The sequence below is a fragment of the Ulvibacter litoralis genome, from assembly GCF_900102055.1.
GTDB classification, from domain to species: domain Bacteria; phylum Bacteroidota; class Bacteroidia; order Flavobacteriales; family Flavobacteriaceae; genus Ulvibacter; species Ulvibacter litoralis.
In genome coordinates, this window is record NZ_FNBA01000001.1 from 346,029 (window position 1) to 403,699 (window position 57,671).

Sequence of the window (57,671 nt, forward strand, 5' to 3'; positions counted from 1 at the left end):
CACTATTATAACCGACGGAAAATCAACAATTTTTCCTGAAGGTCTATTTATAGGAACCATTAAAGCTTTCGAATTAGGAGAAAACGACAACTACAATTTAGACGTTCAATTGTTCACCGATATGACCAACTTGAAACACGTTTATGTCATTGAAAACAAAGACGCTGAAGAAATTCAGTCACTAGAAAAAGAAAGCGAAGATGAACAATAGCGAGATTATTTCTAATGTTTTTCGGTTTATCATATTGGTGTTGTTACAAGTTCTAATACTAAACAACATCAACTTTCTAGGATATATTAACCCCTATTTATACATCTTGTTTATCATTGTTTTCCCGTTGAACGGAAACAAATCCCTATTAATCATTTTAAGTTTTTTATTAGGTCTCAGCATTGACCTTTTTGGAAACTCAGGAGGGATACATGCAGCCGCTTGTTTGGTAATTGCATACCTACGCCCTTTATTTTTAAAATTCTCTTTTGGAGTGAGTTACGAATACAATATGGTGAAAGTAAACAAGGCACCCCTCACGGAGCGCATCACATATATCACGCTTATGGTGCTCCTTCATCATTTGATTTTATTTAGCTTAGAAATTTTTAGCTTTTCTCACATACTCTTACTACTTAAATCTACGTTATTCTCAAGTATATTCAGTATTGTGTTAGTATTTTGCACCTTACTTTTATTTAGTCGAAAATCTTAATGCGGAAACTTTTATTACTATCCATTGTACTTATTACTGGACTGGTATTTACTGGACGTTTATTCTACCTTCAAGTGTACAATACATCGTTTCAGCAATTATCAGAAAACAATGCTATTAAGGTAATTTACGATTATCCGCAGCGGGGGTATATTTTTGACCGCAACGGAAAGTTACTCGTTGCCAACCAACCTTCATACGATGTTATGGTAATTCCGAGGGAAGTAAAACCCTTAGACACTTTAGAATTTTGCAACTTATTAAAAATCACAAAAAAAGACTTCAAAGAAATTCTGGCAAAAGCACGTGTGTACTCACCACGATTACCTTCCGTAGTAATACCACAACTTACCAAAGGTGAATACGCCTATCTTTCAGAAAAAATGTATAAGTATGAAGGATTTTATATTCAGAAAAGATCTTTACGCGATTATGAAGTCACACATTCAGCAAATGTATTAGGCTACATTGCTGAAGTAAACCCATATATCATCAAACAAAACCCAGATTATCAAATGGGAGAGTTGATTGGACGTCAAGGTGTAGAACAACAATACGAAGAAGTACTGAGAGGGGTAAAAGGGGTAAAATACATTCAGAAAGACAGGTTTAATCGTGACATTGGTCCTTTTAAAGAAGGTATTTTTGATACTCTTCCAGAACGAGGAAAAGATATTTCGCTAACTATTGACGAAGTGCTTCAGCAATATGGCGAAGAGCTGTTTGTAAATAAACGGGGAGGTGTTGTTGCAATTGAGCCCTCTTCAGGAGAAATTTTAGCCTTGGTAACGGCTCCCTATTACGACCCAAGTTTATTAGTAGGAAGAGAACGTTCTAAAAACTACACAAAACTCTATTACGATAGCATTGCAAAACCCTTATACGATCGTGTATTGCAAGGAGAATACCCGCCAGGTTCTCCGTTTAAAACATTAACCGCCTTAATTGGCTTGCAAGAAGGGATTATAGACACTAAAGAAACTGTTGCTTGTCATGGAGGCTATACCTACGGAAGGGGACGAAAACTAGGATGTCACCATCATAAAAGTCCGTTAAGCATGGTGGGAGGTATTGCAAATTCCTGTAATGCTTATTTCTGTACTGCCTATAGGCGCTCTATTGAAAAATACCCAACCCCTCAAGAAGGAATGACGCAATGGCAAAGACATTTGGAGAGTTTCGGATTAGGGAACTACCTCGGAACCGATCTTCCTAGTGGACGCCCAGGGAAAATTCCGAGTGCGGCATTATACAATAAAGTTTATAAGTATCCAGAGTATAAATGGTATGCAACAGCAACTATTTCGAATGCTATTGGACAAGGAGAAGTATTATTAACGCCTATTCAGATGGCGAATTTTACTGCTGCTATTGCAAACAAAGGGTGGTACTACAAACCGCACATTATTAAAAACATTCACGATGTAGATACAATTCCGTCGGTATATACAGAAAAAATTCAAACAACAATTGATTCTGAACACTTTGCACCAATCATTGAAGGAATGCACGATGCTTACAATTATGGTACAGCTTCCTTTTTGAAAATTCCTGACATCGAAATCTGTGGTAAAACTGGGACTGCCGAAAACTACACAAAGATTGATGGCAAGCGAACGCAACTTACCGATCATTCTGTATTTATTGCTTTTGCTCCTAAAGATGACCCAAAAATTGCCATTGCGGTTTTTGTTGAAAATGGATATTGGGGTTCCCGTTGGGCAGGACGAATTGCAAGTTTAATGATAGAAAAATACATTAAAGGTAAAATTACACGTACCGATTTAGAAAAATACGTGTTAAACGGAAGTCTTGAAGCCGAATATGCGAAACCATATAGCGGCGAACCTTTTAAAATTAATCAATAATGGCAGTAGGAACAAGCAAAGTTCGGTTTGATTGGCTTACCATATTTTTTTATGCTGCCTTAGTAGGAATAGGTTGGGTAAACATCTATTCTGCTTCTTTAAGCGATGCTTCTGCTGGGTATTTTGATTTAACACAGATTTATGGAAGGCAGCTTTTATTCATTATCTTAAGCGTTGTTTTAATTATTTTTATTCTCGCCGTCGATGCAAAATTCTACGAACGATTTTCCAGTATTATTTACATTGTCTCAGTAGCCTCCTTAATTGGTTTATTCATTTTCGGAAAAAATATTAATGGAGCTACCTCTTGGTATTCTTTTGGTAATTTCGGAATACAACCCAGTGAGTTTGCCAAAGCTGCTACCGCCCTTGCACTCTCTAAGTATGTTAGCGACATACAAACAAACATGCAAGAGATAAAACACCAGCTAAGAGCATTTATTATCATTGCCTTACCTGCTTTAATTATAATACCGCAACCCGATCCTGGAAGCGCTTTAATTTACGCTGCATTTGTTTTCCCGCTATATAGAGAAGGCTTGCACTTTGTGTACTTACTACTTGGCTTTTTTGCCGCCGCACTGTTTGTAAGCACCCTTGCCATTGGAGTTCCTTGGGTGATTGCAGGTGTACTTTTAATTACGGGTTTCACCTATTTTAAAAACAGAAAAAGAAGACCTCGAGTGATCAACTATGCGGCGATTGCTTTGGCGTGTATTGCTTTTGCATTTTCAGTGAATTATATCTTCAACAATGTATTTGAACAACGCCATAGAGACCGTTTTAATATTGTTTTAGGGAAAGAAATAGATACCAAAGGAATTGGCTACAATACGAATCAAAGTGAAATTGCCATTGGAAATGGTGGATGGTTTGGAAAAGGCTGGACCCAAGGCACGCAAACCAAAGGAAACTTTGTGCCAGAACAACACACAGATTATATTTTTAGCACCGTAGGAGAAGAGTGGGGCTTTGTAGGGAGTGTACTGGTTATCGCTCTTTTTATAGCGCTTATCACACGGATTCTCTTTTTAGCCGAACGCCAAAAAAATCAATTTAGTCGTGTGTATGGTTACAGCGTCGCCGCGATTCTATTTTTTCATTTTTTCGTAAATATCGGGATGGTTACAGGACTCTTTCCAACAGTCGGAATCCCACTGCCTTTCTTTAGTTATGGAGGCTCTGGACTCTGGGGCTTTACTATTTTAGTCTTTATTTTTGTGCGTTTGGACGCTTCTAATTTTGTGCATTCTTAGCGTTTTCCCCAAGCTTTTAGATTCACTTCCGATTCTAATTTTGTTTCTACGGCTTCGGAAAGATTCGTAAAGAAGTCAATGCCCGTTTTTGATTCGATTTCATCGATAGATACAACATAATCGTAAAAAGAATTGCTCGTTGGTTTGTTCGGAATTAAAAACGCAACCGCTTTATAGTTTCCATTGGAAGCATCCAACACAATTTTATAAAACTCTTCTGGGACGGAAACACGTTCGTCTCCAATTGTTTCTAAACCTGATTTTAAAACACCTCCAGTTACAACATAAACGTCATTGTATTTGTCGGCCCAAAATCGGACCTTCTGCTCTAAGTAGTTCCAAACACCTGCATTAAACTCGTGGTTTTGCGGACTAATATTACTCGTTAAAAAGGTTTCGTGATATGCTTCTTCATTAAAACGTCTGTCGCCTGCAGGACATAAATGTCCGCGATCGTAACCTGATTTTTTATAATTACGCCAATCGGCTGATTTAGTTTTTACACTTCGATCTTCCACAAAATACGGACGCTTGACATCATTTTTAGACAACTGATTTTTATTCAGAGCATACGCCACCCACTCCGCTTGCTCGTGAGCTTCAGCATAGGATAATGCATAAAAAGAATGTTTTACAACCGCCCCCGTTGTAGAAGTAGGAAGAAAACGATCGTCAAATTCCGAAGTAGAAAAATCGCCCGTTATACTTTCGGTATCAGGATAGGCTTCATTCTGGGTGTCTACGTACTTTTCAGCATAATACAAACCAGCAGTCACTAAAATAATAAGTAAGGGATATAAAACTTTTCGATTCATTTGTGTAAAATTAATTCCGAACGTCTAGCGCATCCCGCAAGGCGTTACCAATAAGCATAAAAGCCGTAACCAGACTCATAATAGCCAATCCAGGAATAATGGCGAGGTACGGTTTTCCCAAAATAATATAAGCGTAATGATCTTTTATAATTCCGCCCAAACTCGGCACTGGAGGTTGTGCACCAATTCCTAAAAAGCTCAATCCGCTTTCAATCAATATTGCGCCTGCAAAGTTCGCCGCTGAAATAATAATTACAGGCGCCATTGCGTTGGGCAAAATATGTTTGGTGATAATTCTAAAGTCGGTGTATCCTAAAGCGCGCGCCGCAGTTACATATTGCATCTGCTTTACCCCCATTACTTGCCCTCTAACCACACGTGCCACTTCTACCCACATGGTGAGTCCGACCGCTATAAAAACTTGCCAAAATCCCTTCCCTAGGGCTAATGTAATTGCGATAACCAATAACAATGTTGGGATAGACCATGTCACATTAATCACCCACATAATGGCGGCATCGATTTTACCTCCAAAATAACCTGCAATTGCGCCCAATGAAATTCCGATCAGCAATGAAATAAACACTGCTACAAAGCCAATGGCTAATGAAATCCGAATTCCGATAAGCATTCTACTTAGTAAATCGCGTCCGTATTTATCGGTACCTAATAAAAATTTCTTTTCTGAAATGTAGCGCTTCGGAATGTCTTGTAATGAAGTCCCTTCGGGGAAAACAGAAACATCAAATTCTTTTTCTAAGCCATCAGTTCCATCTGAAGTATACTCGGTAATCTGAAGCTTTCCATTGTTCAGACTATATGAATTAATTGGAATTTCGGTTGCGGCACTTTTCTTTCCGAAGAAAAAAGAATTGAAACTATTTTCTTGTTTAAATTCAGAAGGAATGGTTAGCATCTTAGTTGTAAACCCAGGCGCTTTAGAATGAATCGCCAAATGCATCTGATTGGCATTTTGAGAAGCATCGGGGGCCAAAGAATAGGCAAAAATTGCAACAAGCACACACACCACTAAAAAAGCAAAACTAAAAACGCCCCAAAAGTTTTTTTTAAACTTCTGGAGCGCAATTTTTGTTAATGAGGTGGATGTTTTCACCTTGTAAAAATACTTAAATCTTTTATTAAAAGCCGAACAATATCCGAGCTTCGTAGAAAAGCATTTTTTATGTCAATTAGTGTCTAATATCGGCTACTTTTCCCGCCTTAATATTATTGATTTTTAAGTCTTGAAGAACATTTACAGCTTCTTCAACATAAATATCTTTACTCAAATTTTTGTGCCATCTTTTGCGTTTTTCGCGCAAGGTAGTGTCTTGTTTCATGAGTGCAATTTCAGCAGGAAGCGATCGGTAACTCAACTGGTTGTCGTAAGTATCTATCGCGTCAAACTTCTTCGTTTCCATTTTGCGTTTTTCAATTTCGGCAGTATACTCATCAAAATTAAGGGTTACCTCCATTTCGTCTCTACGCTTTTTTACCCATCGAGCATTTTCATCAATCAATTTTAATTGCTCGCTTTGTGCCATACGCGCTTTACTTTTATCAATCGTTTCTTGAAAGTCTACATACCCATCCCAAATGGTATAGTCTGCAGCATCAATTTTATCGTATGGTAATGGGTTGTCGTAATCTCTTTCTCCAACATCTATGTAGCTGTAACGATCTGGCATCACCACATCACTCTTTACACCTTCCAATTGCGTAGAACCTCCATTTACACGGTAAAACTTCTGAGTGGTTAATTTTAACGCCCCCATATCTCCGAGGTCATTTTGACGCAACCATTGGTTTAAATCGACTAAATTTTGAACGGTTCCTTTTCCGTAGCTCTGCGCACTACCAATAATAATAGCACGTTTGTAATCTTGCATCGCAGCTGCTAAAATTTCGGAAGCAGAAGCAGACAATTCGTTCACTAGAATTACTAACGGACCGTCCCAAACGATTTCATCATTTTTATCTTCTAACACTTCTTTGTTTTTCCCACTAGAAGCTACTTGAACTACTGGACCTTCTTTTATAAATAATCCTGCGATATCTACTGCTGTTCGTAAAGACCCTCCTCCATTATCACGAAGATCTAATACCAATCCTTCCATTCCTTCATCTTTTAGACGAATGATTTCCTTTTTGATATCGGTGGCAGCATTTCGTTCTTTATAATTTTCCATATCGAAATAGAATGCCGGAAGGTTAATTAAACCAAATGTCTTATCCTCTTTTTCAATCACTGTCGATTTTGCCCAAGTTTCTTCCAACTCAACCACATCTCTTGTAATTGTAATATCTTCCATAGAACCATCAACACGCTTAATAGTTAAGGTAACCTGTGTTCCTTTTGGACCTTTAATTAGTTTTACAGCATCGTCTATACGCATTCCAACAATACTAACAGCATCTTGCTCGCCCGCTTGTCTCACTTTCATAATAACATCACCTACTTCAATTTCTTCACCTCTCCAAGCAGGACCTCCGCTTATTACTTCCACCACATTGATGTAATCATTTTTTTTCTGAAGTCTCGCTCCAATACCTTCAAGCTTCCCTGACATTTGTAAATCGAAACGATCTCTATCGGGTGGCGCGAAATAATTGGTGTGTGGGTCAAATTCTTCTACAATTGTATTTAAGAAAATAGCAAAATAGTCTTTACGTTCTAAATCGTTTGTAAAGTCGAAGTATTCTCCCAATGATGTTTTTGAAGAGTTTCTCGCTTTTTCTTCTAGCTCTTTATTTGTTTTACGAACATAATCTGGTTTCGCTTTAAAATTAGCGTCTTCCTCTTCCACCAAATCGTAATACGACGAAATGGTAGAAAATTTAAGTTGTTGTCTCCAACGTGCTTTAACTTCCTCTTTTGAAGTTGCATATTTTAAATGTTCGTAATCTACATTAATGATTTCTTTTGCTGAAAAATCGAAAGGAGTCCCTAAAATTTCAGGGTAAATAGCTTCAATTTCATCCATACGTTCGTTAAATCTCGTATATACTAAATTGAAAAATGTAAGTTCTTTGTTTTTTATCTGATCATCGATTTCTGTTTTGTACGCACTAAACTCTTCGATATCGGAAGCTAAAAAGTAACGTTTTAATGGATCTAATCCATTGATAAAATCGGTGTAAACACCTTCAGAAAAAGTGTCGTCTATATCCTGTGCGTCATAATGCCCTTTTTGTAATACATAGGTAATTAAATCGAGGAGGAGCTTATCTTTATCGGGGTCGTTAAATTCTTTGGTTGTAAAGCTACAAGAAGCCGCAGCTACAAAAACAGCCAAAAATAAAATTTTAAAATTCTTTTTCATTATTCGCATAAAAATCATCTTACTTTATTACTAGTCCTCTAAAGTATATAAAAAACCGTGCCATGGATTTTTTCTGGTACTAATTTTTTGTTAAACAAAGAGGAGCCTCAAAATACTACAAATCGTTTAAACAAAACGAACAACCGAGGAATAAATTTTTTAAAACTTAAAAAAAATCAATTTACGCAGTGCAAAAATCACAGCTATAAAACCAAAGATTCCAGCTTGCTAATTTTACTTTATTAGTTGTATTTTTGCTTCTTGAAAACACACCCTATGTCTAAGAAAAAACCGCTTATTTTAGTAACAAATGATGATGGAATTACCGCTCCTGGTATTCGAGCCCTTATTGAAGTAATGAACTCGATTGGTGATGTTTATGTGGTTGCGCCTGATGCACCACAAAGCGGAATGGGACACGCCATTACCTTAAACGACACCTTGTACTGCGATAGCATTACTGTTGCTAAAAAAGAACCTCAAATAGAATATAGTTGCAGCGGGACTCCAGTTGATTGTGTGAAAATTGCTGTAAATGAAATTTTAAAACGCAAGCCAGATTTATGTGTAAGCGGAATTAATCACGGAAGCAACTCTTCTATCAATGTAATTTACAGTGGCACCATGAGTGCTGCAGTGGAAGCGGGAACGCAAGGAATTCCTTCCATTGGATTTTCATTATTAGACTACTCAATAGATGCTGACTTTGAAGCTTCAAAAAAGTTTGTGAAGAAAATTGTGAAAGAATGTCTTAAAAACAAACTTCCCAAAGGAGTTGTGCTTAACGTAAACATTCCGAAGCTTTCAGCAAAAGAAATCAAAGGAATTAAAGTTTGTAGACAAGCTGATGCACACTGGGAAGAAAAATTTGACAAACGCACCAATCCTGTTGGACGTGATTATTACTGGCTTTCGGGCGAATTTGTAAACGAAGACAAAGGACAAGACACCGACGAGTGGGCGCTGGCGAATGGCTATGTTTCTGTAGTTCCTGTTCAATTTGACTTAACAGCCCACCATGCGATTAAAGAAATTAACACCTGGGATATCTAATGAATAAAACTATAGCTAAAGAACTTTTTATCGGATTGCTTATCGGTATTGTATCAAACCTTGCTGGAAGTTATTTGTATTTATTTTTCTTATCGAATGTTAAGGAATTAAGTATTGAAAGCACCTTTGATGTAGCACTAGAACAAGGATTGCTAGGAACTGTCATTGCACTTGGAGCTTTATTAAATTTTGTTGCCTTTTTTGTTTTTCTGAAAAAGAAGCAATACTATAGAGGACGCGGGGTTATATTTGCAACACTCATCGCAGCCATTATCATATTAATTTCAAAATTTTATTGAAACATAGCTTGTAACAAATGAAATACTACCTCATAGCTGGTGAAGCCTCTGGAGATTTACACGGCGCCAATTTAATGAAAGCCATTCAGCAACAAGATGCTGAGGCAAGCTTTCGTTTTTGGGGTGGCGATCTTATGGAAGAGGTAGCGGGAACTCCTGTAAAACACTATCGTGAGCTAGCATTTATGGGCTTTGTAGAAGTGCTTTTTAATCTGCGCACCATTTTTAAAAATATTGCACTTTGCAAAAAAGATATTGAAGCTTACAATCCAGATGTGCTCATCTTTATAGACTACCCTGGTTTTAATATGCGAATTGCAAAATGGGCGAAACAAAAAGGCTTTAGAACACATTATTATATTTCTCCACAAATCTGGGCTTGGAAAGAAGGCCGAATTAAAGACATCAAACGCGATGTAGATGAGATGTATGTAATTCTTCCTTTTGAAAAAGACTTTTACGAAAAGAAACATCAGTTTCCTGTTCATTTTGTAGGACATCCATTAATTGATGCCATTTCAGATAGAACGCAAGTTGTTCCTGAAGAATTCAAAAAAGAAAACGGTTTAGATACACGCCCTATCATTGCATTACTTCCAGGAAGTAGAAAGCAGGAAATTTCAAAAATGCTCGCTGTTATGCTTTCTGTGGTAGAACGTTTTCCCGACTATCAATTTGTTATTGCGGGGGCTCCGAGTCAAGGCGCCGAATTTTACGCTCCTTTTATAAAAAAACAAAATGTGCACTTACTACTCAACAAAACATACGATTTGCTGAGTATTTCTCATGCAGCCTTGGTTACTTCAGGAACAGCTACGCTAGAAACGGCACTATTTAAAGTCCCTCAAGTGGTTTGTTATAAAGGAAGCAGAATATCTTACGAAATTGCCAAACGCATTATAAAGTTAAAGTACATCTCTTTGGTAAATTTAATTTTGGACAAAGAAGTAGTCACTGAGCTTATTCAAACGGAATTCAATGCTAAAACGCTAACACACGAACTCACTAAAATTTTAGACGAGTACCAAAGAGCTACTTTGTTTTTAGAGTATTACGATTTGGAACAAAAACTTGGTGGACGTGGTGCTAGTAAAAAAACAGCCTCTTTAATTATTGAAGCAATAAGTGCTAATTAATTAATTTTTCATAATTTTAACGAAACCCAATTCTTTTTATGAAAAAGCTCCTCCTACTAGCTCTTTTAGCTGTCTTTTTTAGTTCCTGCGGAAGCTCCAATAGAGTTACCAAAACCAATGTAAACAAGTCTGAAAAAATCATCAATAAATCCATTAGTGGAAAGTTGGACAACATTGTAGATTATGCCAAAACATTTGAAGGCACTCGTTACAAATACGGCGGAACTACTAAAAAAGGAATGGACTGCTCTGGTTTGGTGTTTACAGCCTTTGGCAAAGAAAATATTGCCATGCCTCGTATTTCTAGAGACATGGCAAAAAAGGGACGAAAAATCAACCTATCGCAAGCAGCTGAAGGTGACTTGGTCTTTTTTCAAACCAATAAAAGCAGGCGTGTTATCAATCACGTAGGTTTGGTTGTTGAATCCAATCGTGGCGAAGTATTCTTTATCCATTCTACCACTTCAAAAGGTGTTATTATTTCCTCCTTAGAAGAACGTTATTGGAAAAGTGCTTTTGTAGAAGCACGTCGCGTCATCTAAAAATTTTGTATCTTTAAAAAGCAGCAACTTCCCTTCTACACTAGAAGGAATGAAGTTTATTAATTACACCGTTATATATTTTGCTGTATTAGTTGCTTTGGGCATTTTAACCGCTCATTTTACACCTACTTTCTTTTTCTCACTTCCTTTTCTTGCGGTACTAACAATAGCTATTATTACAAGTTGGTTTATTGCTAGAAAACAATTATTCCCTACTCTTTTCTTCGGAAGCCTTGCCTTTATAGCTTTCTTCGGAATTGGATTCGCAAATTACCAATTGCGATTACCGACCTATCAGAAACTACATTATTCGCATACTACTTCAGAAAACAAAGCTGCCGTCCTTCAGCTGAAGGTTTTGGAAGCACTGAAACCTGACAATTATTACATCAAGTTTATCGCCACCGTTCAAGCTTCAGAAGGAACGAATACAACAGGAAAAGTACTGCTCCAAATACACAAAGACAGCTTAATACCTAGCATAACAGTTGACGACATTCTCTTAGTTTCAGCTAGCCTACAAAACATTCCGAAGCCATTAAACCCACATCAATTCGAATACGCTAATTACATGAAAAATCTGGGCGTATATCATCGCGTCTTGATTTCAAATGACTACATTTTACAACACTCAAAAGGTAGCAAAACCCTGCGAGGACATGCCGAATCACTTCGGAATTACTGCTTAAAAAAACTACTACAAACCGACATCACCACGGACGAACGCGCCATTACACAAGCACTTGTTTTGGGGCAGAAAAAAGATATTTCAAAGCAATTGTATGCACAATATGCAGCTGCAGGAGCGGTACATATTCTCGCCGTATCAGGCTTGCACGTTGGAATTATCTACTTAATTTTCTCATTCTTACTACGTCCTTTAACACATCTGCCGCATGGCGAAATAGTGCACTCTGCCCTCGTAATTCTACTACTTTGGTGCTTTGCATTTATCACAGGTTTGTCGCCCTCAGTAACCCGTGCAGTCACCATGTTTTCGTTTTTTGCGTTTGCAACTGCATTACGGCGAGACACCAATTCAATAAACACCTTGTTTTTGTCTTTTTTAGTACTACTATTAATCAATCCGTTGTGGTTGTTTCAGGTGGGATTTCAAATGAGCTATATGGCAGTCGCAGCTATTTTATGGATACAACCAACATTGTATTCGTATTATCGTCCGAGGTTTTATATCGATCGATTGTTTTGGGGAATTTTCACCGTAAGTATTGCTGCACAGTTGGGGGTATTTCCGTTAAGCTTGCATTATTTTCATCAATTCCCAGGCTTGTTTTTTGTAACCAATTTAGTCGTACTCCCTTTTTTAGGACTCATCCTTTCTGCGGGGCTTCTCATTGTGATGCTAGCCGCTTTTTCTGTGCTTCCTGAAAAACTAGTCTTATTCTATAATTTTGGAATTGAATATCTGAATAATTTCATTGCTTGGGTTGCTACAAAAGATCATTTTATAATTGAAGATATATCCTTTTCAGAAGCAAAGGTACTAGCGAGTTACTTAATTATTATTTCAGTTTTCTTACTTTGGAAAAAGCTTAGTTACAGAAGAACAGTATTGGTATTATGTAGCTTCAGTCTTTTTATGGGTGTTCTCATTTGGGAATCGTACACCTCTTCAGAAACAAGATTAATTGTGTTTCATAAAAGCAGAACTTCACTTATTGGTTACAAACAGGCGCGCGCTCTAAAAATTTTCCGAAGTAATTTAGACACAGCAACTACATTTCAAAAAACCAATCCGATCAAACAATACCGAATAGGTGAAGCCATTACAGTTTTTTCCGAAGCACCACTTCAAAAAATCTTTAGATATCGCGAAAAAACAATCCTTGTATTAGATAGTTTAGGCGTGTATCCAATGATTTCTGAAGGCAGCATTGTTCTGCTCACTGAAAGTCCGAAAGTACATTTAGAACGCCTCATTGACAGCTTGAAGCCGGCGTGTATTATTGCCGATGGAAGTAATTACAGGTCGTACGTGCAACGTTGGGAAAAAACATGTGCACAAAAAAAGCTCCCTTTTTACCATACTGGCAGCAAGGGAGCCCTTATCATCGAGTAGTGAAACACTTAACTAAAAACGCTACCCTTTGAAATTACTTTTAAAGTTTTGTTGGTATTCCTGCCATGCTTCGGCAGTATTTATTTCTTTATACTCGTCGCTTGCAATCATTTTTAAATAGATTTCTAATTGCGCTGGTGTTTTATATCCTGGCACAGCTTGAATAAGTGCTCCATCATTTTCAAAAAAGACCAAACTAGGATAGCCACGTAATTTTAAAGCATCTGCAAAAAAGTGCGTTGCATTTCTTCCTTTTCTACCTTCTTGGTAGTTAGGATTGGTATAGGTAAAATCTTCGAAGGTAATTTCTTCTGTTCCTTCAGCATTAAATTTTACAGCGTAATAATTCTTATTAACATATGCTATCACATCTTTATTACTAAAAGTATTTTTATCTAGCATTTTACAAGGACCACACCACGTAGTATATACGTCCATAAAAATCTTTTTGGGTGTCGTTTTTTGTAACTCTAAAGCCTCATTCATTGTCATCCAATTAATTTTTTGAGCACTCATAGAGCCTACAATCATAATTGTAAAGACAAAAAGTAATTTTTTCATGTTCTTAATTTTTCTGTTGAGATAATATGAAACAAAAAACGTTCCAAAAATTGGAACGTTTTTTTTAATAAAGTATTGTATTTAACGCACTCCGTGCATCAGTTTTTTAAGAATAGGATTTAATACGATTGCAATCACCCCAGCTCCTATTGGAATTAGTGTAAAAATTAAGAAGAAGGTTCCCATAGAGTACTGTTCAGATATCTTATCGATCATTCCTCCCATGGTTCCTGCTGCTTTTTGTCCAACAGCAATGGCTAAATACCAAACTCCAAACATGAATCCAATCATTCGTGGTGGCACAAGCTTACTTAAATACGACAGTCCTACGGGTGAGATACATAATTCTCCCATAGTGTGTAATAAATACGCTAATATTAAGAAAATCATACTTACCGAAGCCGTTTTAGCCCCTGATGGAATTTCACCTGCTCCGTAGGATAGTATTGCGAAACCAAGTCCTAAAAGTATCAATCCGATACCGTATTTCATAGCTGCGCTTGGATTGTACTTACTTTCCCACCATCTTGAGAATAATGGCGCTAGTGTAATAATAAAGAAAGAGTTTAGAATTCCGAACCAAGTTGCTTCAATTTCTGTCCCTGCTTCTGAAAACTTATTAGACAATCTATAGATTACAAGAAACCATAATCCTGCAAAAGCAATGGCCAAAATGATATTTGAAAGTCCGATACGAGAGAAAGTCTTTTTGGTAAGTAAGATGATTACCCAAGTAATGATAATTAGAGGTACTGTCGTTAAAATGGCATCAACCACTTTAAAAATCATTGCAGAATCTCCTACTAACGTACGGTCTGTATAATCTCTGGCAAAAATGGTCATCGATCCTAATGACTGTTCAAAGAAAGAGAAAAAGAAAACCGTAAAGAGACCAAAGATGGAAACTGCTATAATTCGGTCTCTTACTACAGGAAGATATCGTACTATTCTGGTAACTAACAATATTAAAAACAATACTAAAGCTGTTAAAACAACAACGTTGGTTCCACTTAAACCACCAACCGTAAAAGGCACTAAATTGATACCTCCAATTTTTTCTAACGGATCGTTAAACAAGTATAACAAACCACCTACAGACGATAAGATTATCAAGAATTTATCGAACATTGTAAAAGGGTTCAATTTCTCGTCATCTAATGGTATTTCTTGTTCTGCTGGATTCGGTTCATTTATATTTTGAGGCAATTCAACTTCATGTAATTTGGTAGGCTTTCCTCCTACTGCACCAAAAAGGTCTTTGGCTAATAAAAATTGAAGCATTCCAAGAAGCATAAAAATTCCTGCCAGTCCAAATCCGTAGGACCATCCAAGTGTTTCAGCTAAATATCCGCAAAGCATCATTCCAAAAAAGGCTCCTGCATTTACTCCCATATAAAAAATGGTGTAGGCGCCGTCTTTTTTCGACTCTTTGCCTTTATACATTTCAGAAATAATAGAGGTAATATTCGGTTTAAAAAAACCTGTACCTACAATCAACAATGCCAATCCTAAGTAAAACGAAGACGTTGTTTCAAGTGCCATTGCTGCATGCCCTAAGGTCATAACAATACAACCTACTACCACTGCCATTCTATAGCCTGAAATTTTATCGGCAAACCATCCCCCGATAATAGGTGTTAGATACAGCAAAGAAGCATACGTACCAATAAGTGCTAGTGCATGCTCACGTGGCCATTCCCAACCAGCATTATCACTTAACAGGGGTGCTGTTAAAAATAATACCAATAAAATACGCATTCCATAAAAGGAAAAACGCTCCCACATTTCAGTAAAAAACAACACAAACAAAGCTGCTGGATGCCCTAATACTTTGTCTTTAAATAAATTTTCAATATCCGTATTCATAGAATTGGTTTTAAGGAATGTATAAAAACAGAAAAGCCCTATACATCTATGTATAAGGCTTTCTTATATTTTTTTTTAATTTTTTGCTACTTCGTATCCTTCAGCTTCGTCTTCCATTACACGCTCATTATCCTCTGCACCGTGTGTAAGCTTCTCTAGTTTCTTACGGAAAATCATTACTAACAATCCGAAAATAACACAGAAAACAGCAATTCCTGTAAAGATTGTATATTCTCCAAGTGATGCTGAAGCTTCTCCTAACAATCCTGCTAATTTGTTTCCTAATCCTGTCATCGCAAAATAAACTCCCATCATTAAAGAAGCATATTTTAGCGGCGCTAATTTTGTGATGTACGATAATGCTACAGGCGACAAACATAATTCTCCAACGGTGTGAAATAAATATGCTAATACCAACCAGTACATTGCTGAAGACCCTTCTGCCTCATATTGTCCTGCCGCAGCAGTCATGAAGAAAAACCCTGTACCCATGATAATAAGTCCTACAATCATTTTAAATAGAGATGTAGACACTTTTCCTCTTAGTTTACGCATTGCCCAGAATCCTGCTACTGCTGTTCCTAAAAAGATGATAAACATTGCGTTTAAAGATTGGAACCAAGACGCAGGAACTTCCCACCCCATTAACAATCTATTTGTTTTTTCTTTCGCGTAAATATTCATCAATCCACCTGCTTGCTCAAAAGCACCCCAGAATACGATTACCAATAAGAACGAAATAAATAATACAATTACTCTATCTTTTTCAATTTTAGTCAATGGTTTTTTCATTAACTCTTTATCCGCTTCACTTTCCGAAGAAGACAAAGAATTACCAACATGCTTTAAATGCTTTTGTCCAGCCAAGTACTGAATTAACCCTAAAGCCATTCCAATTCCTGCCAATCCGAAACCATAGTGCCATCCGTGAACTTCACCAACATATCCAACGATTAAACTAGATAAAAAGGCTCCAACATTAATTCCGATATAAAAGATTGTAAATCCTTTATCTCTTCTAATGTCTCCTTGCTTGTATAGTCCACCAACCATCGTAGAAATGTTTGGCTTCAACAAACCAACTCCTGCGATAATTAATCCAAGACCTGTGTAAAAAGCCCACATTTGCTCAATAGCTAAAATACTATGTCCAGCTACGAGTAGGATCCCACCGTATAAAACAGCTTTTTTCTGACCTAAAAATTTGTCAGCAATCCAACCCCCAGGAATAGATGCTACGTACACCAACATTGTGTACCACCCGTAAAGCGCTAACGCTTCTCCATTTGTCCATCCAAGTCCAACATTATCACCTGTTGTTGCTGCTACTAAATACAATACTAAAATAGCGCGCATTCCGTAATATGAAAAACGCTCCCACATCTCTGTGAAAAATAAAACGTAAAGTCCTACGGGATGTCCAAATAACTCTTTTTGTTTTGGTTGTACTGCTGTTGACATATATTTTTATATTAATTAATACTTTCTTGTTAGTTTTTAATCTCGATGCGATTCGCTTTTGGCTCGCCTAAAGTTTCATTGATAAACTTAGTCATTTTTTTGTACAAATGTAAACGTGTGTTTCCACCGTAAATTCCGTGATTTTTATCAGGATACACTGCCCAATCAAAATCCTTATCAGCTTGCACCAATGCTTCAACTAAGCGCATTGTATTTTGGTAATGCACATTATCATCTGCACTTCCATGAACCAATAAAAAGTCTCCTTTAAGATTGTTTACATGCGAAATTGGTGAGTTCTCATCATAGCCAGACGCATTCTCTTGTGGCGTTTGCATGTAACGCTCTGTATAAATAGAATCGTAAAATCTCCAACTTGTAACTGGTGCTACTGCAATAGCCATTGCAAATGTATCTGGTGCTTGAAACAAACAGTTAGACGACATAAAGCCACCATAACTCCAACCCCAAATTCCAATACGAGAAGCATCAATATAAGGCAACGCTCCTAATTGTTTTGCGACTGCAATTTGATCTTCCACTTCGTATTTCCCTAACTCTTTCTGAGTCATTTTTTTGAAGTCTCTTCCTTTCAATCCTGTTCCTCTTCCATCCACACAAACCACAATATAGCCCTCTTGTGCTAGCATTTGGTACCAGTAGTCATTTGTACCATTCCAACGATTGGCTACCTGCTGCGAACCTGGACCAGAATACTGATACATAAATAATGGGTATTCCTTATTTGGATCAAAATTTAACGGCTTAATCGTGTACATATTCAACTCGTTTCCATTTACAGAAATCGTTGAAAACTCCTTAGGAGACATTTTAAATCCACTCAACTTCTCGCTTAACCCAGCGTTATCTACAATAGAACGCAGTTGCTTTCCGCTTAATGACTCATGTAGTGTATACGTATATGGTGTTGTTGCATTACTGAAGGTATTGATGTAGTAGGAATAATTGGCACTAAAAGACCCGCTATTAGTTCCTGTTTGTTGTGACAAACGAACCTTATTTTTTCCTGAAGGTAAAATAGAATACACATCTCTATTGATACTTCCATTTTCTGAACTTTGATAGTAAACACGTCCTGTATTCTGATCAAAACCATAGTAACTGGTTACTTCCCATGGACCATCAGTCACTTGGCTCAGTAACTTCCCATTTTTATCGTAGAAATAAATATGATTCCATCCACTTTTTTCACTAGTCCAAATAAAGCTGTTGTCGTTTAGGAAAGTAAGATTATCCGTAACATCCACATACGCGTTGTCTTTCTCTTGTAATACTAACTTCGTTTTATTTGAACTTGCATCTACAAATACCAAATCCAACGTGTTTTGATGACGATTGGTTACCTGCGCACTTAAAACATTCGCATCTTCCGTCCATTTAATTCTTGGAATGTAATAACTGTTATAATCTGAAAGATCAACATTAGAAGTTTTCCCAGAATTTAAATCGTACACATGCAACGATACTTTTGCGTTCGCTTCACCTGCCTTTGGGTATTTAAAAACCTGTTGTGTTGGATAGAGTTGATTTCCGTAGATATCCATTGAAAATTCTGGCACTTCTGTTTCGTCAAAACGAATAAAGGCAATTTTCGAACTATTTTTATTCCAGTCGAAAGCACGCACAAAAGCAAATTCTTCTTCGTACACCCAGTCGGTAATACCATTAATAATACTATTCTTTTTACCGTCTTGAGTAATTTGTTGTGTTTTTCCTGTTTCAAGATTTTTCACAAACAGATTGTTGTTAAATCCGTAAGCAATTTTCTTACCATCCTTACTAAAGGTAGGTTCTTGGATTTTTTCTTCGGAAACTAACGTTGCTTTTTTAGACGCTATATCATATACATAATACGTACCTAAGGTTGAATGTCTGTACACAGGCTGAAGCGCAGTTGCTAATAACAATTGCGTTTCGTCCTCATTAAACTCGTACGACAGTATTCCAGAAACGTTTGAAATCTGATCGGTATCTACAAGCGTTTTTACTTTAGCGCCACTTTTATAATCGTACACATCGACTGTTGCCGCTCTTGTACTGCGATTAACGTTTAAAACAGAATATTCCTTCCCGTTCTTTAAAGAGCGTAGCACATCTAAGCCTTGAGTCCGAAAAGAACCACTCCAAATATCTTCTAATGTAATGTCTTGTTGTTGTGCTGATAGGGTAGTGAATGCAGTTAAAAACAGCACAAAAATTCGTGTAAGAAATTGTTTATTCAATGTGTTAAATTTTTGTTATGCCAAGTTTACTAAATTTTCAGGAAAATCGGTTCTTTTTTATGTTAAATACCGTCAATTTGTTTCCAACTTCGCACTAAAATGGTTGCTTAGAAATACTATCTTTGTAATTTACAATGATATACTATATGGCAGTTCCTATTTCTGGATTTTCAAAAAAAACAAAGCAACAAAAAATTGATTGGCTAACAAGCACTTACTTAGCAAACGACCCCACCGCTAGTCTTACTTTACAAAAATATTGGAACAGCGACGCGCAATTGCAAAAGCTGCACGACGATTTTATTGAAAACACCATTAGCAACTACTACCTCCCTTTAGGTGTGGCTCCAAATTTTTTAATAAACGGCGAATTACTAACCATTCCAATGGTTATTGAAGAAAGTTCGGTGGTTGCTGCCGCAAGTAATGCTGCTAAATTCTGGCTAGAAAGAGGTGGTTTTAAAGCGGAAGTTATCAGCACTCAGAAAAACGGTCAAGTGCATTTTAATTTCTTCGGAAAGGAAGGTGACATCACTTCATTTTTTACTGAAATTAAACCTACACTGATTGAAAGTCTAGCTACACTTCAAAAAAGCATGCAAAAAAGAGGTGGCGGATTGTTAGACATCACACTTATAAATTCTTCAGAAGCATTAGAAGGTTACTACCAACTTCACTGCACTTTTGAAACTTTAGATGCTATGGGCGCTAATTTTATCAATAGCTGCTTAGAACAACTCGCCAAAACTTTTGAAGCCGAAGCGCACAAATACACCCCATTTATTACCGCAAACCAATTTCCAGAAATCGCATTGAGTATTCTTTCCAATTACGTTCCTGAATGCTTGGTTAGAGCGCACGTAAGTTGTCCTGTAGCAGACCTTGCCACAAACAATATTGACGGCGCAACTTTTGCCAAAAAATTTGTTCGTGCAGTAAACATCGCCAAAACAGAACCTAGACGTGCTGTAACCCATAACAAAGGGATTATGAATGGTGTCGATGCTGTTATTTTGGCAACCGGAAATGACTTTAGAGCTGTAGAAGCCGGTGTACACGCCTATGCCGCAAAAGAGGGGCGTTACACAAGCTTAACCGACGCACGTATTGAAAACGACATATTTACCTTTTCTATTGAGCTTCCGTTAGCATTGGGAACCGTTGGCGGACTTACCACATTGCATCCTTTGGTTAAGTTTGCTTTTTCATTGTTACAGAAACCAAACGCCCAGCAACTCATGAAAATTGTCGCAGTTGCCGGATTGGCTCAAAATTTCGCTGCCTTAAGATCTTTAGTGACTACTGGAATTCAGAAAGGACACATGAAAATGCATTTAATGAATATATTAAATCAGTTGGAAGCTACAACTTCAGAAAAAGAAAAAGCCGTCATCTATTTTACTACTAATCCAATCTCACACAGCAGCGTTGTGAGTTTTATTGACACCCTTAGAGCGTAGTTTGAAAAAGACTTTTTACAGCAACGGAAAATTACTAATCACCGGCGAATACCTCGTCTTAGATGGCGCCACTGCATTGGCGATACCTTCTCACTACGGACAATCATTAACTGTGATTCCTTCGGAAAGTAACGTGTTGTCATGGAAAAGTATCGATTACAAAGGAAATACATGGTTTGAAGGAAACTTCTCGTTGAAAAAGGGGTTTCTGAATGTAATTCCAACTTTGGAAGCTGAGAGTTCAATTCACATTAAAACTGCTGAAACTTTGCTGAAAATCCTTCAGCAAGCAAAAAAAATGAATCCGTCCTTCTTAGAAAATGAAACGGGATGGAATATTACAACACACTTAGATTTTCCGAGAGATTGGGGATTAGGAACTTCCTCCACCCTTATCAATAACATTGCACAATGGGCCAATGTGGATGCCTACAAATTACTCGACACAAGTTTTGGCGGTAGTGGTTACGATATTGCCGCAGCACAACACAAACAACCATTACTTTACACAAAACATCCAGAAGGACCTAGCATAGTAACTTGCACATTGGCTTGGGATTTTACAGCTTCTTTATTTTTTGTTCATCTTAACCAAAAACAAGACAGCAAGGAAGGTATTGCTCGGTACAAAAAAGCGTCAGCAAATGCGAAACAGCTAGAAGAAATTAGCTTGATAAGCAACAACATAATCGCTTGTAAAACTCTTTCAGAATTTGAATCATTGCTTCAGCAGCATGAGGCTTCAATTTCAGAAATCATACAACTTCCAACTATTAAACAACGTCTTTTTAGTGACTACCCCAATATTATTAAAAGCTTGGGTGCTTGGGGTGGAGATTTTGTTTTGGCAACAGGAACAGCTTCAGATCAAGACTATTTCAGAAAAAAAGGATACACAACCATCATTCCTTTTTCTGAAATGATTGCATAAAAGCGCATTAGTTTCAGAAATAATCTCATAAAAAACCTCCTGCAATTTCTTACAGGAGGTTTTACTTTCAATTATATGTTAAATAAAACGACTAAAAGAAGTTTGCTCTATTATCTTCGATATCTGCAGCCGCTTTAAGTGCGTTGTACACTTTTGTAGTTACTGTTGGAGTTACTTTAGCGTTTAGCTGGTTAGCAAACGTTGCATAGCTCTCTAATTCTGGAGCTTTATTTACTGCTAATACACGCACTTTAAATACTCCTGTTTTCCCTGTAATTAAACCTGTAGTTTCTCCTGCTTTTACACCGAAAGCTGCTCCAACCACTGCTGGTTCTGATCCAGCTCCTGGAATTGTTGGCACAGCCATTGTAACTGCCGTAGCTGTTTCAACTCTTACACTTTGACTACTTGCAATTTCTTGTAATGTAGTACCTGTAATAGAAGCGCGAATTTTTTCAGCTTTTTTCTTGTTACGTAATATAGGAGTAACTGTTGAAGAAGCTTCTGCAACACTCATTAATCCTTTTGGTGATTTACGAGTTAGTTGTGCGATTACATATCCATTAGGAACTGTAAAACGTTTTACATCACCTACACTTGTATCATCATCAAAAGCCCAGTTTACAATTGTACGGTTGTTACCAACACCTGGAATTACAGCATCAAGCTCTCCCATTTTGTTTACTGGCTTTACTTCTAAGCTACTTTCTTTTGCTATAGCTGCAAAGTCTCCTTTTTGAGAAGCTACTTCAAATTTAGATGCACTTGAAAACACATCACTTAATGTTTTTTCTGAAGGCTCTATCTCTTTAGTAACTGTTGCTATTTTAATTGCTTTTTGAAGGTTTTTATGATCTTCTACTCCTACAATATGAAAACCGAATTCAGTTTCAACTACACCAATAGTTCCTGGTTTGTTACCAATTGTAAAGTCGTCGAAAGCTGGAACCATTCTTCCTGGAGGATTGTAACCTAAGTCACCACCTTTATCTTTATTAGATGCATCGTCTGAAAATGTAGCAGCCAATGATTCAAATTTACTTTTATCTCTTTTTACAACAGACAGAAGACTATCTGCTAATTTACTTGCAGCTTCTTTCGTTCTTTTAATTGCTGAAGAAGCTCTCAAAGATCCTTCGTATCTAATTAAAATATGTTTAGACTGAATAGAGTCTGGCAATTGCTTCGCTCCTACAACTCTAGTAATGTTAAATGTGTTTCCTAATTTATAAGGTCCGTAAACTCCACCAACACTTGTATTAAAAATAGAATCTGCAACTTCGCCAGGAAGTTCATTTTTAAAGAACCATCTGTCAACAAATTCTGTTTCAGAATTAGCGTTTACAAAGTTTGCATAATCTTCAACTTTAGCAAAACCTGGAATCGTATCATTGTACTCAAAACGATCGCTCAATAATGCACGAACACTTTCTTTAGCATCTTCTACATCTTCAGCTGAAGGCGCTTCAGAAAAAGAAACATATTGAATGTCTGCTTTCCGCTCTACTTCAAAGTTTGAAGCGTGCTCTTTTACATACGCTTTAATTTCAGCATCACTAACAGGAACATCATCATCCGAAATTTTTGAAAAAGGAATATGAACGTACTCCAAGTTCAATTTATCATTCTCAAAACGATATTCTGCTTCTCCTTCGCTTGACGTACTTCTTAATCCTCCTTTAATCATATTGAAGTATGAATTTTGAAGAACGCTTTGCGCTGTACTTTTTTCAAAATCTAACCATTGTTGGTATGCGGCAGGATTTGAATTTTTAATACTTGCAATATATTCTTGTAATTTCCCTTCGTCAAAAACACCAGCATCGTTTAAAAACGTTGGGTTTGTAGAAAGGTTGGTACGTAATGCATCTGCTATTTGTGCTTTCTCTGCAGAAAGACCTAGTTTTTCAAATTGCTCTTCTAATAGAATGTTACGTAACTCATTATCCCAAACACGATTTACTGCTTGCGCTGTAGTTCCGTTTGCCCCTAACGTACGTTGTACATTTTCTACTTGTTGCATGAAGCCTTCTCTCTCAATATCAACTCCATTTACTGTAGCTACAGTTGTTTGTGACTTTTCTGATGAAAAACCACCGTTACGAATTACATCTGCTAGAATAAATGAAAACAAAGCTAATGCGATAATGATAATAAGGAACACTCCTCTTTTTCTAATGCTATTTAAAATTGCCATTTGCTGTACATATTTATTTTACTTCCTGCTGTTTCCACAACTAAGAAGGGTTATGATTGGCCCTATATGATTCCTTATGTATTCTATAAGGCTGAAGTTTAGGGTAAATCTTCAGTATATTTAGTGGGCGAAAATAACATTTTCCCTCCATTAATAAAAAAGTTCGTTTGAATATTTTAAGGAAATCGTTAAAAACTAATTCTCAGGCTTGTTTTTAACTTCAACAAGTTCGATTTTAGTATTAGAAACTTCCAAAATATGAAACGTATAATCTTCAATTTCAACGGTTTCTCCTTGCTCCGGAATCTCTTCGGTAAAATTAACGATCATTCCGCCTAGTGTTTCGTAGTTTTCACTTTCGGTTAAATCTAATTTATAGGCTTCGTTTAGGTAATCAACTTCTAATCTCGCAGAAAATTTATAGTGTCCTTCGTTTACTTCTTCCTCGATAAGCGCAATACTATCGTGCTCATCTTCAATTTCCCCGAACAACTCTTCTATAATATCTTCCACAGTAATAATCCCAGAAGTACCTCCATATTCATCAATAACTACCGCCAAACTCTTACGCTTCTTACTTAGGATATTGAGAACGTCTTTTGCCAACATCGTTTCAGGAACAAAAATAACAGGCATTATTATTTTCTTAATAAGTGTTGGTTTTTTAAACAGCTCGAAAGAGTGAACATACCCAACAATATCGTCGATACTTTCTTTGTAAACTAGTATTTTAGAAAGTCCTGTTTCTATAAATATCTTACTTAAATCTTTAGGCGATGTTTCAATGTCGACCGCAACTACTTCCGTTCTAGGAATCATTGCTTCACGAGATTTCACTTCGGAAAAATCTAAGGCATTCTGAAATATTTGAATTTCTGTATCCACTTCTTCGTCAGTTTCAACAGTTTCCATTTGCTCTGAGATGTAATTCCCCAATTCAATTTTACTGAAGCTCAACTGCACCATATCACCTTCCGTTTTAAAGAAAACCTTCAACACTAAGTCTGAAATCCAAATTACAAATTCAGAAATTACGGAGAAAATGATGTAGAAAAAATAAGCAGGTATCGCAAATATTTTCAGTAAGTCATTTGCATAAATTTGAAAAAACACTTTTGGTAAAAACTCTGCAGTAAGTAAAATTACAATGGTCGAAATTACAGTTTGCACTAATAATCCAGAAAAGCCTGCAATATCGATATACTCCATGAGCAAATCGCCCATAAAAAAACCATAGACCACAAGTGCAATGTTATTACCCACTAACATAGTGGCAATAAATTTTGAAGGTCGCTTGGTAATTTTCCGAAGTATTCCGGCTAATAAATTATTTTGCTTTTTTTCAATTTCAATGTGGATCTTATTAGAAGAAACATATGCAATTTCCATTCCCGAGAAGAACGCGGAAAGGAGCAACATTGTTATAATAATAAGTATACTATAGTCCACGGAGGTTATTGTTTTTTATTCTGTTCCTCTATGTTTTTCCTAAATTTTCGTTTGAAGAAAAACATAAATACTGCTACTGCTGCGAAGAAAAGAAAAAGATACGCTCTATTTCTATCCAATTCCCAATTGGTTACAACTAAGTAGATAGAAAACGCAGCCATTGCAAGGTATGCATATTCAAAAAGTTGGTAAATACTATTTCTCATCCATTTTTGTTTTATCAATAATTTGAACGCCCTTGTTTTTTCTCGAGATGAAGTTAGTGAAATCTTCGCTAGAATCAAATCGAGCGCCATCATTATAAGATCCGTCTTTAAATTTTATTTGGTAAGGCTCATCTGTAAACACCCATTGCTCTTTCTGATTCCAATAGAGTTGCTCTGCTTTTAACACCAAACTATCGCTTGTTATGAGCACTACATTGTCTCGCAAATCAATTAAATTGGTATTTGCATACCGAATGGCATAGTTTGAAGTTACAATATTCTCTTTGTTTTTATCCCAAAAATGAACTTCAACACCATCAGGAAATTCTTGATACGGGAACTTAAGATTGCTATAATCCCAAAGACTTGGAGCTATTAAATTTGCAACTACTTTTCCAGAATCAGTATATTTCAGGTTAATATTTTTTCCTTCAGCAAAAGGAGCACCATCGCGAAGGCTCAATTTCTGTATGTCTTTATAATTTCCTTCACATGCAAAAAGCGTGACAACACAACATAGTGTTATCACGCTTTTAATCATATGTTTTATTTTGTGCATCTTATAAATTAGGAACTTTCACGCTACCGCCAACCCAACAGTTAAAGGTAATCGTTTTTCCTCCCATACCAGCATCAAAGATATCACTTTTTTGCGGAGCACGCTCTCTATAACTTGCAGCAGTTGCTCTTGCGTTACCCGCAATAGATCCGTCAACACGAGCAGCTTTATCAGCCATTTCTGCAGCTTTCCAGTAAATTGCTCTTTTTTCGAACACTGTATTTCCACAGCTATTTGCACTTGCAGCATACATGTTCGCGATTTTTAAATACGCTCTACCCATAGATGGTTGTTGCTCTACTGCTTTAAGATAGTAAGATCTAGCTTGACTATTTCTTCCTCTAGCTTTCATTTCGTCAGCAATACGGTAGTAAATTCTTGCACTCTTACGAGGATCATCTTGCATGTTCGCAGACTCTTCGAAATAAGAAATTGCTTTGTCTGAATTACCTTTTTCTTTTTCTAACTGACCTAAATACAATTTCGTATCTGCTGAAGGAGCCAATCTATCTAACTGCTCTACTAATTTTATAAATAAAGGATCGCTTGTACAGTCTTTTCCTGAAAGACGCCCAGCTGCTCTTTTAATCCAGTCGATATCGTTTTTCTTAGCTTCGAAATCTTTATTGTACAATGGGATTAAATTTGGACAATCTGCCAACTGACCTAATTTACCATCTACACTACCTTTTACTTTTCCGTAAGAACCAAGATTTGTTTCATAAGCTTTTAAACGTTTTGCTTCTTTACTTGAAAGTGTTTGACCCGCATCTTGCTTGTCTGAAAGCTTGTTGATTTTAATCGCAAGTTCACTTTCTTCTTTTTCTAACTTTTCAGTAATAATATCATATAAATCAAAAACATCTTGAAGATCTTTTTCACCTGAACTTTGTAAGTCTACAGCCAATGAGAAATATGTGTAGATACTTTTCGGACTTGTAAAGTTTTCAGCATCTTTTTTAAATGCTTCATCAAATGCATTAAACTGTTCCATTTTAGTACCGATACTATTGTCGTACTTTATTTGAGCAATATCAGACAATACATCTCCTGTTTTAGTTTTAGAACCGAAGTATTGCATTCTGTATTTGTATGCTTGTTCTAAATCGGCGATTTTACTTTTATCCCCTTTTTCAATGAAGTACTCAAACATTTTTACTGCATACTGATAAGTAGCCATACTATATGTAGGACATTCTGTAACTACTTTGTCGTAATTTTGAAGTGCAACTTCGTAGTTTTTAGCTTTTGCAGGTTCAATAAACAATGAACCTAACTCATAACATTTGTTATCCGCTTGCGCGAATGATTTTCCACTTATAGTTAATGCGCATAGCATTACCAGTAAAAATAATTTAGTTTTCATAATGGTAGTGTTTCCTTTTTTAGTCATAATATCTTTTTTCGAACCATTTGTCATTAAGTGACAAACTTAAAAATGTGTTGAAAAAGTTTTCTTGTATCAATCCAAAATCTGTTGTTCCTCGTTTTCCTAGTTCAAAACCTAGATTTATATTAGAGAATAGTTTTCCAGCTGGTAAACCAACTCCAAAAGATATGCCAAACTCATTAACATCTTGTCCAGCAATATTTATTCCCGTTTCTTCAAAACGAATTCCGGCTCTGTAAACAACTCTATTCCAGTAACTACCTAATGCATTATAGTTCGGGATAAAAAATCCTCCCGCTCTAAATTTAGATGCATTCACAAAGCTAACATTATCTAAAGAGGTATCAAAGTCTATATTTCTGTTTGTAAAATTACTTGTTTTTTGATTGGTATATTCCAATCCAACAAACCAATGTTTAGGAGCTCCTATTCCTGCTCCAAGCGTAAACTGAGATGGATACGTAAAGTCGGTGTCTGGATCATCAAATTCTAGTAATTCAGATTCAACTTGCAAACCAGAAGGCAGTACCATTACGGTAGATATTTCCCTACTATTTTCAGAAACGAAACTAGTACCTGGCGTAAATGTCATAGAAGTTGCTAATTCTAAATCATCAGTAACCATTGTTTTATACGTAGCTCCAAAATTAAAACTAAACCCTAAAAGATCAGATCTATTTAAAATTCTTGTTCCTAGTTCTAAATCATCCTCTTTAGTATAAACCGAATTTTCAACGTTTCCGAAGTTATAATTCGTTTCAACACCAAAACTTAATTTAGGAGTGATTTGATAGGCAATGGTAAGAAATGCTTTATTTAATCCGCCAGAACCAGAAGATTGCGTCAAACCAGTTTCTGTAATCGATTGCAATTTATACCCTACCGATGAATAAGGAATCAGCCCAAAGCTAGCTCCAAATTTTCCCATCGGGATTCCAACCGCTAAATAATCTAACGAAGTTGTAGATGTTTTTTGAGAATCTGTTTCACTTTTTTGAGTTCCATATTTATGGCTGGCTCCTACTGAGTAGTTTACCAATCGTAAATCTGCAACACTTGCTGGATTTTGTAAGTTAAGATGGATACTATCCGTGTAAACTCCTATTCCGCCCATAGCCCTATTCTCGGCTGTACCTTTAAATTTCTGTATCCCTATTCCGTAAAATGAATACGGAGAAGTAGTTCCTTCTTGAGCAAAAATAACCCCAGAAATTAATAGAAATATACCTATAATTATTCGCTTCAACATCAATCTTTATTATGTTCTAATATGTAATTTAAGCCCTCCAACAAGAAATTTGAGTTCGCAAAGATGTCACTTTTTAAGCTATCACGCAAAAAATGAGCATCCCCTCCTGTTAAAATTATTGTTAAATCGTTATAATCCCTTTTATACAAGGCCACAAAGCCTTCAATTTCATTTAAAACTCCGTAAACAACACCTGAATGTATAGAGGTTGCTGTAGAATTACCCACTACTTTTTTGGGCAAGTTGATATCCAACAGCGGTAATTTTGCAGTATAATTATGTAACGCCTCATAGCGCATTCCTATTCCTGGAGATATTGCGCCTCCTAAATAATCATTCGCATCGGTTAAAAAATCGTATGTAATACAACTCCCCGCATCAATTACTAACACATTTTTAGTAGGATATTGATATGCTGCAGCACTCATGAGTGCTATTCTATCAACTCCTAATGTTTTTGGCGTGGCATAAAGGTTTTTGAAAGGAACCGATGTTTCATGTGTTAACACAGAAACTGGATAACGTTCTTTCAATTTGTTAATTTGATGTTCTGTAAAATTTCCTACGGAAGAAACAATACATTTATTTATACTAGGATATGCCTCTGAAAGTTCTCCAAGTGTTACTAGGAAATCTTTTTTAATACATGTTTTTTTATACTGAAGCACATTTGCATTAAACACAGCAAGTTTTAACAGTGTATTACCTACATCGATTATTAAGTTCATTATCAGTTTTAAAGGGCTAAAAATACAACTTGAAACACTAGTTAATTGTTAATTCTCTATTAAAAAGAAAAAGATTATTTAAAATATTTTCAAATATATGTTTTGCATAACGCAAATTAAATTTATATTTGCACCCTCTTAGACTAATCACTTGATTTGTGTAAGTAACCAAAAGGTACCTTAGCTCAGTTGGTAGAGCAATGGACTGAAAATCCATGTGTCCCTGGTTCGATTCCTGGAGGTACCACATTAAAACCCTGTAAACGTTTGTTTTACAGGGTTTTTTGTTTTTAGAAATCTAATTTATTGTGGTGAATGTTATTTAAAAAAGCTGCTTTTCAAGTTTTAAAGCACCTGGAAAAAGAATATTATTTTCTAAATGAATATGTAAGTGCAGATCTTTTTCAAATGCATCAAGCATTGAGAAAGTTACTTTATAGGTATTACAAGCATCTGATGGCGGCATATAATTATTAGTCAGCCTAGCAATTGTACGAAAGATTTCTCCTGCATCATCATGTTCGTGTTCCATCATGGTAATTGGATTCTTTACAGTTCCAAAATGGGCGCGTTGCATGGGTATATTATCTTCATGACTTTTAACCATACGTTTAATTTCTGGAAATAAGACTTGTTCCTCTTTTTGCATATGTTGCAGCAACTCTTCAGAAACTTTTAAAAATTCTCTATTTATTTCGAATAGTTCTGGGTGATTTGCTCCGTGCACTTTACATAGCTTATCTAAAAATTTATGAATCACGGGTATTTTAGTTTGAACATATGTGTGATGTATTTTTTCTATATAAACTGCTAGTAAATCGAGAGGCCATGATTTGTAATCGATAGCCGCGTTATTTTCACTACCTAAAACACCACTAAGCTTCTCTAGTATTTCATCTATAGCTATTCCGTTTTTTTCACAAACAGCTGTAAGCGGTCTATTTCCTTTACAGCAAAAGTCAATGCCATATTCCGAAAACACAGCAGCAGTTCTAAAATCCTGAGCAACAAATTGCCCTACCTCTTGTTCTTTTATTTCCATCATAGTAGTAATTATTTAAAAGCATCCAACTTTAACGACGCATGCCCGTTTTCTAATTCAAATGCTAATTCTTCTAAAGTTGATCCGTCCAACATCTTTTTAAGATCTGCCCGAACACGCATAAATTTGGTATGCAAAGGACACGGATTGTGCTCGTCACATTTTGGCAAGCCTAATCCACAACCTTTGTATACAGAATCTCCATCGATAGCTCTCACAATATCAGTAAGGCTCGTTTTTCGCAACCCTTCATCAGAGATATAAAATCCTCCGTGGGGACCTTTTAATGAAAGTAAAATATGTTCCTTTACTAATTTTTGTAAGATTTTTGCTGTAAAGGCTACCGGTGATCCAATTTCTTCAGCAATAACAGAAGGACTTACTTTTTTCCCCCTTTTAGACTCCTTCGCTATAAATATTAATGCCCGAATACCGTACTCACAAGATTTTGAAAACATGTTTTTCTCTCTAAAATTTATACTACAAATATATAAAAGACAAAAATATCTTTTATATGATAAAAGTCATCTTTTCTAACAAATCTATCAAGTAATTTTGAATTGTTTAAAATGAGTATCAACACATAACACCTTCATACAATGACTAAAACGATCAAATTACTCTGCGTACTAACACTAGGACTTTTAATAAGCTGCGGAGGCAAAGAAGAAAAACAAAAAGAAAAAATCAAAATAGGACAAAAACCTAAAACTGAAATTAAAAAAGAAGAACCTGTTTCTACTGAAATTCCTGCGTCGAAGAGAATTACACTAGACAATAAAGGAGTAGGAAAAATTAAATCAATCACATTAGACCCTACCATCGACAATGCAATGGCAGAGAGAGGTGCAGCTCTTTTTAAAACAAACTGTACTGCTTGTCATAAAACAAACAAGCGCTTTATAGGCCCAAATCCAACTGGAATATTAGAACGTAGAAGTCCGGAATGGGTAATGAATATGATTTTAGACCCTAAACTAATGACTGAAGAAGACCAATGCGCAAAAGACTTACTAGTAGAGTTTAATGGAGCTGCAATGGCAAATCAGAATTTAACTGAAGTACAAGCACGTGAAATTCTAGAGTTTTTCCGAACCCTATAAAAGAACAGATATGAAAAAAACCATCCATTTATTTAAAGTTATTCCTTTTGTGGCATTTCTTACAATTCTATTTAGTTGTAAGAACGAAGTGAAACAGGAAACTACAGCGACTCAATCAACTACTGAAACAGCTCCAACGAGCAGACAGGGACAAGCATTCATAGAAGATGAAAGCGCTACACCTAATGTTTTACAAATAGCAATTGGCTCACCCGATCACACCACTTTGGTTGCTGCGGTTCAAGCTGCAGGATTAGAAAATGCATTGGTAAATGCAGGTCCATTAATGGTTTTCGCACCCACAAACGAAGCTTTCAACGCATTGCCTCCAGGAACTGTAGAAGAATTGCTAAAACCTGAAAACAAGCAAAAACTCGCAGCGATTCTTAAACATCACGTCACTGCAGGAAATTACACCAAAGACTTTTTGAAAAATTTCAAAAAAATAGGGCAAGCAGATGATACAAATGCCAGCGTGGTCGTAAAAGGAGAAGATGTCTATGTAGGCGGCGCAAAAATAGTGGCAAGTATAAAAGCAGGAAATGGTATTGTTCACGTAGTAGACAAAGTGATTTTACCAGAATCAAACTAATAACAACTAAACTTTAGAACCAATGAAAAAATATAAATTTCAATTACTATCACTCTTTAGCACTTTAATGCTACTAACAAGTTGTGGAAATAACAATGGCCAAAACAAATCGAACGGCGCTTTAAATTCGAATGCGGCAGAAAAAGTGTACGTTGCTCCAGGTGAACATGATGAGTTCTACGCATTCATGTCTGGAGGATACAGCGGAAACTTAACCGTATACGGTTTACCCTCTGGTAGAATGTTTAAAGAAATACCTGTATTCTCACAATTTCCGACATCTGGTTACGGATATTCCGAAGAAACAAAACCAATGCTTGAAACCTCTCACGGTTTTATCCCTTGGGACGATTCGCACCATCCAGATATTTCTCAAACAAACGGAGAGCTTGACGGACGTTGGATTTTCATTAACGGAAACAACACTCCGAGAATTGCGAGAATAAGTCTTACTTCTTTTGAAACAGAAGAAATTATTGAAGTCCCTAACAGTGCAGGGAATCACAGTTCTTCATTCGTTACCGACAATACGGAATACGTAGTGGCAGGTACTCGATTTTCTGTGCCAATTCCGCAACGTGATATGCCGATAAGTGAATACAAAGGAAACTTTAAAGGAGCCCTTTCATTTATAAGTGTTGACCCAGAGCATGGCCATATGGATATTAAATTCCAAATACTAATGCCTGGATTTAATTACGACTTATCTCACCCTGGAAGAGGAAAATCACACGGATGGTTCTTCTTTACAACCTATAACACGGAAGAAGCAAACTCATTACTAGAAGTAAATGCCTCACAAAATGATAAAGATTTTATTGCAGCTATCAACTGGAAAAAAATCGAAGACTATGTGAACAATGGCGGAGGTACAAAAATGCCTGCTAAATACGCACATAACTTATACGACGAGGCAACACATACTGCTACGAGCACCATTAAAAAAGAAGTGCTTACCGTAAATCCTCTTGACATACCTGGAGCTATTTACTTTCTTCCCACGCCAAAATCACCTCATGGTTGCGACGTAGATCCGTCAGGACAATACATTATTGGGAACGGAAAACTTTCCGCAGATTTAACAGTACACTCATTTGATAAAATGATTGCAGCTATTGAAAGCAAAAAATTTGATGGAGAAGCGTACGGAATTCCAATTTTAAAATTTGAAGATGTACTTGCTGGTACCGTTAAAAGTGGTGGATTAGGACCGCTTCACACAGAATTTGATGGTAAAGGAAATGCATACACTACCTTTTTTATCTCTTCGGAAGTGGTTAAATGGAAACTTGATACTTGGGAAGTTATTGACAGAAAACCAACCTACTATTCAGTTGGACATATTATGATTCCTGGAGGAAATTCAAGAAAACCTTTTGGAAAATATGCAATTGCAATGAACAAGATAACCAAAGATCGATACCTACCTGTAGGTCCAGAAATGGAGCACTCTGCTCAAATCTATGATATCTCTGGAGAGAAAATGGAACTTATCTACGATTTCCCTACACACGGAGAGCCGCACTATGCTGCTGGATGTCCTGCTGAGTTATTAGCCCCAAAAGCTAAAAAGATCTATCGTTTAGATGAAAACAAACATCCGTACGCTGTAAAAAGCCCAGATGAAGCTAAAGTAGTAAGAGATGGCAAAGAAGTACATATTTATATGTCAACCATTCGTAGTCACTTTACGCCAGATAATATTGAAGGTGTAAAAGTGGGTGACAAAGTGTATTTCCACATTACAAACCATGAGCAAGATTTTGATGTCCCTCACGGTTTTGCTATGATTGGTCAAAATAGTTCAGAATTATTAGTAATGCCAGGACAGACAAAAACTTCTGTTTGGGAACCTAAACAAGAAGGTGTTTGGCCTTTCTACTGTACAGATTTCTGTTCTGCATTACATCAAGAAATGCAAGGATACGTTAGAGTTTCTCCAGCAAATTCTAATGTTGAATTGAGTTGGTCTTTAGGTGACTAAAGGTGATTAGTGATTGTAAGCAGGCAGTTATTTACAACTGTCTGCTTATTTAATCTCATGCCTTGCACCTTTCTTTTAAAACAGCATCCCTTTAATACCACTTATTATCATGAAAAAAGCAAGTATTTTAATGATTCTTGGCGCCCTGCTCTTAACAGGACTTTTTAAATTTCCGCTATGGAATATTATGCTAGGTGCTCCACAATACCCTGAACCCTTAGGAATGAATATCTATATTGATGGTATTCAAGGAATGAATGAGTTTGATATTCAGAACATTGATGGACTCAATCATTATATCGGAATGAAAACCATACCAAAAGCTGAAGACATGTGGGAATTTACCGTTTTTCCTATTGTTATTGGAAGTATGGCAGCCTTAGGTGTTTTGATTGGCTTTTTAGGCTTTTTCGGAAAAGTAAGTTATCATTGGTTTTTAGGATGGCTCGTATTAATGACCATTTTAGGAGTCTTAGGAATGTACGATTTTAATGCTTGGATGATAGATTATGGGACCAACTTAAACCCAAATGCTATTATGAAATTACAAAATCCAGACGGCACACCTATGAGCTATAAACCACCTCTTTTAGGACATCAAAAATTATTAAATTTTGACGCATATTCATACCCGCGCTTGGGAGGATATCTTATGGGATTAGGAATGTTATTTACACTCATTGCCTTTTTAATAGGGAAAAAATCAAAAACAAAAGAATCATGAAGAGTCTAATTAAAAACATCCTTGGCATCGTTGTATTTTCAACAGTGCTTGCCTGTACAACAGGAACAAAACCCATTGATTATGGAAACGAAGGGTGTCATTTTTGTAAAATGACTATTGTTGACAAAATTCATGGAGCCCAACTTATTACTGACAAAGGAAAAGTATTCAAGTTTGATGCGACAGAGTGCTTGCTGAATTATAAAGCAGAAAATAAAGAATTAGGAGCAGTAAATGTTCATACAAATTACTATGAAGCACCCACAGCTTTCATTGCAGCTGAAGAAGCAACCTTCTTAATCAGCGAAAAACTACCTAGTCCGATGGGAGCAAATCTAACTGCATTTCAATCTAAAGAAACTGCTGAGAAAATTCAATCAGAACTTGGCGGTAAATTATATAATTGGGAAGCGTTAAAAGCGCACTTAGCCTCTAAAGAATAAGAGTTTTTACGTATGCAAATTATGATGGACAAACTCCTAAAACTTCTTTATTGTACACTTATCCTTTTCAGCGTTCAAGGTGTTGCACAAACGGTTGAAGTTTGTAATACATGTGAAATAAACTCCCTCAAAGAAGCCATTCAAATGGCAGTAGCAGGCGATACAATTTTAATAAAAAAAGGAACCTACAAAGAGTATAATATTGTAGTAGATAAACCTTTGACTATTAAAGGAGAAAATTACCCTATAATAGATGGAGAAGACAAAGGAGAAATTATTCGTGTCACTTCAGATCATGTGACTATTGACGGCTTGTTTATTATCAATGTCGGAACGAGTTACACCAGTGATCACGCTGCCATACGAGTTGTACGAAGTGAGCACTTTTTAATTCAGAATGTAGTTTTAGAACAACTGTTCTTCGGAATTTACATCGAAAAATCTTCAAACGGAATTATTTATCACAACAAGATTATTGGCGATGCCCAAGACGAATACAACTCCGGAAACGGCATCCAGTTATGGTATTCAAAGAATGTATTGGTAGAGCGTAATATTGTACAAAAAGTACGCGACGGTATTTATTTAGAATTTTCAGACAACATCATTATTAATGAAAACACCAGCACAAACAACTTACGTTACGGGTTGCACTTTATGTTTTCTAACGATGATCTTTATACAAATAATTTATTCGAAAATAACGGTGCTGGTGTTGCAGTCATGTTTTCGAAACGAATTAAAATGCATCACAACACTTTCAGAAAAAATTGGGGCTCTGCCGCATTCGGACTGCTTTTAAAAGAAATTAATGATGCTGAAATAAAAAACAATGTATTTGAAGAAAACACTGTTGGAATCAACATTGAAGGCTCTAACAGAATTGTGTATGCAAATAATGATTTTATAAGTAATGGATATGCTGTAAAAGTTTTGGGAGCTTGTTATGCCAATACTTTTGAAAAAAATAATTTTTTATATAACTCATTCGATCTCTCATACAATAGCAAGATTAACGACAATGTTTTTAAAGACAATTACTGGAGTAGCTATACTGGATACGACCTAGATAGAAATGGCATTGGAGATGTTCCATACAGACCTGTAAAATTATTTTCGTATGTGGTGAACAAAACCCCAGAAACGATTATACTAATGCGAAGTCTATTCATCGACATTATCGATTTTTCAGAAAAAGTGTCCCCTGTTTTTACACCCGATAATTTGGTAGACATGACCCCACAAATAAAACGCTACGAATGATTAATATTGAACAACTACACAAGCGATTTGGAAAAAACCAAGTACTTAAAGGAGTCGATTTAGAGATTACTAAAAAAGGGGTTTTTGCAATTTTAGGACCTAACGGTTCTGGAAAAACAACCTTGATAAAAACAATCTTAGGAATGGTTATTCCCGACAAAGGAAAACTACTCGTGGGAGGCATTCCTATCAATAAAAACTGGAAATACAGAGACCAGATAGACTACTTACCTCAAATAGCAAACTTTCCGGCAAACCTAACCGTACAGGAACTTATCGAGATGATAAAAGATTTGCGAAACCATCCTGGAGAGGATAAAAAATTAATCGCGCTTTTTAAACTTGAACCCTTTCTATCTAAAAAATTAAGCAATCTTTCAGGAGGAACCAAACAAAAAGTAAACCTTGTCCTTACACTTATGTTCGACAGTCCTATTATTATTCTAGACGAACCTACCTCAGGATTAGATCCTATTGCTTTATTACATCTGAAAGCACTCATAAAAGAAGAGAAAGCAAAAGGTAAAATTATTTTAATTACCTCTCACATTATGAGTTTTGTAGAAGAAATGGCAGATGAGATTGTCTTTTTACTAGAAGGGAAAGTGTATTTTAAAGGAAGTATTGAAGCACTTAAAACGCAAACCCAAGAGTCTAATTTTGAACACGCTATTGCAAACCTTTTAACCTTCGACCATGCTTAAAATACTAAAATACAGCTTTTTTGACCTCATCCGAAGTAGATGGTCGTATGTGTATCTACTCTTCTATTTGTTACTAGGATGTGTACTACTGTTTTTAAACAACGATTTATCAAAAGCGATTATCACGTTAATGAATGTAATAATCATTTTAGTGCCGTTAATTGGAACAATTTTTGGCGTGATGTATTATTATAATTCCAAAGAATTTACGGAACTGCTATTAGCGCAACCCATTAAGCGTTCTTCTATATTTATAGGACAGTATTTGGGTGTTGCCTTGTCGCTTTCCATGAGTCTAGTAATAGGATTAGGAATTCCATTTGCACTTTACGGACTGTTTCAATCCAATGAAATTTGGGACTTTGTGTTACTGTTAGTTACGGGAACGTTCCTTACGCTCATATTTACAGCACTGGCTTTTAATATTGCTTTATACAATGAAAATAAAATAAAAGGATTCAGTTATTCAATCCTTCTTTGGTTGTTCATGGCTGTAATTTATGACGGGCTATTTTTAATGTCTCTTATTGCTTTTCAATCGTATCCTTTAGACTCTTTTTCAATAGGAGCTACCATGTTTAACCCCATCGATCTGTCTCGTATTTTAATTTTACTAAAACTAGATATTTCAGCGTTATTAGGTTATACGGGTGCTGTTTTTCAAAAATTCTTCGGAACAGGTTTTGGATTGTTTATATCTATTGGAGCACTATCCCTTTGGGTCATTTTACCTGTGTACAACATTTACCGAAAATGCAGAAAAAAAGATTTTTAAACTGATAGATATCATATTTTTAGACTGCTTCAATATGGACCTTTGCCATAGGTATAATGAGCAAATTTTAAAATATGACTTCTTGTTTCCACTGCGGGGATCCCTGCGACGAAGAGTTAATTGTACACCATGACAAAAATTTCTGTTGTTATGGATGCAAGACTGTATTCGATATTTTAAACGATAACGACCTTAACTACTATTACGATTTAGAAAAAACACCTGGGAATTCACCAAAAATTTCAGAAACGAAATTTGAGTTTTTAGACAATCCCAACATCGTTGGAAAACTTTTGGAATTTGATGAAGGAAACACACAGATTGTTTCTTTTTTAATTCCTTCAATTCATTGCAGTTCGTGTATTTGGGTGTTAGAAAACTTAAACAAACTACAACCAGCAGTAAGTAATTCGCAAGTAAATTTTCCTGAAAAAACAGTCCGCATTACCTTTAATTCTGAAACATTAACAGTCAAGCAGTTGGTGTTATTGTTAGCTCAGATTGGTTATGAACCTTACATTTCATTAGAAGATGCAAAACCAAAAGAAAGGAGCCACAACAAAAAGTTAATTTTCAAATTAGGCGTCGCAGGTTTTGCTTTTGGAAATGTAATGTTTCTTTCATTTCCTGAATATTTTCAAGAAACCGAATTCTGGCTTGATTCATTCAAGCATCTCTTCCGTTGGTTGATGTTTTCCTTCTCACTCCCCGTTGTTTTTTATTCGGGACAGGATTATTTTATTTCAGCCTATAAAGGATTACGCTCTAAAATATTAAATATCGATGTACCTATTGCGTTAGGAATCTCGGTTTTATTCATTCGAAGTACTATAGACATTGTTTTCGATTTAGGCTCTGGCTTTTTCGACAGTCTTACAGGATTGGTGTTTTTCTTATTATTAGGAAAGTTCTTTCAGCAAAAAACATACGCTTATCTTTCTTTTGAACGGGATTACAAATCTTACTTCCCAATGGCAGTAACACAATTGCTTAAAAAAGAAGATGGCACTTATTCTGAAATACAATCTGAAGTACACCACATAAAAAAAGGAGACCGATTGTTAATTCGGAACAACGAATTGATATCGGTGGATGCCGTTTTATTAAAAGGAGAGGCACTCATCGATTACAGCTTTGTAACAGGAGAAGCAAATCCCGTTTCAAAAGCTAGCGGAGATACCTTGTATGCGGGTGGAAAACAACAAGGAGGTGTGTTAGAAATTGAAGTCCTAAAACCTGTTTCTCAAAGTTATTTAACGCAGTTATGGAGTAATGACATTTTCAGTAAAAACAACAAAAGTCCTTTTCAATCAATAACAGATCGTATTAGCAAACGTTTTACTGTTGGAGTATTAAGCATCGCTTTTCTGGCTACATTGGTCTGGCTTATTTACGATGCTTCGCATGCTTTTAATGTGTTTACAGCGGTTCTTATTGTTGCGTGTCCTTGCGCTATTGCACTTGCAGCTCCTTTCACATTAGGAAATATATTGCGTCTTTTCGGAAAAAAGAAATGCTATTTAAAAGAAGCTTCCGTTATTGAACAAATGGCAAAAATAGACACCTTGGTTTTTGATAAAACGGGTACGTTAACTGCGGCTGCTAAAAATATAATTCGTTACGAAGGCGTAGATCTTTCCGAAGAAGAAGAAGAATTATTAGCCACTTCACTTCGAACTTCCAACCATCCATTAAGCAGGGCTTTGTATAAGGAACTTCAGAAAAACAACATCTGTACATTAGACGAGTACGAAGAGATATTAGGGAAAGGAATTACCGCAAGAATCGCAAAAAGTGAAATAAAAATAGGGTCGCATCAATTTGTCACCAATGAATCTGACATTGTTGTTTCGGAAACCAACCCGAATCGAACAGGGGTTCATATAAGTACAAACAACACTTATAAAGGGTGTTATATTTTTCAAAATCAGTATCGTGAAGGTATTGCTGAAACCATGCAAACACTCGCAAATAAATACGAACTTATTGTACTTTCTGGCGATAATGAAGGCGAACGGGAATATCTTTCAGAATTACTTCCGAAGGGAACGAAGCTATACTTTAACCAGAAGCCTGAAGACAAACTTCAATTCATTGATAACTTACAAAGAAAAGGGAAATCGGTCCTCATGATGGGTGATGGACTTAACGATGCAGGCGCCTTAAAACAAAGTAATGTCGGGATAGCCCTTTCTGAAAACACCAATGTATTTACGCCCGCCTGTGATGGAATTTTAGATGCCAGGGTATTTAACGATATCCCAAACTTTTTAAGTGCTTCCAAGCGTGGAATTCAAATTATACAATGGAGCTTTTTATTTTCTCTGTTTTACAATATTATCGGACTCTCATTTGCGGTTACAGGACATTTAAAACCTGTGATAGCGGCCATTTTAATGCCTTTGAGTTCTATTAGCATTGTGATATTCACGACGCTACTTGTTCGTTTTTACGTAGGCACTCTTTTAAAACGGTAAAAACTATTATTTTAAAACTTGGTCTGAAACCGAAAATCTTTCCGAAGAAAATAAAAACAATACATATTAATGAATGCTTCAATTAAAGCCACATCGTTTTGTAGTTGCTAGCAACAGTGCCCTTCATTACGTTTTTTTTCTAAAATAGTTTCTTCCCAAAGCTGACATATATCATATTTTAAGAAGGGCTCCATTTCTATTTTTACACCATAATTCAGGTAGGTATGAGTATTATTTATATGCTTTTGGCAATCAGTGTCTTTGTGGCGCTCATCTTTTTTGCAGCATTTATTTTTTCTGTAAAAAATGGGCAATATGACGATACCTATACACCATCTGTACGTATGCTCTTTGATGACGAAATTGTTAAAGAGGACGCTACCAAACTGAATGAAACAACAGAAAAACCAACCGTACCAAAGAAAGGTTAGTATTAATTTAAAAATTTGGTAAAAAATTAAACGATCAACTTAAGTAACTATGGAACTACAAAAGTTTTACTACGATAACAAAATCGTAAGCAAATTCATCATCGCGACACTATTCTGGGGCGTCGTGGGGATGAGTGTCGGCTTATTATTAGCCTTTATGTTTTTATTCCCTAACCTTACAGATGGTATACCATGGCTTAGTTTTGGTCGTCTTAGACCATTACACACCAATGCTGTAATTTTCGCCTTTGTTGGAAATGCAATATTTGCTGGGGTGTATTATTCTACACAACGTTTGCTTAAAGCGCGTATGTGGAAAGATTGGATGAGTAATCTAAACTTTTGGGGTTGGCAGGCTATTATTGTAGGTGCAGCGATTACGCTTCCATTAGGATACACTACAACGAAAGAGTATGCCGAACTTGAATGGCCTTTTGATATTGCTATTGCATTAATCTGGGTTGTTTTTGGAGCAAACCTTATTGGTACAATGATTAAAAGAAGACAACGTCATTTATATGTAGCCATTTGGTTTTACTTAGCAACATTTGTAACAGTGGCTGTTTTACACATTGTAAACAGTATGGAACTACCTATAGGACCATTAAAAAGTTACTCAATGTACGCTGGAGTGCAAGATGCACTGGTACAATGGTGGTATGGTCATAATGCCGTTGCCTTTTTCTTAACGACACCGTTTTTAGGATTAATGTATTACTTTGTTCCTAAGGCAGCGAACAGACCTGTATATTCGTATAGACTTTCTATTGTTCACTTCTGGTCATTAATCTTTATTTACATCTGGGCAGGACCGCATCACTTATTATATTCTGCACTTCCAGAATGGGCACAAAATTTAGGAGTTGCCTTCTCTATTATGCTAATCGCACCTTCTTGGGGAGGGATGATTAATGGTTTATTAACCTTACGTGGAGCTTGGGATAAAGTACGTACAGATCCTGTTTTAAAATTCATGGTGGTCGCTATTACTGGATACGGTATGGCAACTTTTGAAGGACCGATGCTATCACTTAAAAATGTAAATGCAATTGCGCATTTTAGTGATTGGATTATTGCACACGTGCACGTAGGTGCCCTTGCTTGGAATGGTTTCTTAACTTTTGGTATGATCTACTGGATGGTTCCTAAGTTATTCAAGACCAAATTATGGTCCACAAAACTTGCCAACTTTCACTTTTGGATTGGAACATTAGGAGTTATACTTTATGCATTACCTATGTATGTTGCTGGATTTGTTCAAGCGTCTATGTGGAAACAATTTAATCCAGATGGAACATTAACGTATGGTAACTTCTTAGAAACTGTATCTGAGATTATGCCAATGTACTGGATGCGTGCTATTGGTGGAACACTATACATTACAGGTGCTTTAATTGGTATTTATAATATTATTAAAACAGCTAGAGCAGGAAGTAAAGTAACTGACGAACTTGCAGAAGCTGCAGCACTTCAGAATGTAACAAAAAAGAGAACTGCAAAAGAAGGATATCATACTTGGTTGGAAAGACGTCCTGTTAAATTAACCATTTTTGCTACCATAGCTATTTTAATTGGAGGAATGGTTCAAATTGTTCCATCATTAATGGTTGATGATTATGTTCCTGTAATTTCAAGCGTGAAACCATACAGTCCTTTAGAACTAGAAGGTCGTGATCTATACATTCGTGAAGGTTGTGTTTCTTGTCACTCACAAATGATACGTCCTTTCAGAAGTGAAGTAGAGCGTTATGGTGAGTATTCTAAAGCCGGAGAGTATGTTTACGATCATCCATTTTTATGGGGAAGTAAACGTACCGGACCAGATCTTCATCGCATAGGCGGAAAATACAGCGATAACTGGCATTTAAATCACATGTACGATCCGCAAAGTACCTCATCAGGTTCTATCATGCCTTCATACAAATGGCTTATCAATAGCGAATTAGACAAAAGCAAAACGGAAGCAAAAATGAATGCGATGGTAACATTAGGCGTTCCTTATACCGAAGCTGAAATTGCCAATGCTCAAGAAGCAATGGTTGTTCAAGGAACACAGATTGAAAAAAATCTGTACAGCGATCCAGATTTTGCCAAAACGTATGAAGCAGATAAAAAATATGCTCAAGAAAACGGAGAAGAGTTTGTAGAAATGCGAGATCGTGAAATCGTAGCCCTCATAGCTTACTTACAACGATTAGGTACAGACATTAAAGTGAAAGACGCAGAAACTTCTGCAATTAACGAAAACAATTAAGGTCATGTTGAAATTTATAAAAGGAAACTTAGAAAATATAGATGGAGTTGAGGTATATCCTATGATCTCTCTTATGATATTCTTCATCTTCTTTTTAGTGTTGTTCTTTTGGGTGTTCACAGCTAAAAAAACACATATAGCAGAGGTAAGCAATATCCCATTAGAAGATGATACAGTAACTGAAAACAACACCCAACTATGAGAACGACAGCATCATTTGTAAGAATATTAATTGTAGCCATTTTTGTCTATTTCTTTCTAGATTTCATAGGCACTTCAGGAGAAACTTCTATTTTTTTAGAAAACCCTATAATGTGGTTGGCGTATGGTATTATAGTACTGTTTTATATTGCAGGAGAAGTTTGTATAGAAGCAATTAAAAGTGTGCTTTACAAAACTTTAAGCCCTGAGGCGCAAGCTAGATATGACGCTCAAGAAACAGAAGCGAAAGAAAACCAATTTAAATGGATTAAAGAGAAGTATAAAAAATCGTTAGGAAGTAAAGGCATTGAAGAGGAACACGAAATTATACTAGACCACAATTATGACGGTATTAAAGAGTTGGACAACAACCTTCCGCCATGGTGGGTATATATGTTCTACGGAACCATCATTTTCGCAGTCGTATATTTAGTTCGTTTTGAGGTTTTCAATGATTACACGCAGGCTGAAGAATATGAAACGGCTGTCGCTGAAGCCAAAGTAGAAATTGAAGAATGGAAAAAAACTGCTAAAGATTTAGTCGATGTAAACACCGTAACACTTCTTACTGATGCATCTGATTTAAATGCTGGAAAAGCCATTTTTGAAGCCAATTGTATCGCCTGTCACAAATCTGACGGTGGTGGTGGAATTGGACCAAACCTAACCGATACGTATTGGATTCTAGGAGGTGGTATCAAAAATGTATTCCATACAATTTCTGAAGGAGGACGTGATGGTAAAGGAATGATTTCGTGGAAAAGCGACCTTAAACCTCTAGAAATGGCACAAGTTGCTAGTTATGTTTTAAACTTTCAAGGTACTACTCCTGCAGAGCCTAAAGAAGCTGAAGGAGAAATTTGGGTAGATCCAGATGCACCAACAGACACACAAGAAGCAACACCTGAAATTGTAAATGACTCTACAGCAGTGAAACTTACAATGAACTAAAAACAGGTTCAATTTCTTAATAGCGCAAACAAAAAAATAATGGCAGATCAAGGTCAAGATAATTTTAGAGATACCATAGGTACACTCAATGAAGAAGGAAAACGGGCTTGGGTATTTCCTAAAAAGCCTGATGGTAAATGGTACGAGTATCGTAAATACGTAAGTTACGTTTTACTTGCTTTCTTATTTGCTGCGCCATTTATTAAAATAGGAGGAAATCAGTTTTTAATGTTCAATGTATTGGAACGTAGGTTCAATATATTTGGGTTTCCTTTTTGGCCACAAGACTTTCATTTATTTGTCATTATGATGATTATAGGTGTCGTCTTTGTTGTGCTATTTACTGTTGCATTTGGTAGATTATTTTGTGGTTGGATATGTCCGCAAACTATTTTTATGGAAATGGTTTTTCGCCGTATTGAATATTGGATAGATGGCGACCGTGGAAAGCAAATTCGACTAAAAAAAATGCCTTGGAATGCCGAGAAAATTAAGAAAAGAGTCCTTAAGTGGATCATCTTTTTTATTATTTCGTTTCTCATTGCAAATATATTCTTAGCATATCTTATCGGTAGTGACCAACTCATCCGTTACATTACAGACGGCCCTTCAAAGCATGTGAGCACTTTAATTTCTCTGCTTATTTTCACTGGAGTATTTTACTTCATTTTTGCATGGTTTCGAGAACAAGTATGCATCATTGCGTGTCCTTACGGCAGACTGCAAGGGGTTTTACTCGACAACAAGTCGATTGTTGTTGCTTACGATCACAAACGTGGAGAAAAAGAAGAAGGTCGTGCTAAATTCAAAAAGAATGAAGACAGGCCTGCAACGGGAAAAGGAGATTGTATCGATTGTTTCGCTTGTGTACATGTTTGTCCTACCGGAATAGACATTCGAAACGGAACACAATTAGAATGTGTAAACTGTACAGCTTGTATAGATGCCTGCGACCATATGATGGAAGCGGTAAATCTTCCGAAGGGATTAATACGATATGCAAGTGAAGATAACATCGAAAAGAAAGAGAAATTTAAGTTTACACCTCGATTAAAAGGGTATGTAGCGGTACTTGGAATTCTTACCGCAGTACTTATTGGAATGTTGTTTTTACGTAATGATATTGAAGCTAATATCTTACGATTACCAGGTCAGTTGTACGAACACAAAGCAGATAACATGATTAGCAATGTGTACACCTATAAGCTAGTAAACAAAACGGTAGACGACATCGAAAATGTCCACTTTGAACTACTATCGCATAAAGGCACAATAACCTTGGTTTCTCATGATGATATTACTGTGAAAGGACAAGGATTGGCTGAAGGAACTCTCTTTATAGAAGTTAATGCAAGTTCTTTAAGTGGCGATAAAGACCGAATGGAAATAGGTGTTTACAGCGGTGATGTTTTGATTGAAACAACAAGCACAGCCTTTTTAGGACCGAGAAGCTATAAGTAAATTACTAAAAATTGAAAGGGTTGTTTTTCTTCGGAAATGTTTACAGATTAGTAGCATAAGTACAAATGCATGAATGAACTAACAATAACGAATCGCACGGTCTAAATGCCCATAACCCTTACAACCATAAACGAAGTATGTCAGAAAAGAAAAAATGTTGTGAAGGATGTAAAAACGGACAACCAGGCCTAAACAAATCGTGTCAGGCAAAGTTGCTACTTGAGGAGTTAGAAAAGAAGAAAGAGGTAAGAAGAAAACAAACGAAAGTTTAATTAATAAGATTCCCGTTAGTTCGGGCACACAACGATATGAAATGGAATTGGGGAACAGGAATTGTAATAGGAATGATCGCTTTTATGAGCTTCATTACCTATATGGTGGTCACGATGAGCACTAATAAAAAATTTAGTTACGATTTAGTAACTGAAGAATATTACGCGAAAGAAATGGCATACCAAACGGAGATTGATGCCGAAACAAAAACGAACAATCTCAACGAAAAAATTGAAGGAACTAAAACGTCCGACGGCTGGCTTCTTAGCTTTCCTGAAGAATTGGAAGCTTCAAAAATTAATGGAAAAGTGTTCCTATATAGACCCTCTAATCAGCAACTGGATTTCGACTTACCATTAGTCCTTTCCGGATCAAATTTGCTCATACCTGACAATAAGCTGATTGAGGGTCGTTGGAACATTACGATAGCCTTCACCTATAACAATGAAGACTACCTTTATAAAAAATCGATTACCTACTAATGTTATACTCCGCGCTCATATTTGGTTTATTGGGTAGTTTTCACTGTGTGGGAATGTGCGGACCTATTGCATTTTTATTACCTGTAGACAGGAAAAACCCAACGAAACGGGCGTTACAATTACTTAGTTATCATTTAGGACGTATTTTAATGTACGCACTTCTAGGGTTGGTATTTGGACTTGTTGGCAAAAGTTTAAACCTATTTGGATTGCAGCAACAGTTATCTGTTGGAATAGGTGTATTAATGATTCTTTTTATTTTAATCCCTACAAAAATTGTAAGTCGTTATAATTTCTCAAAACCTATCTACAAAGCAGTAGGGAAAGTGAAAAGTGCCATGGGAGCAGAACTTAAAAAGAAGAATCCGGGAACGTTTTTCACGATAGGCTATTTAAACGGTCTATTACCTTGCGGATTGGTCTATATGGCAATTTTTGGAGCGTTAGCTACAGGAGGAGCCTGGGAAGGAAGCCTTTATATGGCTGTTTTCGGATTGGGCACTGTACCTCTTATGACGACAGCTATTTATTTGGGAAACTTCTTAACAGGAAAAGTAAAAAAACGCGTCTTAAAAGTGATTCCTGTATTTGTTATAATTATAGGCGCATTATTTATTGTTAGAGGTTTAGGATTGGGTATTCCATATATCTCACCGTCTGAACACGTCGCTATTGAGCAGGTATCTGCAGAACATAGCTGTCATTAATTAAATTAATTTTAAATCTAAATACTATGGAAAATATAATTTTACCTTTAGTGAACTGGGGAATGGGTGCACTACTAATTGGAGTTTTTGCAGTTGTTTGTATTGCATTAGTACTCGTTGTATATTCTTTGGCTAGTAATGACAAAAAAGCTGCCGACACTAAAAATGATGACGTAGAGGAACTTTAGATTTATTTTAAAAACCAATTGATTTGTCAAGGGAAGCACAATCAAAATCTAAGGATTCTGATTGTTAAACTTAGTCTTTAAGACGAAAGCTTTTCTTTTCCTTAAACTTCACGATTGTTACAAATTCTTAGATACGTATATGAATGAGGACAACATCAGGAATTAGGAAACCTTCTATCATCCTCAATTCAACCTACACTAAACTTTAAATAGTCATAGAAAAGAGTTGTGTTTCTGGTTTGCTTTCTTGCAAGCGCGCATCGAAAGCCATACAGATATTACGGATAAAAGGCCTTCCTTTTTCGGTCACTTCTAATCCATTAGGTAGTATTTTTATAAGTCCGTCACGTTCTGTTTCTTCTAATTGTCCTAAAACAGTTGATAGTGAATCACTATAGGTTTCTGTGGTGTCCCATGCCGTTTCAAACTTACACATCAAATTAAGGATGTGTTTTCGGATGATAAGATCCTCTGTTGTTAATACATGTCCTCTAAATACAGGTATAATTCCTTTTTCCACCAAATCTTGATATGCTTCTACCCCCTTTTCATTTTGTGCAAAAGCCGTCCAACAATCACTAATCGCGGAAGCACCTAACCCAATCATCACTTGTGTTTTAGAGTTGGTATATCCCATAAAATTACGGTGAATCGTCTTATTTTCTAACGCCTTATAAAGCGAATCGGTTGGCAATGCGAAATGATCCATTCCAATTTCAATATAGCCCGCTTCGAGCAAGTGTTTTTTACCCAATTCGTACATCTCTCTTTTTTCTGAAGGGGAAGGCAAATCGGAGTCGTTAAAACCGCGTTGTCCATTTCCTTTCATCCAAGGCACATGCGCATAACTGTAAAATGCAATTCGGTCTGGTTGAAGCTTTGCCGTTTGTGCGATGGTTTCACGAACGTGTTCTTTTGTTTGAAAAGGCAATCCGAAAATAATATCGTGTCCTACAGAAGCATATCCTAACGAACGTGCATTTTGCGTAGCAGCAATTACATTTTCGATAGGTTGTATTCGGTGAATGGCCTTCTGAACCGTTTCATTATAATCTTGAACACCATAACTTACTCGCGTAAATCCAAAAGAAGCTAAGGTTTCTAAGTGTTCTTTGGTTGTATTGTTGGGATGTCCTTCAAAACTAAACTCATAGTCTATTGCTTTGTGAACTTTCCGAAGAAGCCCTTCTAATAACATTTGTAAATTTTCCGGACTGTAAAAAGTAGGCGTCCCACCTCCTAGATGTAGTTCCTTTAAAATTGGTTTTTCACCAAACAATTGAATGTATAAATCCAATTCTTTCAAAACAGATTTTAAATACGGAATTTCTACTGAATGATTTTTGGTAATGCGTTTGTGGCAACCGCAAAACGTGCATAAGCTCTCACAAAACGGCAAGTGGATGTAAATACTAATCCCTTCCGAAGTATTGCTTTCTTGAAAACTTTTAACGAGTTTTTCTTTCCAAACTCTAAGAGAAAAAGAAGCAGGATCCCAATAAGGAACAGTTGGATAACTAGTATACCTCGGTCCTGCAACATTATACTTTGAAACTAAAGTTTGACACATACGTATTATTTTAGCTTCAAAAGTAAAATTTAGACAAGGGCCATCCGATGATAAATATCAGTTTTAGAAAATCAATTCTGTTTTTCTATAACACTTCATTTCTGCTTTTTCTAGTTTTCGTTAATTTTACACTTTCAATCACCAAGTAACGTATATGAGATTCCTTTTTGTTGTACTTTTTTCTATCTTTTCTATCGCTGCTTCAGCACAAATTTTAAATGCTGAATCACTTCGGAAAGTGACCGATACCAGTGGATTTTCAGGGGCAACGAGTTTAAAGTTTGCGCTAAAACGAAACACTAACGATTTTCTTACTGTAACTAGTAATCTTCACCTTCAGTACAAAACAAAAAAGCATTTAGTACTTTTCAAAAATGATATTGATTTTCAGAAAATAGAAGGTGAAAAATTTGAAAATAGCGGGATTTCACATTTGAGATACAACTACCGCTTTCACCCACGAATTGCTTGGGAAATTTTCACACAAGCACAATATAATAAAATATCTCTTATCACTTTTAGAGGATTATTAGGCACGGGGACACGTTTTAAGCTTTCTTCTGCTGAAAATTATAAATTTTATTTGGGAACGCTTATCATGTACGAACACGAAGAAATTGACGATGGAGTTACCCCACTTCAAAGAGATTTTAGAGGAAGTTTTTATTTTTCGTTTAGCATGTATCCAAAATCTAACATCAGTGTAACTAGTACGACTTATTACCAACCGTTACTTTCAGGATTTAATGATTACAGGGTTGCAAATCAGTCGTCACTAGCGATTGAAATAATAAAAAACTTGGCATTTTTAACCTCGTACACCTTTACATATGATGCCTTTCCGGCAATTGGAATTCCTAATTCGCAATACGATTTTACCAGCGGGCTCGCCTATTCTTTTGATTAATACCGCAAACTTTAGTAAGTTTTCAAAAATAAATAGACTACTTTATTATATTTACCATAATTGAAAACCGAACGCATATTAATCTCGTAACTATTATAAACTAACTCTTTTATGGCTTCTAACAACTATTATGACCCTGCAGATCTTCGGAATTTTGGAAAAATCACAGAATGGAGTGAAGAGCTAGGAACTAAGTTTTTTGATTATTACGGTAAAGTTTTTGAAGAAGGTGCCTTAACAGCCCGTGAAAAAGCACTGATTGCTCTTGCGGTTGCACACACAGAACAATGCCCGTACTGTATCGATGCGTACACAAAAGACACATTACAACGAGGCGTTACCAAAGAACAAATGATGGAAGCCATTCACGTGGGTGCTGCTATTAAAAGTGGTGCAACTTTAGTGCACGGTACGATGATGATGAATAAAGTAAATAAATTAGACGGGTAAAAGTATGTCGAAACAGAAAACCCAATCTCTTCATAAACGCGATAGTGAATTAGCGGAAGCAAACCGACAGTTAGAAATACTATCAAACGGTATTTTTAAAAATGGAGAACTTCCCACTTTTGCAAAAAAAATAAAGGAAACCAATCAGTTTCCGCTTCGCCCTAGAAAATTAGAAATCTTACAAATTAACGTGGGGTATATGTGCAACCAGGTTTGTGATCATTGCCACGTAGATGCTGGTCCCGATCGCACCGAAATTATGACCCAAGAGACCATGTTACAGTGTCTTGAAGTGATTAAAACAACTGGAGCTCACACCCTAGATTTAACTGGAGGTGCCCCAGAAATGAACCCAAATTTCCGTTGGTTTGTGGAAGAAGCTAGCAAAGCGGGAATTAAAGATTTTATCGTACGAAGTAATCTTACGATTATTCGTGCCAATAAAAAATACTATGATTTACCGCAGTTTTTTAAAGACCACAATGTACATGTTGTAAGTTCTATGCCACACTGGACTCGTGGAAAAACAGACAAACAACGAGGCGATGGTGTTTTCGACAAATCTATTAGGGCATTACAAGATCTCAATGCAATTGGCTACGGAATGCCTGGAAGTAATCTTCGTTTAGATTTGGTGTACAATCCGAGTGGTGCTTTTTTACCGGGTGACCAAAATAGCATGGAAAAAGATTTTAAAAAGGCATTGCTAGACGATTTTAATATTCAATTTCACAATCTATTTACCATAACCAACCTGCCAATTTCTCGTTTTCTAGATTACTTAATTGCTTCAGAAAACTACGAAGATTATATGTATCAATTAGTCGATGCTTTTAATCCTTCCGCAGTTGCAAATGTGATGTGCACCAATACCATTTCCATTAGTTGGGACGGTTGGTTGTACGATTGCGATTTTAACCAAATGCTAGGACTGAAAGTGGCGAGTAAGGTGCAACATATTTCAGAATACAACGAAACCCTTTTAAACGATAGAGACATTATAATTTCACAACATTGTTACGGCTGTACTGCAGGCGCAGGAAGTAGTTGTCAAGGAAGTGTTGCTTAACCCATGAATTCGAAAAAAACTGCCATATTAATTTTTGCTCAGTCGGCACAGCGTGAAGGAACGCTGAAGCCCTTTAAGCAATCGGTGGTTTTATTTGAAGAATTAAACAAACAAACCCTTCGGAAAGTTGAAAAAAGTGGACTCCCCTATTTTTTATTTTCTGAAAAAGAACAAGTAGGAAACACTTTTGCCAAACGCTACACAAATGCGATTGAAGCTATCTATCAAAAAGGCTTCGAAAATATAATTACCATTGGAAATGACACGCCGCATTTACAAACAAAACAACTTACCGAAACTGCTAAAACCTTAGAACAAAATCCTATCGTTTTAGGGCCTTCTACCGATGGCGGCTATTATTTAATGGGATTAAAAAAGTCTCATTTTAACCCTTCCGATTTCTTGAAACTTCCTTGGGGGACTTCAAGTCTTACACGGGTTATTTCAAAATTATTTTCAGCAAAAAAAACGCGCATTGTTTTCTTGAAAGTGTTGCAAGATATCGATGCTGTTTCAGACATAAAAAAAATACTAAACAGCTTCAAATACATTGCTGTTTCTCTTATAAAATTACTCCATTCTATTCTTTCTTCGGAAAAAACTGTACTCACAAAAAACAGTTTATTTCTAGAAAACTTACTTCATCAATCTTATTTCAATAAAGGGTCACCCGTATTTCTTCAGGTTCAAGTTTAACAGTACACCATTTATTACTAAACCCCTTTATTATTATGAAGAAAATACTCATTAGCTTTTTGCTATGTGTAAGTGTTGCTGCATTTGCGCAAGAAGATTTTACCGTAACAGTTACCGATTACGAAAGTAACCAACCCATTTCAGAGCTTAGCATACAACTAACAAACGACGCTCGCGGACTAAGTTTTGAGCAAACTACATCGAGCCAAGGAAAAGTAATTTTTAAGTCCATCCCAGCCTTGGATGGGTATCAAGTATTCTTTGAAGGAAACGATTTATACGGTCCTGCATTTACCGAAAAAGTTGACGTGCGCTCTAATCAGAGCCCGAGCATTCAATTGCGTTTGGCACCGAGTCTTGGCAACGAACAACAATTGGAAGAAATCACTCTTAGCAATACCACCTCAGCAAAAATTAACCGTCGCGATGCCGAAGTTTCTTTTGAATTGAAAGCTGAAGAAATTGAAGAAATCCCCGTTGAAGCACGGGATGTGACACGGGTTTTATATAGATTACCCAACGTAACACAGGCTACAGGTTTTTTTCCTGAAGCTGCCAATGTAAGTATTAATGGAGGAAATCCTTTGTTTACTTCCTATCTTATCGACAACCTAGACAACAACGAAAATTTCCTTGGTGGACAACGCTTTGCAATTCCCTCAGGATTTGTAAAAGATATTACTGTGCTTACCAGTAATTATTCTGCGGAATATGGCTTAACGAGCAACGGAATTATAGACATCACCACCAAATCTGGAACCAATAATCTAACAGGAGAAGTCTTTTTTATTACGCGTCCAGGTCCCTCCATCGATGGGAAAAGTGAGTTCGCACAACGTGACCTTTCAGGAAATCAAGTAAAAGATGGTTTTGCGCGCTACCAAGCTGGTTTTGGCGTGGGAGGTGCTTTGGTGGAAGATAAAACGTTCTTCTATTTAAATTTTGAACATACTACCGACGTAAAAGACAACTTATTAAATGTACCTGAATTAGGTGTTTCTGAAACTGTTCGAGGAGAAAATAACTTCGAATATTTTTCAGCAAAAATAGACCAAAAATGGAATTCAAATGTTAGAAGCTCCCTTAGAGCCAATGTAGGTTTGGTAGGAATTGAACGCCAAGGAGGAGGACTTGACGGTGGCGCTACTTTTCAATCGGCAGGAAATAAGCAAGAACGAAACAGCCTCAATCTAGCGTTGAAAAACTCATACACAATTGGTGCTATTTCGGGTGAAAGCAACATTCAGTACAGTCGTTTTAAGTGGGGCTACGCAACGCCTAACAATCCTGAGAGTCCGCAAGTGGTCGTGAGAGATCCGTTGCAACAAACCATTGCCGTACTCGGACATCCAGGCTATGTGTTTGACGAGAATGAAAGTACCCTTCAGTTTCAACAAAAATTCAAATATTATCTTGACAATCATACGTTGAAGGCTGGACTCAACTTTATTACCAGCGACCACGAACTTTTTGGTGGTGGAAATCCGAATGGAAACTACACAGTAGAGCTTACACAAACACAATTGGAAGCGCTTCAAGCTAGAAATTTGAATGCTGGTTTTGATATCAACGATTTACCTTCAGACGTATCTGTAGTGAATTACAATGTAGAATTACGTCCTACTTCCTTCGGAAAAACGCATAATATCTCTAGTTTTTATGTGGAGGATTTATGGGCTGCTTCCGAAGATTTAAACATTACATTCGGACTGCGTTACGACTACGATAATCTTTCCAAAGGAGGAAGTGATAAAGGTGATTACAACAACCTAGCGCCTCGATTTAACTTTAACTACCAACTGACCAACAACAGTGTGATTCGCGGTGGTTACGGAATTGCGTACGACAAAATTAGTTATGCCATTTACAGCGATGCATTACAACAAAACACCACTTCTGACGATTATAGAGCACAAATTCAAGAATTGGTAAATCAAGGTATTTTACCTGCCGACACAGATATTGACAAAGTTACTTTTGCGGGAAATATTTCGGCGAATGTTGCAAACGTAGATTATTTACAAGGTCCTTCAGGCGCATCATTACAAGATCAACGCGAAGGAGTTTTCTCGAACGAGCGACGTATTTTAAATCCGAACGGCTATCAAAATCCCTACTCGCATCAGTTTTCAATTGGATATCAGCTTCAGGTGGAAAACGACAAACTATTCTTTGTAGATGTATTTCACAACAGGGGAGAAAAATTATTCCGCCTTCGGAATTTAAACGCGGCTGCGACCTTTCCAATTGATGAAAATTTTGATGCTTCCAATGTGAGATCCATAGAAGAAGCAGACAGCACACGACCGATTCCAATCGTAAATGGAGTTGGAATTATTAACGGACAAGAAGTTTCAGGCGTGGCTCGAAATGTAATTGTTTCAGAAACAGAAGGGAAATCGAGATACTACGCGGCAAGTTTCAATTATCAAAAAACAAAAGGGATGGACAATTATTCCTATCGCCTTAACTACACCTTATCATCTTTAGAAAACGATACGGAAGACATTAATTTTCGTCCGCAGGATGCGAATAATTATGCAAATGAGTACGGCCCTTCTATTAACGATCGTCGTCATAATATAAACGGAATTTTTAACTACTACCCTTTTAAAGGCACGAGTGTTACGTTGGCGTCTTTATTGCAAAGCGGGCAACCGATTAATCGAATTCCGGATGCGTCTATTTATGGAACTACCGACTTAAATGGGGATGGTTCTGGCTTTGGGGATGCCTATGTTGGGAACAGCGATCGTTCGCCTGGCGAGTCGAGAAACAGCGACCGATTGCCTTGGTCGTTCAATTTTGATCTAGGAGTACAACATCAATTTGCCATTGGAACTGCATCTAAAATTGAAATAAGAGCCGATATTTTTAATGTGTTTAATGTTGAAAATCTGAGTGGATATAGCAACAATTCGACGCAAAGCAACCAAATTCAGGTAGGACCCGCTTCATCGGGTGTTTTTGTGCAGCGAAATGCGGGACCCCCAAGACAGTTTCAATTTGGAGCACGTTATTTATTTTAAAAAAACCGAATTCGTATGAATAAAATTATAGCACTACTTACTGTTTTCATTTGTTTCGCATGCGCGGAAAAAAATAAAGAAACGCAAAAAGATCTTTCGAAGCTTTCTTGGGAGGAAATTACGACGGAAGCAAACGGAAAAGCAGTAACCATGATGATGTGGAACGGCGATTCGAAGATCAACGATTACATGCAAAATTATGTGACCCCGAAGCTAAAAAAGGAACACAATATCGACTTAGAAATTGTGGGCGGACAAGGTCCTATTATTGTGCAATTGTTAATGACCGAATTGCAAGCTTCAAAAAACACGAGCGATGTAGATTTGGTTTGGATTAATGGCGAAACCTTTTTCCAACTTCGGCAAATAGATGGTTTGTACGGTCCTTGGACGTCACAAATCCCAAATGCCGCTTTGATCGATTTTGACAATCCGTTTATTGGGTTCGATTTTCAACAGGCGGTAAATGGATATGAGCTTCCGTGGGGAAATGTACAAATGACCCTTATTTACAATTCGGCTACAGTGAAGAATCCGCCAAAAACACGCGAAGAACTTTTAGCTTTTGCAAAGGAACACCCAGGTACGTTTACCTTCGATAATCACTTTACGGGGCTTACCTTCTTGAAAGCCTTACTCATTGATATTTCAGGGAATAGAGATGAATTATCTGGCGATTTTAATGAAGAGAAATACACCAAATACAGCGCACAACTTTGGGACTATATAAATGAGTTAAAGCCTTATTTATGGCGAAAAGGAGAAGTATTTCCTGAAAATGTGGCGCAAATGCATCAATTATTTGCAACGGGTGAATTGTTATTTACCATGAGTAATAACGACTCTGAAGTAGACAGTAAAACACTTGAAGGACTTTTCCCCGAAACATCGAAAGCGTATGTACCCGATTTTGGAACCATTCAGAATTCACATTACCTCGGAATCACAAAACTTTCAGGAGAGAAAGCAGCTGCGATGGTCGTTGCCAACACACTCGTTTCACCAGAAGCACAGCTTACAAAAATGACTCCGAATATTTGGGGTGACGGTACTGTTTTAGATGTACAGAAACTAACACCCGAACAAAGACAACAATTTGAAACTATTCCGTCTAGAACACGAGCTCCTAACAGAAAAGACATTCAGCATAAAGCATTGTTAGAGCTAAGTCCGGAGTATATGATCCGATTGGCAGAAGATTTCAGAAAAGAAATAATTGAGAACTAAAAAATGAGACAAAAACGAAGATATCGCAACTTCAGCAATTTGCTTTTTATAGCAATTGTCACCCTTCCTGTAGCTTCAGGATTGGTGTATGCGTTGTTGTATAGTCTTGGTTTTATCGGCCTTTTAAACAAAGGATTTACAACAGACGCTTGGGAAACCATTCTTCTTGGAAAACCCTTTTGGAGTTCGCTCGGATTTAGTTTTTACATCGCGATGGTCACCATAATCATCAGCTTGACCGTATCGCTGAGTATTGCCATTAGTTGGCGTAAAAACCTAAACAAAGGCGCGTTGAGTTCCTTAATTTATTTGCCGTTGTGCTTCCCAGGAACTGTCATGGCCTTTTTTAGCTATCAGACCTTATCAAAATCGGGATTGTTATCTAGAATAGGGTTTCAACTCGGTTGGATTGACGATTTGAGGATGTTTCCTAGTTGGATTAATGACGCCTACGGAATTGGAATTATTATCACTTCCGTTTTATTAATCACACCTTTCTTCATCATCTTATTTTCAAATTTATACACTTCGGAAAAAGTAGAAGAATATGTGCAATTGGCGAAAACATTTGGTGCTTCCAAGAGACAAGTGCTTTTAAAAGTAACCTTGCCCATCTTACTGAAAAAGGCTTCAGTTACCATTTACTTATTCATCATTTTTGTAATGGGAAGTTATGAAGTTCCGTTGTTGTTAGGACGTCAAGATCCGCAAATGATTTCCGTAGCGATTTTACAAAAAATTCAGAAATACAATTTATACGACATTCCAAAAGGATACGCCATGAGTGTTCTTTATGTGGTACTGGTAATTGGTGTACTGTTCATTCTATATCGAAAAAATAAAACCTTCTTTAAAACGGAAATGAAGCATTCATGAAAAGAATACTGCAATATATATTCATGATTTCTATCGGGTTTCCACTGGTTTTTTTACTAGTGCTTTCCTTAGGAAGACAGTGGCCCTACCCATCTGTTTTTCCGAAGCAAATGACCTTGGCAAATTGGGAGTTTATGCAAGAAAGTAGTTCCAAATTGTTTCAAACGTTTTTCACCTCACTAGGAATCTCATTAACGGTTGCTTTTTTAGTCACGGCACTCTGTTTTTTCGTCTCAAAACGCATTGCGTACAGCAAAAACCGAAACACGTATCTAGTCTTAGCGTATATTCCGTATTTACTTTCACCCGTAATCCTAGCGGTGATATTTCAGTATTATTTTAACATTGCGCAACTTACAGGAACTGCCTTAGGGGTAATTATTGCTCAGTTTTTAATTGCATTTCCTTTTGGA

Annotated in this window: 53 protein-coding genes and 1 tRNA gene (2 of these 54 cut by a window edge); 37 read left to right on the top strand and 17 right to left on the bottom strand. The window is 36.6% G+C overall.

Annotated features, from left to right (window positions below):
• The 4 genes in view from mreC to rodA are tightly spaced (each overlapping or abutting the next) and all read left to right on the top strand, a layout consistent with a single transcriptional unit that may run on beyond the window.
• Positions 1 to 211, top strand: partial view of a rod shape-determining protein MreC gene (mreC, locus tag BLQ00_RS01585; RefSeq protein ID WP_093139666.1) — the 3' portion only. Its footprint begins 614 nt before the window's first position; only the last 211 of its 825 coding nucleotides appear in the window; its start codon lies off the left edge, out of view; it ends in the stop codon at positions 209 to 211.
• The gene (gene mreD, locus BLQ00_RS01590) at positions 201 to 707 is read left to right on the top strand and encodes a rod shape-determining protein MreD (RefSeq protein WP_093139667.1); all 507 of its coding nucleotides are present in this window, start codon (positions 201 to 203) and stop codon (positions 705 to 707) included. The genes mreC and mreD overlap by 11 nt, the downstream gene beginning before the upstream one ends.
• On the top strand, positions 707 to 2,575 hold the full coding sequence (mrdA, locus tag BLQ00_RS01595; RefSeq protein ID WP_093139669.1) for a penicillin-binding protein 2: 1,869 nt from the start codon (positions 707 to 709) through the stop codon (positions 2,573 to 2,575). The genes mreD and mrdA overlap by 1 nt, the downstream gene beginning before the upstream one ends.
• Entirely contained in the window at positions 2,575 to 3,831 is a 1,257-nt protein-coding gene (gene rodA, locus BLQ00_RS01600) for a rod shape-determining protein RodA (protein WP_093139671.1), read from the top strand. Before mrdA ends, rodA begins: the two co-directional genes overlap by 1 nt.
• Here the strand turns inward: rodA and BLQ00_RS01605 are convergent.
• The 3 genes from BLQ00_RS01605 to BLQ00_RS01615 all read right to left on the bottom strand — a co-directional run bounded on the left by BLQ00_RS01605 (position 3,828) and on the right by BLQ00_RS01615 (position 7,969).
• Positions 3,828 to 4,646, bottom strand: a complete 819-nt coding sequence (locus tag BLQ00_RS01605) for a DNA/RNA non-specific endonuclease (protein ID WP_093139672.1) — start codon at positions 4,644 to 4,646, stop codon at positions 3,828 to 3,830. The two genes, rodA and BLQ00_RS01605, sit on opposite strands and share 4 nt — an antisense overlap.
• 10 nt (positions 4,647 to 4,656) lie before the next feature.
• Complete coding sequence (locus BLQ00_RS01610; RefSeq protein WP_093139674.1) at positions 4,657 to 5,760, bottom strand: ABC transporter permease; 1,104 nt, start codon at positions 5,758 to 5,760, stop codon at positions 4,657 to 4,659.
• Positions 5,761 to 5,836: 76 nt separating this feature from the next.
• Positions 5,837 to 7,969, bottom strand: a complete 2,133-nt coding sequence (locus BLQ00_RS01615; protein WP_093141850.1) for a carboxy terminal-processing peptidase — start codon at positions 7,967 to 7,969, stop codon at positions 5,837 to 5,839.
• 276 nt (positions 7,970 to 8,245) lie between these two features.
• Here BLQ00_RS01615 and surE point away from each other — a divergent pair, with 276 nt between their 5' ends.
• The 5 genes from surE to BLQ00_RS01645 are packed head-to-tail and all read left to right on the top strand — an operon-like array spanning position 8,246 to position 13,079.
• Positions 8,246 to 9,022 carry a 5'/3'-nucleotidase SurE gene (gene surE / locus BLQ00_RS01625; RefSeq protein WP_093139677.1) on the top strand — a complete coding sequence of 259 codons (777 nt, stop codon included), beginning with the start codon at positions 8,246 to 8,248 and terminating at the stop codon, positions 9,020 to 9,022.
• A complete protein-coding gene (locus tag BLQ00_RS01630) occupies positions 9,022 to 9,321 on the top strand; it encodes a hypothetical protein (RefSeq protein ID WP_093139678.1) in 300 nt (99 codons plus the stop codon). The genes surE and BLQ00_RS01630 overlap by 1 nt, the downstream gene beginning before the upstream one ends.
• Before the next feature lie 17 nt (positions 9,322 to 9,338).
• Positions 9,339 to 10,457 (top strand): lipid-A-disaccharide synthase, encoded by a 1,119-nt coding sequence (gene lpxB, locus BLQ00_RS01635; RefSeq protein WP_093139680.1) that lies wholly within the window; start codon positions 9,339 to 9,341, stop codon positions 10,455 to 10,457.
• Positions 10,458 to 10,495: 38 nt separating this feature from the next.
• Complete coding sequence (locus BLQ00_RS01640) at positions 10,496 to 10,999, top strand: C40 family peptidase (RefSeq protein ID WP_093139681.1); 504 nt, start codon at positions 10,496 to 10,498, stop codon at positions 10,997 to 10,999.
• Positions 11,000 to 11,048: 49 nt separating this feature from the next.
• Positions 11,049 to 13,079, top strand: coding sequence for a ComEC/Rec2 family competence protein (locus BLQ00_RS01645; RefSeq protein ID WP_093139683.1), 2,031 nt, complete (start codon positions 11,049 to 11,051; stop codon positions 13,077 to 13,079).
• 21 nt (positions 13,080 to 13,100) lie between these two features.
• On the opposite strand, the gene BLQ00_RS01650 is transcribed toward BLQ00_RS01645, so the two are convergent.
• The 4 genes from BLQ00_RS01650 to BLQ00_RS01665 all read right to left on the bottom strand — a co-directional run bounded on the left by BLQ00_RS01650 (position 13,101) and on the right by BLQ00_RS01665 (position 19,210).
• Complete coding sequence (locus BLQ00_RS01650) at positions 13,101 to 13,640, bottom strand: thioredoxin family protein (RefSeq protein WP_093139684.1); 540 nt, start codon at positions 13,638 to 13,640, stop codon at positions 13,101 to 13,103.
• Between the two features lie 81 nt (positions 13,641 to 13,721).
• Complete coding sequence (locus BLQ00_RS01655) at positions 13,722 to 15,506, bottom strand: peptide MFS transporter (protein ID WP_093139686.1); 1,785 nt, start codon at positions 15,504 to 15,506, stop codon at positions 13,722 to 13,724.
• Positions 15,507 to 15,581: 75 nt separating this feature from the next.
• Positions 15,582 to 16,967 (bottom strand): peptide MFS transporter, encoded by a 1,386-nt coding sequence (locus tag BLQ00_RS01660; protein WP_093139687.1) that lies wholly within the window; start codon positions 16,965 to 16,967, stop codon positions 15,582 to 15,584.
• 29 nt (positions 16,968 to 16,996) lie between these two features.
• Positions 16,997 to 19,210: a S9 family peptidase gene (locus BLQ00_RS01665; protein WP_093139689.1), complete on the bottom strand. Its 2,214-nt coding sequence runs from the start codon at positions 19,208 to 19,210 to the stop codon at positions 16,997 to 16,999.
• A gap of 146 nt (positions 19,211 to 19,356) precedes the next feature.
• Between BLQ00_RS01665 and BLQ00_RS01670 the strand changes: the two genes are divergently transcribed.
• Both BLQ00_RS01670 and BLQ00_RS01675 read left to right on the top strand, forming a co-directional pair.
• Positions 19,357 to 20,670 carry a hydroxymethylglutaryl-CoA reductase, degradative gene (locus BLQ00_RS01670; RefSeq protein WP_093139690.1) on the top strand — a complete coding sequence of 438 codons (1,314 nt, stop codon included), beginning with the start codon at positions 19,357 to 19,359 and terminating at the stop codon, positions 20,668 to 20,670.
• Position 20,671: 1 nt separating this feature from the next.
• Positions 20,672 to 21,601: a GYDIA family GHMP kinase gene (locus BLQ00_RS01675; RefSeq protein ID WP_093139692.1), complete on the top strand. Its 930-nt coding sequence runs from the start codon at positions 20,672 to 20,674 to the stop codon at positions 21,599 to 21,601.
• Between the two features lie 91 nt (positions 21,602 to 21,692).
• Here BLQ00_RS01675 and BLQ00_RS01680 read toward each other — a convergent pair whose 3' ends face one another.
• The 7 genes from BLQ00_RS01680 to BLQ00_RS01710 form a co-directional block, all read right to left on the bottom strand.
• The gene (locus BLQ00_RS01680) at positions 21,693 to 23,798 is read right to left on the bottom strand and encodes a peptidylprolyl isomerase (protein WP_093139693.1); all 2,106 of its coding nucleotides are present in this window, start codon (positions 23,796 to 23,798) and stop codon (positions 21,693 to 21,695) included.
• Between the two features lie 195 nt (positions 23,799 to 23,993).
• Positions 23,994 to 25,247, bottom strand: coding sequence for a hemolysin family protein (locus tag BLQ00_RS01685; RefSeq protein WP_175445396.1), 1,254 nt, complete (start codon positions 25,245 to 25,247; stop codon positions 23,994 to 23,996).
• 5 nt (positions 25,248 to 25,252) lie between these two features.
• On the bottom strand, positions 25,253 to 25,453 hold the full coding sequence (locus tag BLQ00_RS01690; protein WP_093139696.1) for a hypothetical protein: 201 nt from the start codon (positions 25,451 to 25,453) through the stop codon (positions 25,253 to 25,255).
• The gene (gene lptC, locus BLQ00_RS01695; protein ID WP_229792584.1) at positions 25,443 to 25,994 is read right to left on the bottom strand and encodes an LPS export ABC transporter periplasmic protein LptC; all 552 of its coding nucleotides are present in this window, start codon (positions 25,992 to 25,994) and stop codon (positions 25,443 to 25,445) included. Before lptC ends, BLQ00_RS01690 begins: the two co-directional genes overlap by 11 nt.
• 19 nt (positions 25,995 to 26,013) lie before the next feature.
• On the bottom strand, positions 26,014 to 27,378 hold the full coding sequence (locus BLQ00_RS01700; protein ID WP_229792583.1) for a tetratricopeptide repeat protein: 1,365 nt from the start codon (positions 27,376 to 27,378) through the stop codon (positions 26,014 to 26,016).
• Positions 27,379 to 27,397: 19 nt separating this feature from the next.
• Complete coding sequence (gene bamG, locus BLQ00_RS01705) at positions 27,398 to 28,651, bottom strand: BamG family beta-barrel-assembly machinery protein (RefSeq protein WP_093139699.1); 1,254 nt, start codon at positions 28,649 to 28,651, stop codon at positions 27,398 to 27,400.
• Positions 28,651 to 29,379 carry a type III pantothenate kinase gene (locus BLQ00_RS01710; protein WP_093139701.1) on the bottom strand — a complete coding sequence of 243 codons (729 nt, stop codon included), beginning with the start codon at positions 29,377 to 29,379 and terminating at the stop codon, positions 28,651 to 28,653. Before BLQ00_RS01710 ends, bamG begins: the two co-directional genes overlap by 1 nt.
• A 174-nt stretch (positions 29,380 to 29,553) precedes the next feature.
• Here BLQ00_RS01710 and BLQ00_RS01715 point away from each other — a divergent pair.
• Positions 29,554 to 29,626 (top strand) — tRNA-Phe (locus BLQ00_RS01715).
• Positions 29,627 to 29,701: 75 nt separating this feature from the next.
• Here the strand turns inward: BLQ00_RS01715 and ric are convergent.
• Entirely contained in the window at positions 29,702 to 30,424 is a 723-nt protein-coding gene (gene ric, locus BLQ00_RS01720; RefSeq protein WP_093139702.1) for an iron-sulfur cluster repair di-iron protein, read from the bottom strand.
• Positions 30,425 to 30,432: 8 nt separating this feature from the next.
• Positions 30,433 to 30,879 carry an RrF2 family transcriptional regulator gene (locus BLQ00_RS01725; RefSeq protein WP_093139704.1) on the bottom strand — a complete coding sequence of 149 codons (447 nt, stop codon included), beginning with the start codon at positions 30,877 to 30,879 and terminating at the stop codon, positions 30,433 to 30,435.
• A gap of 141 nt (positions 30,880 to 31,020) precedes the next feature.
• On the opposite strand from BLQ00_RS01725, the gene BLQ00_RS01730 reads away from it, so the two are divergent.
• The 17 genes from BLQ00_RS01730 to BLQ00_RS17525 all read left to right on the top strand — a co-directional run bounded on the left by BLQ00_RS01730 (position 31,021) and on the right by BLQ00_RS17525 (position 47,434).
• Entirely contained in the window at positions 31,021 to 31,524 is a 504-nt protein-coding gene (locus BLQ00_RS01730) for a c-type cytochrome (RefSeq protein WP_093139705.1), read from the top strand.
• A 10-nt stretch (positions 31,525 to 31,534) separates the two neighbouring features.
• The gene (locus BLQ00_RS01735; protein ID WP_093139707.1) at positions 31,535 to 32,116 is read left to right on the top strand and encodes a fasciclin domain-containing protein; all 582 of its coding nucleotides are present in this window, start codon (positions 31,535 to 31,537) and stop codon (positions 32,114 to 32,116) included.
• 22 nt (positions 32,117 to 32,138) lie between these two features.
• On the top strand, positions 32,139 to 34,100 hold the full coding sequence (nosZ, locus tag BLQ00_RS01740; protein ID WP_093139708.1) for a Sec-dependent nitrous-oxide reductase: 1,962 nt from the start codon (positions 32,139 to 32,141) through the stop codon (positions 34,098 to 34,100).
• Between the two features lie 109 nt (positions 34,101 to 34,209).
• Positions 34,210 to 34,824 carry a hypothetical protein gene (locus tag BLQ00_RS01745; RefSeq protein ID WP_093139709.1) on the top strand — a complete coding sequence of 205 codons (615 nt, stop codon included), beginning with the start codon at positions 34,210 to 34,212 and terminating at the stop codon, positions 34,822 to 34,824.
• Positions 34,821 to 35,267, top strand: a complete 447-nt coding sequence (locus BLQ00_RS01750; protein ID WP_093139711.1) for a nitrous oxide reductase accessory protein NosL — start codon at positions 34,821 to 34,823, stop codon at positions 35,265 to 35,267. Before BLQ00_RS01745 ends, BLQ00_RS01750 begins: the two co-directional genes overlap by 4 nt.
• Before the next feature lie 24 nt (positions 35,268 to 35,291).
• Positions 35,292 to 36,530, top strand: a complete 1,239-nt coding sequence (locus BLQ00_RS01755; protein WP_093139712.1) for a nitrous oxide reductase family maturation protein NosD — start codon at positions 35,292 to 35,294, stop codon at positions 36,528 to 36,530.
• Positions 36,527 to 37,234, top strand: coding sequence for an ABC transporter ATP-binding protein (locus BLQ00_RS01760; RefSeq protein WP_093139714.1), 708 nt, complete (start codon positions 36,527 to 36,529; stop codon positions 37,232 to 37,234). The genes BLQ00_RS01755 and BLQ00_RS01760 overlap by 4 nt, the downstream gene beginning before the upstream one ends.
• Positions 37,227 to 38,009, top strand: a complete 783-nt coding sequence (locus BLQ00_RS01765) for an ABC transporter permease (RefSeq protein WP_093139715.1) — start codon at positions 37,227 to 37,229, stop codon at positions 38,007 to 38,009. The genes BLQ00_RS01760 and BLQ00_RS01765 overlap by 8 nt, the downstream gene beginning before the upstream one ends.
• Before the next feature lie 74 nt (positions 38,010 to 38,083).
• A complete protein-coding gene (locus BLQ00_RS01770) occupies positions 38,084 to 40,486 on the top strand; it encodes a heavy metal translocating P-type ATPase (protein WP_093139717.1) in 2,403 nt (800 codons plus the stop codon).
• A gap of 224 nt (positions 40,487 to 40,710) precedes the next feature.
• A complete protein-coding gene (gene ccoS / locus BLQ00_RS01775; protein WP_093139718.1) occupies positions 40,711 to 40,917 on the top strand; it encodes a cbb3-type cytochrome oxidase assembly protein CcoS in 207 nt (68 codons plus the stop codon).
• Positions 40,918 to 40,966: 49 nt separating this feature from the next.
• Positions 40,967 to 43,171, top strand: coding sequence for a cytochrome-c oxidase, cbb3-type subunit I (gene ccoN / locus BLQ00_RS01780; RefSeq protein ID WP_093139720.1), 2,205 nt, complete (start codon positions 40,967 to 40,969; stop codon positions 43,169 to 43,171).
• Between the two features lie 4 nt (positions 43,172 to 43,175).
• Positions 43,176 to 43,373, top strand: coding sequence for a CcoQ/FixQ family Cbb3-type cytochrome c oxidase assembly chaperone (locus BLQ00_RS01785; protein ID WP_093139721.1), 198 nt, complete (start codon positions 43,176 to 43,178; stop codon positions 43,371 to 43,373).
• Positions 43,370 to 44,323, top strand: a complete 954-nt coding sequence (locus tag BLQ00_RS01790) for a cbb3-type cytochrome c oxidase N-terminal domain-containing protein (RefSeq protein WP_093139723.1) — start codon at positions 43,370 to 43,372, stop codon at positions 44,321 to 44,323. Before BLQ00_RS01785 ends, BLQ00_RS01790 begins: the two co-directional genes overlap by 4 nt.
• Positions 44,324 to 44,362: 39 nt before the next feature.
• Entirely contained in the window at positions 44,363 to 45,784 is a 1,422-nt protein-coding gene (gene ccoG, locus BLQ00_RS01795) for a cytochrome c oxidase accessory protein CcoG (RefSeq protein WP_093139725.1), read from the top strand.
• Positions 45,785 to 46,092: 308 nt separating this feature from the next.
• Entirely contained in the window at positions 46,093 to 46,539 is a 447-nt protein-coding gene (locus BLQ00_RS01800; RefSeq protein WP_093139726.1) for a FixH family protein, read from the top strand.
• On the top strand, positions 46,539 to 47,246 hold the full coding sequence (locus tag BLQ00_RS01805; protein ID WP_093139728.1) for a sulfite exporter TauE/SafE family protein: 708 nt from the start codon (positions 46,539 to 46,541) through the stop codon (positions 47,244 to 47,246). Before BLQ00_RS01800 ends, BLQ00_RS01805 begins: the two co-directional genes overlap by 1 nt.
• 26 nt (positions 47,247 to 47,272) lie before the next feature.
• On the top strand, positions 47,273 to 47,434 hold the full coding sequence (locus BLQ00_RS17525; protein ID WP_175445397.1) for a hypothetical protein: 162 nt from the start codon (positions 47,273 to 47,275) through the stop codon (positions 47,432 to 47,434).
• 205 nt (positions 47,435 to 47,639) lie between these two features.
• On the opposite strand, the gene hemN is transcribed toward BLQ00_RS17525, so the two are convergent.
• Positions 47,640 to 49,004, bottom strand: coding sequence for an oxygen-independent coproporphyrinogen III oxidase (gene hemN, locus BLQ00_RS01810; RefSeq protein ID WP_093139729.1), 1,365 nt, complete (start codon positions 49,002 to 49,004; stop codon positions 47,640 to 47,642).
• 154 nt (positions 49,005 to 49,158) lie between these two features.
• Here hemN and BLQ00_RS01815 point away from each other — a divergent pair, with 154 nt between their 5' ends.
• From BLQ00_RS01815 to BLQ00_RS01850, 8 genes are all read left to right on the top strand, one after another.
• A complete protein-coding gene (locus BLQ00_RS01815) occupies positions 49,159 to 49,911 on the top strand; it encodes a DUF481 domain-containing protein (RefSeq protein ID WP_093139731.1) in 753 nt (250 codons plus the stop codon).
• Positions 49,912 to 50,022: 111 nt separating this feature from the next.
• Positions 50,023 to 50,361 (top strand): arsenosugar biosynthesis-associated peroxidase-like protein, encoded by a 339-nt coding sequence (locus tag BLQ00_RS01820; protein ID WP_093139732.1) that lies wholly within the window; start codon positions 50,023 to 50,025, stop codon positions 50,359 to 50,361.
• Between the two features lie 4 nt (positions 50,362 to 50,365).
• Positions 50,366 to 51,430, top strand: a complete 1,065-nt coding sequence (gene arsS, locus BLQ00_RS01825; protein WP_093139734.1) for an arsenosugar biosynthesis radical SAM (seleno)protein ArsS — start codon at positions 50,366 to 50,368, stop codon at positions 51,428 to 51,430.
• A 3-nt stretch (positions 51,431 to 51,433) separates the two neighbouring features.
• Positions 51,434 to 52,126, top strand: coding sequence for a TIGR04282 family arsenosugar biosynthesis glycosyltransferase (locus BLQ00_RS01830; protein WP_093139735.1), 693 nt, complete (start codon positions 51,434 to 51,436; stop codon positions 52,124 to 52,126).
• Between the two features lie 35 nt (positions 52,127 to 52,161).
• Positions 52,162 to 55,155, top strand: coding sequence for a TonB-dependent receptor plug domain-containing protein (locus BLQ00_RS01835; RefSeq protein WP_093139737.1), 2,994 nt, complete (start codon positions 52,162 to 52,164; stop codon positions 55,153 to 55,155).
• 15 nt (positions 55,156 to 55,170) lie between these two features.
• Positions 55,171 to 56,382, top strand: coding sequence for an ABC transporter substrate-binding protein (locus BLQ00_RS01840; protein WP_093139738.1), 1,212 nt, complete (start codon positions 55,171 to 55,173; stop codon positions 56,380 to 56,382).
• 3 nt (positions 56,383 to 56,385) lie between these two features.
• A complete protein-coding gene (locus tag BLQ00_RS01845; RefSeq protein ID WP_093139740.1) occupies positions 56,386 to 57,258 on the top strand; it encodes an ABC transporter permease in 873 nt (290 codons plus the stop codon).
• On the top strand, positions 57,255 to 57,671 hold the 5' portion of the coding sequence (locus BLQ00_RS01850) for an ABC transporter permease (protein ID WP_093139741.1). The gene runs 354 nt beyond the window's last position; the window shows 417 of its 771 coding nt (coding positions 1-417); it begins with the start codon at positions 57,255 to 57,257; its stop codon lies beyond the right edge, outside the window. Before BLQ00_RS01845 ends, BLQ00_RS01850 begins: the two co-directional genes overlap by 4 nt.

Excerpts from the sequence above, each read along its gene's own strand:
- lptC (WP_229792584.1), bottom strand. The coding sequence starts at position 25,994 with ATGATTAAAAGCGTGATAACACTATGTTGTGTTGTCACGCTTTTTGCA.
- bamG (WP_093139699.1), bottom strand. The coding sequence starts at position 28,651 with ATGTTGAAGCGAATAATTATAGGTATATTTCTATTAATTTCTGGGGTT.
- BLQ00_RS01835 (WP_093139737.1), top strand. The coding sequence starts at position 52,162 with ATGAAGAAAATACTCATTAGCTTTTTGCTATGTGTAAGTGTTGCTGCA.
- BLQ00_RS01710 (WP_093139701.1), bottom strand. The coding sequence starts at position 29,379 with ATGAACTTAATAATCGATGTAGGTAATACACTGTTAAAACTTGCTGTG.
- BLQ00_RS01640 (WP_093139681.1), top strand. The coding sequence starts at position 10,496 with ATGAAAAAGCTCCTCCTACTAGCTCTTTTAGCTGTCTTTTTTAGTTCC.
- surE (WP_093139677.1), top strand. The coding sequence starts at position 8,246 with ATGTCTAAGAAAAAACCGCTTATTTTAGTAACAAATGATGATGGAATT.
- BLQ00_RS01725 (WP_093139704.1), bottom strand. The coding sequence starts at position 30,879 with ATGTTTTCAAAATCTTGTGAGTACGGTATTCGGGCATTAATATTTATA.
- BLQ00_RS01655 (WP_093139686.1), bottom strand. The coding sequence starts at position 15,506 with ATGAATACGGATATTGAAAATTTATTTAAAGACAAAGTATTAGGGCAT.
- rodA (WP_093139671.1), top strand. The coding sequence starts at position 2,575 with ATGGCAGTAGGAACAAGCAAAGTTCGGTTTGATTGGCTTACCATATTT.
- mreD (WP_093139667.1), top strand. The coding sequence starts at position 201 with ATGAACAATAGCGAGATTATTTCTAATGTTTTTCGGTTTATCATATTG.
- BLQ00_RS01755 (WP_093139712.1), top strand. The coding sequence starts at position 35,292 with ATGGACAAACTCCTAAAACTTCTTTATTGTACACTTATCCTTTTCAGC.
- BLQ00_RS01605 (WP_093139672.1), bottom strand. The coding sequence starts at position 4,646 with ATGAATCGAAAAGTTTTATATCCCTTACTTATTATTTTAGTGACTGCT.
- BLQ00_RS01815 (WP_093139731.1), top strand. The coding sequence starts at position 49,159 with ATGAGATTCCTTTTTGTTGTACTTTTTTCTATCTTTTCTATCGCTGCT.
- ccoN (WP_093139720.1), top strand. The coding sequence starts at position 40,967 with ATGGAACTACAAAAGTTTTACTACGATAACAAAATCGTAAGCAAATTC.
- BLQ00_RS01645 (WP_093139683.1), top strand. The coding sequence starts at position 11,049 with ATGAAGTTTATTAATTACACCGTTATATATTTTGCTGTATTAGTTGCT.
- BLQ00_RS01765 (WP_093139715.1), top strand. The coding sequence starts at position 37,227 with ATGCTTAAAATACTAAAATACAGCTTTTTTGACCTCATCCGAAGTAGA.
- BLQ00_RS01650 (WP_093139684.1), bottom strand. The coding sequence starts at position 13,640 with ATGAAAAAATTACTTTTTGTCTTTACAATTATGATTGTAGGCTCTATG.
- BLQ00_RS01735 (WP_093139707.1), top strand. The coding sequence starts at position 31,535 with ATGAAAAAAACCATCCATTTATTTAAAGTTATTCCTTTTGTGGCATTT.
- hemN (WP_093139729.1), bottom strand. The coding sequence starts at position 49,004 with ATGTGTCAAACTTTAGTTTCAAAGTATAATGTTGCAGGACCGAGGTAT.
- arsS (WP_093139734.1), top strand. The coding sequence starts at position 50,366 with ATGTCGAAACAGAAAACCCAATCTCTTCATAAACGCGATAGTGAATTA.
- BLQ00_RS01790 (WP_093139723.1), top strand. The coding sequence starts at position 43,370 with ATGAGAACGACAGCATCATTTGTAAGAATATTAATTGTAGCCATTTTT.
- BLQ00_RS01785 (WP_093139721.1), top strand. The coding sequence starts at position 43,176 with ATGTTGAAATTTATAAAAGGAAACTTAGAAAATATAGATGGAGTTGAG.
- BLQ00_RS01700 (WP_229792583.1), bottom strand. The coding sequence starts at position 27,378 with ATGAAAACTAAATTATTTTTACTGGTAATGCTATGCGCATTAACTATA.
- ric (WP_093139702.1), bottom strand. The coding sequence starts at position 30,424 with ATGATGGAAATAAAAGAACAAGAGGTAGGGCAATTTGTTGCTCAGGAT.
- BLQ00_RS01680 (WP_093139693.1), bottom strand. The coding sequence starts at position 23,798 with ATGGCAATTTTAAATAGCATTAGAAAAAGAGGAGTGTTCCTTATTATC.
- BLQ00_RS01805 (WP_093139728.1), top strand. The coding sequence starts at position 46,539 with ATGTTATACTCCGCGCTCATATTTGGTTTATTGGGTAGTTTTCACTGT.
- BLQ00_RS01830 (WP_093139735.1), top strand. The coding sequence starts at position 51,434 with ATGAATTCGAAAAAAACTGCCATATTAATTTTTGCTCAGTCGGCACAG.
- BLQ00_RS01730 (WP_093139705.1), top strand. The coding sequence starts at position 31,021 with ATGACTAAAACGATCAAATTACTCTGCGTACTAACACTAGGACTTTTA.
- BLQ00_RS01840 (WP_093139738.1), top strand. The coding sequence starts at position 55,171 with ATGAATAAAATTATAGCACTACTTACTGTTTTCATTTGTTTCGCATGC.
- ccoG (WP_093139725.1), top strand. The coding sequence starts at position 44,363 with ATGGCAGATCAAGGTCAAGATAATTTTAGAGATACCATAGGTACACTC.
- BLQ00_RS01770 (WP_093139717.1), top strand. The coding sequence starts at position 38,084 with ATGACTTCTTGTTTCCACTGCGGGGATCCCTGCGACGAAGAGTTAATT.
- BLQ00_RS01690 (WP_093139696.1), bottom strand. The coding sequence starts at position 25,453 with ATGAGAAATAGTATTTACCAACTTTTTGAATATGCATACCTTGCAATG.
- ccoS (WP_093139718.1), top strand. The coding sequence starts at position 40,711 with ATGAGTATTATTTATATGCTTTTGGCAATCAGTGTCTTTGTGGCGCTC.
- lpxB (WP_093139680.1), top strand. The coding sequence starts at position 9,339 with ATGAAATACTACCTCATAGCTGGTGAAGCCTCTGGAGATTTACACGGC.
- BLQ00_RS01745 (WP_093139709.1), top strand. The coding sequence starts at position 34,210 with ATGAAAAAAGCAAGTATTTTAATGATTCTTGGCGCCCTGCTCTTAACA.
- mrdA (WP_093139669.1), top strand. The coding sequence starts at position 707 with ATGCGGAAACTTTTATTACTATCCATTGTACTTATTACTGGACTGGTA.
- BLQ00_RS01615 (WP_093141850.1), bottom strand. The coding sequence starts at position 7,969 with ATGAAAAAGAATTTTAAAATTTTATTTTTGGCTGTTTTTGTAGCTGCG.
- BLQ00_RS01670 (WP_093139690.1), top strand. The coding sequence starts at position 19,357 with ATGGCAGTTCCTATTTCTGGATTTTCAAAAAAAACAAAGCAACAAAAA.
- BLQ00_RS01630 (WP_093139678.1), top strand. The coding sequence starts at position 9,022 with ATGAATAAAACTATAGCTAAAGAACTTTTTATCGGATTGCTTATCGGT.
- nosZ (WP_093139708.1), top strand. The coding sequence starts at position 32,139 with ATGAAAAAATATAAATTTCAATTACTATCACTCTTTAGCACTTTAATG.
- BLQ00_RS01760 (WP_093139714.1), top strand. The coding sequence starts at position 36,527 with ATGATTAATATTGAACAACTACACAAGCGATTTGGAAAAAACCAAGTA.
- BLQ00_RS01845 (WP_093139740.1), top strand. The coding sequence starts at position 56,386 with ATGAGACAAAAACGAAGATATCGCAACTTCAGCAATTTGCTTTTTATA.
- BLQ00_RS17525 (WP_175445397.1), top strand. The coding sequence starts at position 47,273 with ATGGAAAATATAATTTTACCTTTAGTGAACTGGGGAATGGGTGCACTA.
- BLQ00_RS01820 (WP_093139732.1), top strand. The coding sequence starts at position 50,023 with ATGGCTTCTAACAACTATTATGACCCTGCAGATCTTCGGAATTTTGGA.
- BLQ00_RS01660 (WP_093139687.1), bottom strand. The coding sequence starts at position 16,967 with ATGTCAACAGCAGTACAACCAAAACAAAAAGAGTTATTTGGACATCCC.
- BLQ00_RS01800 (WP_093139726.1), top strand. The coding sequence starts at position 46,093 with ATGAAATGGAATTGGGGAACAGGAATTGTAATAGGAATGATCGCTTTT.
- BLQ00_RS01750 (WP_093139711.1), top strand. The coding sequence starts at position 34,821 with ATGAAGAGTCTAATTAAAAACATCCTTGGCATCGTTGTATTTTCAACA.